General features: G+C 60.4%; 45 protein-coding genes, 2 pseudogenes and 1 riboswitch (1 of these 48 running past the window's edge). Of the genes and pseudogenes, 32 read left to right on the top strand and 15 right to left on the bottom strand.

Going from position 1 to position 57,671, the window contains the following annotated elements; translation table 11 throughout:
* The 4 genes and pseudogenes from AC1D2N_RS30335 to AC1D2N_RS30350 form a co-directional block, all read right to left on the bottom strand.
* A partial coding sequence (locus tag AC1D2N_RS30335; RefSeq protein WP_130760020.1) for an ABC transporter ATP-binding protein occupies positions 1 to 1,101 on the bottom strand: 1,101 nt, incomplete at its 3' end.
* Between the two features lie 3 nt (positions 1,102 to 1,104).
* On the bottom strand, positions 1,105 to 2,052 hold the full coding sequence (locus AC1D2N_RS30340) for a carbohydrate ABC transporter permease (RefSeq protein ID WP_130652226.1): 948 nt from the start codon (positions 2,050 to 2,052) through the stop codon (positions 1,105 to 1,107).
* Positions 2,049 to 3,002, bottom strand: a complete 954-nt coding sequence (locus AC1D2N_RS30345) for a carbohydrate ABC transporter permease (protein ID WP_065277141.1) — start codon at positions 3,000 to 3,002, stop codon at positions 2,049 to 2,051. The genes AC1D2N_RS30340 and AC1D2N_RS30345 overlap by 4 nt, the downstream gene beginning before the upstream one ends.
* Before the next feature lie 113 nt (positions 3,003 to 3,115).
* Positions 3,116 to 4,303: pseudogene (locus AC1D2N_RS30350) on the bottom strand (ABC transporter substrate-binding protein); the annotation flags it as partial.
* Positions 4,304 to 4,578: 275 nt separating this feature from the next.
* On the opposite strand from AC1D2N_RS30350, the gene AC1D2N_RS30355 reads away from it, so the two are divergent.
* From AC1D2N_RS30355 to queE, 4 genes are all read left to right on the top strand, one after another.
* Positions 4,579 to 5,631, top strand: coding sequence for a LacI family transcriptional regulator (locus AC1D2N_RS30355; RefSeq protein WP_018446447.1), 1,053 nt, complete (start codon positions 4,579 to 4,581; stop codon positions 5,629 to 5,631).
* Positions 5,632 to 5,815: 184 nt separating this feature from the next.
* The gene (queC, locus tag AC1D2N_RS30360; protein ID WP_018243693.1) at positions 5,816 to 6,526 is read left to right on the top strand and encodes a 7-cyano-7-deazaguanine synthase QueC; all 711 of its coding nucleotides are present in this window, start codon (positions 5,816 to 5,818) and stop codon (positions 6,524 to 6,526) included.
* Positions 6,526 to 6,882 (top strand): 6-carboxytetrahydropterin synthase QueD, encoded by a 357-nt coding sequence (gene queD / locus AC1D2N_RS30365; RefSeq protein WP_018446446.1) that lies wholly within the window; start codon positions 6,526 to 6,528, stop codon positions 6,880 to 6,882. Before queC ends, queD begins: the two co-directional genes overlap by 1 nt.
* On the top strand, positions 6,879 to 7,607 hold the full coding sequence (gene queE / locus AC1D2N_RS30370; protein ID WP_130653111.1) for a 7-carboxy-7-deazaguanine synthase QueE: 729 nt from the start codon (positions 6,879 to 6,881) through the stop codon (positions 7,605 to 7,607). Before queD ends, queE begins: the two co-directional genes overlap by 4 nt.
* A gap of 4 nt (positions 7,608 to 7,611) precedes the next feature.
* Here queE and AC1D2N_RS30375 read toward each other — a convergent pair whose 3' ends face one another.
* The 6 genes from AC1D2N_RS30375 to AC1D2N_RS30400 all read right to left on the bottom strand — a co-directional run bounded on the left by AC1D2N_RS30375 (position 7,612) and on the right by AC1D2N_RS30400 (position 15,830).
* Positions 7,612 to 8,832, bottom strand: a complete 1,221-nt coding sequence (locus AC1D2N_RS30375) for an adenylate/guanylate cyclase domain-containing protein (protein WP_130653112.1) — start codon at positions 8,830 to 8,832, stop codon at positions 7,612 to 7,614.
* 104 nt (positions 8,833 to 8,936) lie between these two features.
* Complete coding sequence (nrdF, locus tag AC1D2N_RS30380; RefSeq protein WP_047623038.1) at positions 8,937 to 9,911, bottom strand: class 1b ribonucleoside-diphosphate reductase subunit beta; 975 nt, start codon at positions 9,909 to 9,911, stop codon at positions 8,937 to 8,939.
* Between the two features lie 87 nt (positions 9,912 to 9,998).
* A complete protein-coding gene (nrdE, locus tag AC1D2N_RS30385; RefSeq protein WP_130653113.1) occupies positions 9,999 to 12,203 on the bottom strand; it encodes a class 1b ribonucleoside-diphosphate reductase subunit alpha in 2,205 nt (734 codons plus the stop codon).
* Entirely contained in the window at positions 12,182 to 12,586 is a 405-nt protein-coding gene (gene nrdI, locus AC1D2N_RS30390) for a class Ib ribonucleoside-diphosphate reductase assembly flavoprotein NrdI (RefSeq protein WP_018243699.1), read from the bottom strand. The genes nrdE and nrdI overlap by 22 nt, the downstream gene beginning before the upstream one ends.
* A 14-nt stretch (positions 12,587 to 12,600) precedes the next feature.
* Positions 12,601 to 12,822 (bottom strand): glutaredoxin-like protein NrdH, encoded by a 222-nt coding sequence (gene nrdH, locus AC1D2N_RS30395; protein WP_018243700.1) that lies wholly within the window; start codon positions 12,820 to 12,822, stop codon positions 12,601 to 12,603.
* Positions 12,823 to 13,087: 265 nt separating this feature from the next.
* A riboswitch (cobalamin riboswitch) is annotated at positions 13,088 to 13,311 on the bottom strand.
* A 242-nt stretch (positions 13,312 to 13,553) separates the two neighbouring features.
* Positions 13,554 to 15,830, bottom strand: coding sequence for a heavy metal translocating P-type ATPase (locus AC1D2N_RS30400; RefSeq protein WP_130653114.1), 2,277 nt, complete (start codon positions 15,828 to 15,830; stop codon positions 13,554 to 13,556).
* 71 nt (positions 15,831 to 15,901) lie between these two features.
* Here AC1D2N_RS30400 and AC1D2N_RS30405 point away from each other — a divergent pair, with 71 nt between their 5' ends.
* The gene (locus AC1D2N_RS30405) at positions 15,902 to 16,324 is read left to right on the top strand and encodes a MerR family transcriptional regulator (RefSeq protein WP_018243702.1); all 423 of its coding nucleotides are present in this window, start codon (positions 15,902 to 15,904) and stop codon (positions 16,322 to 16,324) included.
* Between the two features lie 68 nt (positions 16,325 to 16,392).
* Complete coding sequence (locus AC1D2N_RS30410) at positions 16,393 to 17,601, top strand: TIGR03862 family flavoprotein (RefSeq protein WP_047623015.1); 1,209 nt, start codon at positions 16,393 to 16,395, stop codon at positions 17,599 to 17,601.
* Between the two features lie 49 nt (positions 17,602 to 17,650).
* Here AC1D2N_RS30410 and msrB read toward each other — a convergent pair whose 3' ends face one another.
* Entirely contained in the window at positions 17,651 to 18,136 is a 486-nt protein-coding gene (gene msrB, locus AC1D2N_RS30415) for a peptide-methionine (R)-S-oxide reductase MsrB (protein WP_130653115.1), read from the bottom strand.
* 209 nt (positions 18,137 to 18,345) lie between these two features.
* On the opposite strand from msrB, the gene AC1D2N_RS30420 reads away from it, so the two are divergent.
* From AC1D2N_RS30420 to AC1D2N_RS30465, 10 genes are all read left to right on the top strand, one after another.
* Positions 18,346 to 19,305 carry a helix-turn-helix domain-containing protein gene (locus AC1D2N_RS30420; protein ID WP_047623016.1) on the top strand — a complete coding sequence of 320 codons (960 nt, stop codon included), beginning with the start codon at positions 18,346 to 18,348 and terminating at the stop codon, positions 19,303 to 19,305.
* Between the two features lie 166 nt (positions 19,306 to 19,471).
* Positions 19,472 to 20,980 (top strand): aldehyde dehydrogenase, encoded by a 1,509-nt coding sequence (gene adh / locus AC1D2N_RS30425; protein ID WP_018446438.1) that lies wholly within the window; start codon positions 19,472 to 19,474, stop codon positions 20,978 to 20,980.
* A gap of 167 nt (positions 20,981 to 21,147) precedes the next feature.
* The gene (locus AC1D2N_RS30430; protein WP_047623017.1) at positions 21,148 to 21,540 is read left to right on the top strand and encodes a DUF779 domain-containing protein; all 393 of its coding nucleotides are present in this window, start codon (positions 21,148 to 21,150) and stop codon (positions 21,538 to 21,540) included.
* A gap of 106 nt (positions 21,541 to 21,646) precedes the next feature.
* A complete protein-coding gene (locus tag AC1D2N_RS30435; protein WP_477982588.1) occupies positions 21,647 to 22,243 on the top strand; it encodes a DJ-1/PfpI family protein in 597 nt (198 codons plus the stop codon).
* Positions 22,244 to 22,267: 24 nt separating this feature from the next.
* Entirely contained in the window at positions 22,268 to 22,618 is a 351-nt protein-coding gene (locus tag AC1D2N_RS30440; protein WP_018243709.1) for a ribbon-helix-helix domain-containing protein, read from the top strand.
* A 177-nt stretch (positions 22,619 to 22,795) separates the two neighbouring features.
* Entirely contained in the window at positions 22,796 to 23,503 is a 708-nt protein-coding gene (locus AC1D2N_RS30445; RefSeq protein WP_018243710.1) for an SDR family NAD(P)-dependent oxidoreductase, read from the top strand.
* A gap of 294 nt (positions 23,504 to 23,797) precedes the next feature.
* On the top strand, positions 23,798 to 24,931 hold the full coding sequence (locus AC1D2N_RS30450; protein WP_047623019.1) for a calcium:cation antiporter: 1,134 nt from the start codon (positions 23,798 to 23,800) through the stop codon (positions 24,929 to 24,931).
* Positions 24,932 to 25,069: 138 nt separating this feature from the next.
* Positions 25,070 to 25,834, top strand: coding sequence for a bestrophin-like domain (locus tag AC1D2N_RS30455; RefSeq protein WP_477982590.1), 765 nt, complete (start codon positions 25,070 to 25,072; stop codon positions 25,832 to 25,834).
* Positions 25,835 to 26,014: 180 nt separating this feature from the next.
* A complete protein-coding gene (locus tag AC1D2N_RS30460) occupies positions 26,015 to 27,211 on the top strand; it encodes an efflux RND transporter periplasmic adaptor subunit (RefSeq protein WP_047623021.1) in 1,197 nt (398 codons plus the stop codon).
* Positions 27,212 to 27,252: 41 nt separating this feature from the next.
* A complete protein-coding gene (locus AC1D2N_RS30465) occupies positions 27,253 to 30,423 on the top strand; it encodes an efflux RND transporter permease subunit (protein ID WP_047623022.1) in 3,171 nt (1,056 codons plus the stop codon).
* A 95-nt stretch (positions 30,424 to 30,518) separates the two neighbouring features.
* Here the strand turns inward: AC1D2N_RS30465 and AC1D2N_RS30470 are convergent, their stop codons facing one another.
* Complete coding sequence (locus AC1D2N_RS30470; RefSeq protein WP_130653116.1) at positions 30,519 to 31,331, bottom strand: hypothetical protein; 813 nt, start codon at positions 31,329 to 31,331, stop codon at positions 30,519 to 30,521.
* A 266-nt stretch (positions 31,332 to 31,597) separates the two neighbouring features.
* Entirely contained in the window at positions 31,598 to 34,120 is a 2,523-nt protein-coding gene (locus AC1D2N_RS30475) for a methyl-accepting chemotaxis protein (RefSeq protein WP_130653117.1), read from the bottom strand.
* Positions 34,121 to 34,668: 548 nt separating this feature from the next.
* Between AC1D2N_RS30475 and AC1D2N_RS30480 the strand changes: the two genes are divergently transcribed.
* From AC1D2N_RS30480 to AC1D2N_RS30500, 5 genes are all read left to right on the top strand, one after another.
* Entirely contained in the window at positions 34,669 to 36,357 is a 1,689-nt protein-coding gene (locus AC1D2N_RS30480; protein WP_130653118.1) for an ABC transporter ATP-binding protein/permease, read from the top strand.
* A gap of 100 nt (positions 36,358 to 36,457) precedes the next feature.
* On the top strand, positions 36,458 to 37,126 hold the full coding sequence (locus tag AC1D2N_RS30485; protein ID WP_130653119.1) for a CBS domain-containing protein: 669 nt from the start codon (positions 36,458 to 36,460) through the stop codon (positions 37,124 to 37,126).
* A 389-nt stretch (positions 37,127 to 37,515) separates the two neighbouring features.
* Positions 37,516 to 39,981, top strand: a complete 2,466-nt coding sequence (locus AC1D2N_RS30490; RefSeq protein ID WP_130653120.1) for a phosphoketolase family protein — start codon at positions 37,516 to 37,518, stop codon at positions 39,979 to 39,981.
* Positions 39,982 to 40,011: 30 nt separating this feature from the next.
* Positions 40,012 to 43,905, top strand: coding sequence for a GH36-type glycosyl hydrolase domain-containing protein (locus tag AC1D2N_RS30495; RefSeq protein ID WP_130653121.1), 3,894 nt, complete (start codon positions 40,012 to 40,014; stop codon positions 43,903 to 43,905).
* A gap of 5 nt (positions 43,906 to 43,910) precedes the next feature.
* Entirely contained in the window at positions 43,911 to 45,230 is a 1,320-nt protein-coding gene (locus AC1D2N_RS30500; protein WP_165403100.1) for a glucoamylase family protein, read from the top strand.
* Between the two features lie 259 nt (positions 45,231 to 45,489).
* Here the strand turns inward: AC1D2N_RS30500 and AC1D2N_RS30505 are convergent, their stop codons facing one another.
* Together AC1D2N_RS30505 and AC1D2N_RS30510 are read right to left on the bottom strand one after the other, a co-directional pair.
* Entirely contained in the window at positions 45,490 to 46,668 is a 1,179-nt protein-coding gene (locus tag AC1D2N_RS30505) for an acetate/propionate family kinase (protein WP_130653122.1), read from the bottom strand.
* A gap of 36 nt (positions 46,669 to 46,704) precedes the next feature.
* Positions 46,705 to 47,265: pseudogene (locus AC1D2N_RS30510) on the bottom strand (phosphate acyltransferase); the annotation flags it as partial.
* 957 nt (positions 47,266 to 48,222) lie between these two features.
* Between AC1D2N_RS30510 and AC1D2N_RS30515 the strand changes: the two are divergent.
* From AC1D2N_RS30515 to nuoD, 11 genes are all read left to right on the top strand, one after another.
* Positions 48,223 to 48,723, top strand: a complete 501-nt coding sequence (locus tag AC1D2N_RS30515) for an NADH-quinone oxidoreductase subunit J (protein ID WP_018446424.1) — start codon at positions 48,223 to 48,225, stop codon at positions 48,721 to 48,723.
* Positions 48,723 to 49,025 carry an NADH-quinone oxidoreductase subunit NuoK gene (nuoK, locus tag AC1D2N_RS30520; RefSeq protein WP_017961910.1) on the top strand — a complete coding sequence of 101 codons (303 nt, stop codon included), beginning with the start codon at positions 48,723 to 48,725 and terminating at the stop codon, positions 49,023 to 49,025. The genes AC1D2N_RS30515 and nuoK overlap by 1 nt, the downstream gene beginning before the upstream one ends.
* Positions 49,026 to 49,029: 4 nt before the next feature.
* Positions 49,030 to 50,493 carry a monovalent cation/H+ antiporter subunit D family protein gene (locus AC1D2N_RS30525; RefSeq protein ID WP_112905347.1) on the top strand — a complete coding sequence of 488 codons (1,464 nt, stop codon included), beginning with the start codon at positions 49,030 to 49,032 and terminating at the stop codon, positions 50,491 to 50,493.
* The gene (locus tag AC1D2N_RS30530) at positions 50,490 to 50,744 is read left to right on the top strand and encodes a hypothetical protein (protein WP_018243727.1); all 255 of its coding nucleotides are present in this window, start codon (positions 50,490 to 50,492) and stop codon (positions 50,742 to 50,744) included. Before AC1D2N_RS30525 ends, AC1D2N_RS30530 begins: the two co-directional genes overlap by 4 nt.
* Positions 50,737 to 52,497 carry a Na(+)/H(+) antiporter subunit D gene (locus AC1D2N_RS30535; protein WP_130653124.1) on the top strand — a complete coding sequence of 587 codons (1,761 nt, stop codon included), beginning with the start codon at positions 50,737 to 50,739 and terminating at the stop codon, positions 52,495 to 52,497. The genes AC1D2N_RS30530 and AC1D2N_RS30535 overlap by 8 nt, the downstream gene beginning before the upstream one ends.
* An 8-nt stretch (positions 52,498 to 52,505) precedes the next feature.
* Positions 52,506 to 53,981: an NADH-quinone oxidoreductase subunit M gene (locus AC1D2N_RS30540; RefSeq protein WP_018446421.1), complete on the top strand. Its 1,476-nt coding sequence runs from the start codon at positions 52,506 to 52,508 to the stop codon at positions 53,979 to 53,981.
* Entirely contained in the window at positions 53,978 to 55,435 is a 1,458-nt protein-coding gene (locus tag AC1D2N_RS30545; RefSeq protein ID WP_130653125.1) for an NADH-quinone oxidoreductase subunit N, read from the top strand. The genes AC1D2N_RS30540 and AC1D2N_RS30545 overlap by 4 nt, the downstream gene beginning before the upstream one ends.
* 134 nt (positions 55,436 to 55,569) lie before the next feature.
* On the top strand, positions 55,570 to 55,935 hold the full coding sequence (locus AC1D2N_RS30550) for an NADH-quinone oxidoreductase subunit A (RefSeq protein WP_018243731.1): 366 nt from the start codon (positions 55,570 to 55,572) through the stop codon (positions 55,933 to 55,935).
* The gene (locus tag AC1D2N_RS30555) at positions 55,923 to 56,426 is read left to right on the top strand and encodes a NuoB/complex I 20 kDa subunit family protein (protein WP_018446419.1); all 504 of its coding nucleotides are present in this window, start codon (positions 55,923 to 55,925) and stop codon (positions 56,424 to 56,426) included. The genes AC1D2N_RS30550 and AC1D2N_RS30555 overlap by 13 nt, the downstream gene beginning before the upstream one ends.
* Entirely contained in the window at positions 56,423 to 56,959 is a 537-nt protein-coding gene (locus AC1D2N_RS30560; protein ID WP_130653126.1) for an NADH-quinone oxidoreductase subunit C, read from the top strand. The genes AC1D2N_RS30555 and AC1D2N_RS30560 overlap by 4 nt, the downstream gene beginning before the upstream one ends.
* Positions 56,960 to 56,988: 29 nt before the next feature.
* Positions 56,989 to 57,671, top strand: partial view of an NADH dehydrogenase (quinone) subunit D gene (nuoD, locus tag AC1D2N_RS30565; protein WP_130653127.1) — the 5' portion only. 532 nt of this gene lie beyond the right edge of the window; 683 of the gene's 1,215 nt are visible here — the first part of the coding sequence; it begins with the start codon at positions 56,989 to 56,991; its stop codon lies beyond the right edge, outside the window.

Genomic DNA, 57,671 nt, shown 5'->3' on the forward strand with positions numbered 1-57,671 from the left:
CTGGCTCTCGGGATCGAAGAAGACGGCCTTGTCGAGATTGAATGCGAGGCGGGTGTTTTGTCCTGGAGCGATGCCGGTATCGGCGCGCAGGCGGGCGACGACGGATTTGCCGCCGAGCTTGGTGACGGCGAAGGTGTCGGAGCCGGCCGGCTCGACCACCTCGATCAGGCAGTCGCCCTCGGTCAGCGAGCGCGCCTTGCGGTCGGCGCCATCGGGATCGGTCAAGGCCTCCGGCCGGATGCCGAAGATCACTTGTTTGCCGGTATAGGCGGTCAGGCCATTGTTGCCTGCGATGACCGGGAGCCTCAGCGGGGCGGCATTCGGCCGGTCCAGCGAGACTTCGAGCCCGCCGGCGCCGTTCTCGACGGTGGCGGTGAGCAGGTTCATTGCCGGCGATCCCATGAAGTCGGCGACGAAGATGTTGGAGGGGCTGTTATAGATCTCGGCCGGCGTGCCGAACTGCTGCAGCACGCCATCCTTCAGCACGGCGATCTTGGTCGCCAGCGTCATCGCCTCGATCTGGTCGTGGGTGACATAGACGAAGGTGGTGCCCATGCGCTGATGCAGCCGCTTGATCTCGGTGCGCATGTCGACGCGCAGCTTGGCATCGAGATTGGAGAGCGGCTCGTCGAACAGGAAGACCTGTGGATTGCGCACCAGCGCTCTCCCCATGGCGACACGCTGGCGCTGGCCGCCGGAGAGCTGGCTCGGCTTGCGGTCGAGCAGATGACCGATCTGCAGCATGTCGGAGACTTGCCCGATCGCCTTGACACGCTCCTCCTTCGGCACGCCGCGGATCTCCATGCCGAAGGCGATGTTGCCCGCCACCGTCATGTTCGGATAGAGCGCATAGGACTGGAACACCATGGCGATGTCGCGCTTGGAGGGATGCAGGCCGCTGATGTCGCGCCCGTCGATCTTGATATCGCCGGAGGTGATCGTTTCCAGCCCGGCAATGGTGTTGAGCAGCGTCGACTTGCCGCAGCCAGACGGGCCGACCAGCACGAGAAAGCCGCCCTTTTCGAGTTCGAGGTCGATCCCCTTGAGAATGTCGACGGCGCCGAAGCGTTTTCTGAGACCGGAGATTTCGAGGAAGGCCATGGATTACCCTTTGACAGCGCCCGCCATCAGACCGCGCACGAAGTAGCGGCCGGCGAGGATATAGACGATGAGCGTCGGCACGGCTGCGATCATCGCAGCCGCCATGTTGACATTGTATTCGACCACCCCGGTCGAGGTGTTGACGACGTTGTTCAGCGCCACCGTCATCGGCATGGATTCACCTGTGCCGGCATAGGCAGAGGCAAACAGGAAGTCGTTCCAGATATTGGTGAACTGGTAGATGACGGTGACGACGATGATCGGCAGCGAGTTCGGCAGCATGATGCGGCGGAAGATCTGGAAGAAGCTGGCGCCATCGACCTGGGCGGCCCTGACCAGTTCGGTCGGAAAGGCCTCGTAGAAATTGCGGAAGAACAGCGTCGTGAAGCCCAAGCCGTAGACGACATGCACGAAGACCAGGTTGACGGTCGGATTGCCGAAGCCGAAGTTCCAGCCCGTGGCATTCTGCAGCGTTATGCCGAAGCGGCCGAGCGAGCCGAGGATCGTTGCCATCGGCAACAGCACCGACTGGAACGGGATGAAGCAGGCAAACAGCATCAGCCCGAACACCAGTGTGTGGCCGGGAAAACGCCATTTGGTCAGGACATAACCGTTCAACGCCCCCATGATGGTGGAGATCGCGACAGCCGGCACCACCATCTTGATCGAGTTCCAGAAGTAGCCCTTGATGCCGGCGCAGGTCAGCCCGACGCAGGTCTCGCCCCAGGCCTTGATCCAGGGGTCGAAGGTCGGCGATTGCGGCAGCGCCAGCATGTTGCCGTTCTGGATCTCGTCCATGGTCTTGAACGAGGTGGTCAGCATGACGAAGAGCGGCATCAGATAGAGGACGGCAAAGATCAGCAGCAGGCCGTAGATGACGGTGCGGCCGATCCAGCGGGTGTTGTTGTTGCCGCTCTGCGAGGTTGCTATCGGAGAGGTCACGCTGCTCATCGCGCCTTCTCCTTCAGTTCGGAATAGAGATAGGGAACGATGATTGCCGAGATCGTCATCAGCATGATGATGGCGCTGGCCGAACCGACGGCCATCTCGTTGCGCTTGAAGGTGTATTCATACATGAAGTTCGACGGCAGCCAGGCCGAGCCGCCGGGGCCGCCGGAGGTCAGCGCCACCACCAGGTCGTAGGACTTGATCGCCATATGGGCGAGCACGATAAAGGCCGACAGGAAGATCGGCCGCAGCAGCGGGATGACGATGCGCCGATAGAGCTGGAAGGCGGAAGCGCCATCGATCTGGGCGGCCTTCATGATCTCGCCGTCGATGCCGCGCAAGCCGGCCAGGAACATCGCCATGACGAAGCCCGACGCCTGCCAGACGCCGGCGATGACGACGGTGTAGATGACGAAGTCCTTGTTCTTGATCCAGTCGAAGTGGAAGCTCGTCCAGCCAAAATGGTGCAGCGTCTGTTCCAGCCCGAGGCCGGGATCGAGGAACCATTTCCAGGCAACGCCTGTGACAATGAAGGACAGCGCCATCGGATAGAGGAAGATCGGCCGGAGCAGCCCCTCGCCGCGGATCTTCTGGTCGAGCAGGATGGCGAGGAACAGGCCGAGCGCCAGGCAGATGCCGACATAGAGGAAGCCGAAGATCGCCATGTTGGTGATCGAGGTGTACCAGGAGGACGGCGGATCGCTCTCGAAGGTCCAGCGCCACAGCCGCTGATAGGCGCGCGCCCCGGTCAGCGCATAGGAGGGAAAGGTCTTGGAATTGGTGAACGACAGATAGGCCGTCCAGACGATGAAGCCGTAGACGAAGATGATGGTGATGACGAAGCTCGGCGCCAGCACGATCTTCGGCAGCGCATCCTGCAGCCGGCCCCTCAACGAGATCGCCGTCGATTGCCTCGGCGTCAGAACTGGATCGGTGGTCGCAACGGTGCTCATGGAATGTCATCTCCTCCCCGCAATCGGCCCCGCATGATCATCCCGTATGATCGGCGCGGAGCCTGAAGCTTCCCCGCGAGCAGGCGGGGAAGCATTTTAAGTCGACAGTGGTCTCAGCGGGCGTCGTCGATTGCCTGGACGAGCTGCTTGACGGCTTCGTCGGAGGTCTTGATCTGGCCGTGGACGAACTTCGAGACGACATCCTTATAGGCATTGGCGATGGCCGGAGGAGCGCCGTACCCTTGCGCCAGCGAGCCGAACAGCGTGCCGCCTTCGTTGGCTGCCTTCAGGTCGGCGATGCCCTTCTTGCCGCAAGCGTCGAAGTCGGTGTCGGGAACGTCGGTACGGGCCGGCACCGAACCCTTGACGACGTTGAAGGCCGACTGGAAGCTCTTCGACAGCGTTGCCGTTGCCAGCGCCACCTGGGCAGCCTTGCGGTCGTCGGGGACGTTGAACATGCCGAACATGTCGGAGTTGTAGACCACGCTGCCGTCGGTGCCGGGGAAGCGGTAGCACAGGAAGTCGGTATCCGGCGTCTTCTTGGCGGCGACGAATTCGCCCTTGGCCCAGTCGCCCATCACCTGCACCAGCGCATCACCCTTGATGACCATGGCGGTCGCTAGGTTCCAGTCGCGGCCCGAGAAGTTCGGGTCGACATATTTGATGATCGTCGCCAGATTGTCGAAGGACTTCTTCATCGTGTCGGACTTCAGCGATTCCTCGTCGAGATCGTTGAAGGCCTTCTTGTAGAATTCCGGCCCACCGGTCGACAGCACGATGGAATCGAACATCGTCGCTTCCTGCCAGTTCTGACCACCAAGAGCGAGCGGGATGACGCCGGCGGCCTTGGCCTTGTCGAGCAGCGCAATCAGCTCGTCGAAGGTCTTCGGCTGGGTGCCGCCGATCTTGTCCATCACAGCCTTGTTGATCCACAGCCAGTTGACCGAGTGGACGTTGACCGGAGCTGCAACCCACTTGCCGTCATAGACCGAGAACTTCTGCAGCGCTGCCGGAACCGACTTGTCCCAGCCTTCCTTCTTCGCCGTCTCGGTCAGATCGCCCATGACGCCGGCCTGGGCATAATCGAGCACGGTATAACCCAGCATCTGCGAGGCCGTCGGATAGGTGCCGGCCGCGACCATCGCCTTCAGCGCCGTCATCGCCGCATCGCCGCCACCGCCGGCAACCGGCACGTCCTTCCAGGCAAAACCTTCCTTCGAAAGATCCTGCTTCAATACGTTCAAAGCCGCCGCCTCGCCACCTGACGTCCACCAATGCAGCATCTGCACTTCCTTCACGGACCCTCCCTGCCGCCCGATGCTTCCCGCCATTGCAGCGGTCAGCATACGGCCGCACTCCTCCGCGCGGTTGACAATTTAAAACGTTATAAGCCTCCTGTCGTCAAGCCCTTTCTCGACTCTCGAGAAAAATATGGCTATTTCCGTAAGTTACTGAATATAATTCATATTTAATCCGTGACTAACAGAACGTAAAAATTTAAAACGTTTTCATTCGTCGATTGCACGCCGGATTCATCGTGTTATGGTATCGGCAATTCCAGCATGGAAAGCCAAGGGTGACCGAACCGTCCCGACCGCAGCGCGGCGAAAATCTCGATATCACGCATAAGCGCGGCAAGCCGACCTTGCGAACGATCGCCACGATCGCCGGCCTTGCCGTGACGACGGTGTCACGGGCGCTTTCCGATGCGCCGCAGATTTCGCTCGAGACCCGTCAACGCGTGCACCGCATCGCCCGCGAGATCGGCTATCTCCCTGACCGGGCCGCGCAGCGCCTGAAGACCGGCCGCACCAATGTCATCGCTATCCTGCTCGATTCGCACGAGGAAGTGGTCGGCTTCAGCACCTCGATCATGTACGGCATCGCCAAGGCGCTGAAAGAGACCTCCTACCATCTTGTCGTCGCCCCGAACTTCCTGTCGACGACCGATATCGAGGCCGCCGAATATATCATCCGCAATCACCTCGCCGACGGGCTGATCTTCACGCGCACCGAACCGCTCGATGCCCGCGTCCGCCTGCTGCTCGAGACCGGCTTTCCCTTCATCTGTCATGGCCGCACCGAATATTCGACGCCTCACCCCTATGTCGACTACGACAATTTCACCTTTGCCTATGAGGCGACGCGCCGGTTGATCACCAAGGGCCGCAAAAAGGTGGCGGTGATCCTGCCGCCGAAACGGCTGACCTTCTGCCAGCATATCCTGCATGGCTTCATGACGGCGGTGCGGGAGGCGGGCATCGCCTATGAGATCCCCGAGGCAGTCGATCTCGATACGCCAGCAGGCGTGCTGCGCGACTTCATCAGCAGTCGCGCTGCTGCCCCGGATGCTCCGGATGGCTTCATTTGCCCCGGCGAAGTTTCGGCGCTTGCCGTCATCAGCGGCATGAGCGATGCCGGCCGCATACTCGCCGTCGATTACGATATCGTCGCCAAGGAGACGTCCCGCCTTCTCAGCCAGTTGCAGCCGAAGGTCGACACGATCCACGAGGACCTGACGGCGGCCGGCGAGGATCTGGGACGCATGCTGCTGCAGCGCATCAACAATCCGGACGCCCAGGATCTGCAGCTTCTTCTGCCGCCGCAGATCAACTTTCCGATCGGTTAGGCTACCCGGCTGTGGGGAGCGTTGGCATCAGACCCAAAAGCCATGAAAACCCCAGTGAAATCAACGACATCTCATTCCGAAATGACGCTCACGCTTCAAAACTGTTTCCATGACGCGTGATTTGTCCTAGAAGCACCGCGTAATCCGGTCGCAGCCCACCCGGTCAAAACAAGGGATCCAAAATATGAAAACCATCGTCGTCTGCTCAGGCGGACTGGACTCCGTTTCGCTTGCCCACAAGGTCGCGACGGAAAAGCAACTTATCGGCCTGGTCTCATTCGACTACGGCCAACGGCATCGCAAGGAACTCGACTTCGCCGCCAGCTGTGCCTCACGGCTCTCCGTTCCCCATCATATTATCGACATCGCCAGCATCGGCGGTCATCTCAGCGGATCGGCCCTGACGGACAATGTCGAGGTTCCGGATGGCCACTACGCCGAGGAGACCATGAAAGCCACCGTCGTGCCGAACCGCAATGCCATCATGCTGGCAATTGCGTTCGGTCTGGCTGCGGCGCAAAAGGCAGATGCCGTTGCCGTCGCCGTGCATGGCGGCGACCACTTCATCTACCCGGACTGCCGACCGGGCTTCATCGATGCTTTCCAGCGCATGCAGAATGAAGCGCTGGAAGGTTATGCCAGCGTGAAACTGCTTGCCCCCTATGTCGATGTTTCCAAAGCGGCGATCGTTGTTGACGGCGCGAAACACGGCACGCCGTTTTCGGAGACCTGGTCCTGCTACAAAGGCGGCGAGCTTCACTGTGGACGCTGCGGAACCTGCGTGGAACGCCGTGAAGCTTTCCATCTTGCCGGTGTTCCCGATCCCACGGAGTACGAAGACCGCGATTTCTGGAAAGCGGCCGTGTCGCGATACTCGGCCACGGAGGTGCGTTGATGTACCGCATCACCAAGGAGTTTCATCTCTCCGCCTCCCATCAATTGGATCACCTGCCTGCCGACCATCAATGCGCTCGGCTTCACGGTCACAACTACATCGTCATCGTCGAATTGGCTGCGGAAAGCCTGAATGATGATGGCTTCGTTCGTGATTATCACGACCTCTCGCCACTCAAGCGCTATATCGACGAAACATTCGATCATCGTCACCTGAACGACGTCTTCGGCCATTCGAAAGTCACCTCGGAATTTCTGGCAAGGCACTTTTACGACTGGTGCAAGCAGCGCTTTCCAGAGACCTCATCCGTTCGCGTCAGCGAGACCCCCAAAACCTGGGCGGAGTACAGGCCGTGAGCGTGGGGAGCATTCGCGTCAGCGAAATCTTTGGCCCGACCATACAGGGTGAAGGTGCCTTGATCGGGCTGCCGACGGTGTTCGTGAGGACAGGCGGCTGTGACTTCAGGTGTTCCTGGTGCGACAGTCTTCACGCGGTCGACAGCGCGTTCCGGGATCAATGGATTCCCATGTCCACTGAGGCGGTCTGGCATAAGGTCACGGAACTCTCGGGGGGCAAGCCACTGACGGTTTCTCTCTCCGGAGGCAATCCGGCGATACAGCCCTTAAGGCCATTGATCGAACTCGGCCATTCCCAAGGATACCGCTTTGCACTGGAAACACAGGGAAGTGTGGCCCAAGCCTGGTTTCGCGATCTCGATATCCTGGTCATCAGCCCCAAACCGCCATCAAGCGGAATGCTGACGGACTGGGACCAGGTGGATCACTGCCTTCAATTGGCCGCCGGCGGACCGGAGGTCGCATTGAAGATTGTCGTCTTCGACGATGCCGACTACGAATTCGCCCAGCGCGCGGGTCGGCGCTGTCCCCAAATTCCCTTATTCCTTCAGCCCGGCAATCATACGCCGCCGCCGCCCGATGACGAGGACGCACGCATTGATATCGACGGCGTGATGGATCGGATGCACTGGCTTGTCGAAAGGGTGACGGCCGACCAATGGTTTGCGGTACGCGTACTACCCCAACTGCATGTGCTGCTCTGGGGTAACAAGCGAGGAGTATAAGTTTCTAGCGCTCCGGAAAGGCGAAGACATCGACCGGCTCGCCGAGCCCGCGCAGCGGGAAGGTGCCGAGGCTGTCCATGTCTTTCGCGCAGTCCGCCATTTCGACAAAGGCCCGCGACAAGAGTACCGGACGCTTGACCTCCTTAGTCAAGGTTTCAAGCCGCGAGGCGACATTGACCGCCGGGCCGATGACGGTGAAATCCAGCCGCCGGCGCGAGCCGATATTGCCGTACATGACGTCGCCGACATGCACGCCGACGCCGTAGCGCAGCGGTTCGCGTCCGTTGCCCGCATACTGCTGGTTCAATTGCGCCATCAGCGCCTGCCCTTCGCGGATCGCCTGCAGCAGATCGTGACAGGCCGTGTCCTTGCTCAGCGGGAAGATCGCCAGCAATCCATCGCCCATGAACTTCAGGATTTCTCCGCCATACCGTTCGATCGGATCCGACATGGCGTCGAAGTAATCGTTGAGCAGATGGATGACATCGTCACGCGGCCAGAGATCGGAAATCTCAGTAAAGTCGCGCAGGTCGCAGATCATGATTGCCGCACCGACGGTCGCGCCGCTGCCGCGCGTCGTGACGCCCGACAGGATCTGTTCGCTCGCATGCGGTCCGACATAGGTCTGCAGCAGCGTGCGCGCCATGATGTTCTTCAGCCGGATTTCGCTGACGAGGGTCAGTGCCGGCAACAGATCGCGCAGGAAATCGACATGCTCGTTCGTAAAACCGCCCGGCCGGCTGGTGGAAAATGTCGCGACGTGCCGTTTGCCGAAAGTGTGCTCGACTGGCCAGGCGATATACTCCGTGAGACCGTCGTCGCGCAGTTCCTGATAGAATGAATCCTCGTCGTCGGCTGTATCTTCCAGCCGTTTGCGCACCTCCTCCGCCCCCTGATGGATCGCGTTGACGGGACTCTTCAGGAACTCCGGCGTATTTTCGATACCATAGGCAAATGTGTTGATCTTCGCCTCGGCCAGGCCTTCCTTCCAGAGGATGCGGGCGCCAATCCATTGCGGATGGTTCATCCTGAAATGCAATGTCGCCCGCGCCACCGGCACTCCTGATGCCAAAAGCTTCTCGCACATCTCCACCAGGATATTGTCGATGAACCGCTCGCCGCGCGTCTCGTTCACCAGCCAGTCGAGAATCCGTCTTCTGCGGACCGGCCAAACGCCTTCGCCCGCCTCGACGGCAGTCCCGGCCTTGTTCAAAAAAGACGACATCAAAAACTCCCGCTACGCCACGTCACAGGCGAGGACCAAATTTAGTTTCCGCTGAATGTGGGCGATGAGAGAGCAAATGATAAGAGGGAGACTGCGATCAAGCCTCAGAAATCCCAGTCCTCGTCCTCGGTCGCGACAGCCTTGCCGATCACATAGGAGGAACCGGAGCCGGAGAAGAAGTCGTGGTTCTCGTCGGCATTCGGCGAAAGCGCCGACAGGATTGCCGGATTGACCTTGCACGCCTCAGCCGGGAACAGCGCCTCATAGCCCAGATTCATCAGCGCCTTGTTGGCATTGTAGTGCAGGAATTTCTTGACGTCCTCGGTCAGCCCGACGCCGTCATAGAGCGCTTCGGTATATCTAGCCTCGTTGTCATAGAGCTCGAGCAGCAGCTCGAAGGCGAAATCCTTGATCTCCTGCCTTCTCTCCTCACCGAGCCGCTCCAGCCCGCGCTGGAACTTGTAGCCGATATAATAGCCGTGCACCGCCTCGTCGCGGATGATCAGTCGGATCATGTCGGCCGTGTTCGTGAGCTTGGCGCGGCTCGACCAGTACATCGGCAGGTAGAATCCGGAATAGAACAGGAAGCTTTCAAGGAAGACGCTCGCGACCTTCTTCTTCAGCGGATCGCCGGAGCCGTACTGCTCCATGATCAGCGCCGATTTCCGCTGCAGGAATTCATTCTCCTCCGACCAGCGGTAGGCATCGTCGACGTCAGGCGTCGAGCACAGCGTCGAGAAGATCGAGGAATAGGAGCGCGCATGCACCGCCTCCATGAAGGAGATGTTGGAAAGTACCGCCTCCTCATGCTGCGTCACCGCATCCTCCATCAGCCGGATGGAACCGACGCCGTTCTGGATCGTGTCGAGCAGCGTCAAACCGGTAAAGACGCGGATGGTCAGCTGCTGCTCGACCGGCGTCAGCGTCGCCCAGGAAGGAATGTCGTTCGAAAGCGGCACCTTCTCCGGCAGCCAGAAATTGCCGGTGAGCCGGTTCCAGACTTCGAGATCCTTATCGTCCTCGATGCGGTTCCAATTGATGGCGCGCACGCGGGACGCAGGTTTGATTTGCATGTTCATCGGGTGGTCCTTTTCGGGCGTCAGCGTCTGCATGGCGAAGGGAACTGCGGAACCCTCCCGCTTCTTGCAGCGTCAGCCGCAATCAAATCATAAGGTGCAGGATACGCAGCCCTGCACCTCGGTGCCGGACAGCGCCATCTGGCGAAGGCGTATGTAGTAGATCGTCTTGATGCCCTTCTTCCAGGCATGGATCTGCGCCTTGTTGATGTCGCGCGTCGTTGCCGTGTCGCGGAAGAACAAGGTCAGCGACAGGCCTTGGTCGACATGCTGGGTCGCCGCCGCATAGGTGTCGATGATCTTCTCCGGCCCGATCTCGTAGGCATCCTGATAATAGTCGAGATTGTCGTTGGTCATGAACGGCGCCGGATAATAGACGCGGCCGATCTTACCTTCCTTGCGGATTTCGATCTTCGAGACGATCGGATGGATCGAGGAGGTCGAGTGGTTGATATAGGAGATCGACCCCGTCGGCGGAACCGCCTGCAGGTTCTGGTTATAGAGGCCGGAGGCCATCACCGCCTTCTTCAACGTGGCCCAATCTTCCTGCGTCGGAATGTGAATGCCTGACGTCTCGAACAGCGCCCTGACCGTCTCCGTCGCCGGCTCCCAGAGCTGCTCTGTATATTTGTCGAAATAGTCGCCGGAGGCATATTTCGAATTCTCGAAGCCCTTGAAGCTCGTACCGCGTTCGACCGCCAAAAGGTTCGAGGCGCGGATTGCGTGATAGGTCACCGTATAGAAATAGATATTGGTGAAATCGACGCCTTCCTCGGAGCCGTAGAAGATACGCTCGCGGGCGAGATAACCGTGCATGTTCATCTGGCCGAGGCCGATCGCATGGCTCTCGTCATTGCCCTTCTCGATCGAGGGAACCGAGGAAATGTGACTCATGTCGGAAACGGCTGTCAGCGCCCGGATCGAGGTCTCGATCGTCTTGCCGAAATCTGCCGAATCCATTGCCGCCGCGATATTCAGCGAGCCGAGATTGCAGGAAATATCCTTGCCGAGATGTTTGTAGGAAAGGTCGTCATGATATTCGCTCGCCTCGCTGACCTGCAGGATTTCCGAGCATAGATTGCTCATCGAAATACGTCCGGCGATCGGGTTCGCCCGGTTCACCGTGTCCTCGAACATGATGTAGGGGTAGCCGCTCTCGAACTGGATTTCGGCAAGCACCTGGAAGAATTCGCGCGCCTTGATCTTCTTCTTCGAAATGCGGGCATCCGCCACCATCTCGCGATATTTTTCCGTCACCGAAATCTCGGTGAAAGGCACGCCATAGACGCGTTCCACGTCATAGGGCGAGAACAGATACATATCCTCATTGTTCTTGGCGAGTTCGAAGGTGATATCGGGCACGACGACGCCGAGTGACAGCGTCTTGATGCGGATTTTTTCGTCGGCATTTTCGCGCTTGGTGTCAAGGAAGCGCATGATATCGGGATGATGGGCATTGAGATAGACCGCACCCGCGCCCTGCCGCGCCCCGAGCTGGTTGGCATAGGAGAAACTGTCTTCGAGCAGCTTCATCACCGGGATGATGCCCGAGGACTGGTTCTCGATATGCTTGATCGGCGCGCCCGCCTCGCGGATATTCGTCAGCGACAGCGCCACACCGCCGCCGCGCTTCGACAATTGCAGCGCCGAATTGATCGACCGGCCGATCGATTCCATATTGTCCTCGACGCGCAGCAGAAAGCAGGAAACCAGTTCGCCGCGCTGCTTCTTGCCGGCATTGAGGAAGGTCGGCGTCGCCGGCTGGAAACGGCCGGAAATGATCTCGTCGACCATGTCGCGGGCAAGGGCCTCGTCGCCACGCGCCAAGGCCAGAGCCACCATGCAGATGCGGTCCTCATAGCGCTCGAGATAGCGCTTGCCGTCGAAGGTCTTCAGCGTATAGCTGGTGTAATATTTGAAGGCGCCGAGGAAGGTCGGGAAACGGAATTTCTTGGCATAGGCCTGGTCGAACAGATCCCGCACGAAATTGAAGGAATACTGGTCGAGAACCTCCTGCTCGTAATATCCCTCGGTCACGAGGTAATCGAGCTTTTCCCTCAGATTGTGGAAGAACACCGTGTTCTGGTTCACATGCTGGAGGAAATATTGCTTGGCCGCCAAACGATCCTTGTCGAGCTGAATCCGCCCCCCATCGTCATAGAGGTTCAGCATCGCGTTCAGCGCGTGATAGTCGAGCGTTTCGGCTGCCTTCGGCGGCCTTTCCCCGGCGGGCTGAGCAAAAGTTTGATGCGGTTTTGCGCCCGCATCCCGCTTCAGGTTTGTTCCCGTGTCCAAAATCGTTCCATTCCGTGTTTGACCTTGGCGACGTCGTCTTCGGTACCCATGAGCTCGAACCGGTAAAGGTACGGCACTTGGCATTTCTGCGAGACCACGTCGCCGGCGAGCCCGTATGTCTCGCCGAAATTGCTGTTGCCCGCGGCGATCACGCCGCGGATGTGTCCTCGGTTTTCCGCATCGTTGAGGAAACGGATCACCTGCTTGGGAACGGCACCCTTGCCGCCGTCGCCGCTATAGGTCGGCACGATCAGCACGAAGGGTTCGCGGATATGGAACGCGTCTGCGCCACCTGGCGGAATGCGCGCCGCGCGCAGACCGAGTTTGGCGACGAACCGATGGGTGTTCTCGGATCGGCTGGAATAATAGACAATCAAGCCCATCGCTTGTCCTCAGGTCAGGAGAGCGCGCTGATCATGTCGGGACGGAAGCCCGCCCAATGCTGCTCGCCGGCGATGACGACAGGTGCCTGCATGTAGCCGAGGCTACGGACGCGATCGAGCGCTTCGGCATCCTGCGAGATATCGACGATGTCATAATCGACGCCCAGACGGTCGAGGGCGCGGTAGGTGGCAGTGCATTGGACGCAGGCAGGCTTGCTGTAGACGGTAATGGTCATGATATTCCTCGTGACGATGCGATTGGGCGCAGGACATCGATCGGAAATCTGTCGATATCCGTCGAAAAATTTTCTGATGATTTTGAGCTGTGCGGCTGTTCAGCCGCTGGGCGTACTCCGCCCTCTACCTCTAGCGGGTGGCGGCCTGAACTGAAATACTGACATGACTTCACCCCGAAGTGGCTCATGCGGAGGTTCGGGCCTGCGAAACGCGATGCGGAGATTCCCCGCAGCCATGCAACGCGACCTTCCGGACACCCCGCCCGTGGACGTTTCGTTCGAGGCAGGTCTCCTGGCTCACGGGTCAAAGCGCCTGCCCAGCCTTCCCGGAGCATCATGCTCCAGTGACCTGAAATCGGACAGTTGCTCGCCGCTTACAGTTGCGGGGGCAGCCCCGGCATTGCCGCGCCATGATGGCGAAGCGCACCGAATTCCCGTCTTAGCCGCCGATCCTCACGAATCGACGGAACCTCGAACACTAGATATAGTACGCCAATCCAAATTCGCGTCAACGGATGGTTTGTGCATTGCGTTACGACAGGTTTGAAATCGCTACGTTCCTGTGAAAATCATGGCTAACCAAAGCTTAAAGAAATCAGGCTGTGGAGAAAGTCCCGACGAGGAGAGCCTACCTATGGCCGGTCCCGCGATTTTCGATTCGAGATCGGGCCCGAATCGTCGATGGGACATCCCATCGGTGACGAATGCCGGAGGGATGAAGTCAGGAATGTTTATATCTTTATTCGAAGCAATCGTAGCGCATTGATCGTCACCAGCACTGTGGCGCCGGTATCGGCGAGAATCGCTGGCCAGAGCCCGGTGATCCCTATGATCGTCGTCACCAGAAACACCGCCTTCAGCCCGAGTGCGATGGTGATATTCTGCAGGATGTTGCGCATCGTGCGTTTGGAAAGTTCGATCATCCGCGCCACGTCGCCAACGCGTCCGTGCAGCACGGCAGCATCCGCCGTCTCCAGCGCCACATCGGTGCCGCCACCCATGGCGATGCCGATATCGGCAGCGGCCAGCGCCGGAGCATCGTTGATACCGTCGCCGACCTTGGCGACGATGAAGCCCTGGCGCTTCAATTCGCCAACGACCCGCTGCTTATCCTCCGGCATCATCTCGCCGCGCCAGTCGATGCCGAGCATACCGGCAACGGCTGCTGCCGTCCGCTTGTTGTCGCCCGTCAACATCATCGCCTTGACGCCTGCTGATTTGAGGGCAGCGAGCCCGGCCTCGGCATCCTCACGCGGCTCGTCACGCATGGCGATCAGGCCGGCCGCAACACCGTTGACGAGCAGCACCGACACGCTCTTGCCCTCGTCGTTCAGCGCCGTGATGCGTGCATCCTGTTCCGCGCTGAGCGTCCCGCGCTCGCGGGCGGCAGGCGGCGACAGCAGATCCAGCGCCTCACCGCCGACTTTGCCGCTGACACCCTTGCCCGGCAGCGCTTCCAGCTCGAAGGCCGGCGGCACGGGAACGCCATCCGCCTTGGCGCGGTTGAGGATCGCCAGCGCCAGCGGATGGCTGGAACCCTGCTCCAGCACCGCCGCGCGCGACAACACCTGCGCCTCGCTCAGGCCAAAGGAAATGATGTCGGTCACCTGAGGCTTGCCTTCTGTCAGCGTGCCTGTCTTGTCGAAGGCGACCATCGTCACCTTGCCGAGCGTTTCCAACACCGCGCCGCCCTTCATCAGCAGCCCGCGCCGCGCACCGGATGAAAGCGAGGCGGCGATCGCCGCCGGCGTCGAGATGACGAGCGCGCAGGGGCAGCCGATCAAAAGGATCGCAAGGCCCTTATAGACCCATTCGCCCCACGGCCCAGCGAACAGCAACGGTGGAACGACCGCGACAAGCGCTGCGACCACGACGACGCCGGGCGTGTAATAGCGCGAGAACCGATCGATGAAGCGTTCGGTCGGCGCCTTCGATTCCTGAGCTTCCTCCACCAGCTTGACGACGCGGGCGATGGTATTGTCGGCGGCAGCCGCCGTGACGCGAACCCTGAGCACCGCATCGCCATTCACCGTGCCGGCAAAAACGACGGCATCGACGCCCTTGCGCACCGGCGTGCTCTCGCCCGTCACCGGCGCCTCGTCGATCGCGCTCTCGCCTGAGATGATGATGCCGTCCGCCGAGATCCGGTCGCCAGGACGAACCATGATGATGGCGCCGACCGAAAGGCTTTCCGCAGGCACCTCCCGTGTCTGCCCATTGTCTTCGAGTAGCGCACTCTTCGGCACCAGTGCCGTCAGCGACTGGATGCTTTCGCGCGCCTTGCCCGCTGCCACCCCTTCCAGCAGCTCGCCAACGAGGAACAGGAACACGACAGTTGCCGCCTCTTCGCCGGCATTGATGATGACGGCGCCGACAGCGGCGATCGTCATCAGCATCTCGATCGAAAACGGTGTTCCTGAGAGGGCAGCCATGACAGCGCGCCGAGCGATCGGCACCAGCCCGATCAGCATGGCGACGATGAAGGCATAGGACGCAATCGCCGGCACGAGATGGCCGACGGCATAGGCGGCAACGAGTGCCGCACCCGAAAGGATGGTCAGCCGGCCCTTCCTACTCTGCCACCAGGGACCGGCCATCGGCGCATGGTCGTGCCCGTGCAGCCCCTCGATTTCCTTCTCGCCATGTTCGTGAGAATGGTCGTGGCGATGACTTGCATGATCGTGCCCTTCATGGTCGTGGTCATGGCCCGCGTGATCACCGTGATCACCGTGATCATGTCCATGGTCATGACGGTGCTGCGAGCCGTGTTCATGCGCAGGCGCAGCGTTTCCGGCAAGCGGCGCGACGGAATAGCCGAGCCCGGTCACCTTCTTCTCGATCGTCTTGAGATCGCTGCTGCCATCATGCCGGACGGTCATCGTGCCCGCCATCACCGAGACGGAAACATCGGCGACACCCGCCACGCGTCTGACCGCCGTATCGATCTTGGTTGCGCAGGCGGCGCAATCCATGCCGCCAACCCGATATCGTGTTTCGCTCTCAGCCATGAACCGCTTCCTTGTCAAATAGAAGCATCCCTCCTACATCCTCTAGCGACTAGAGGTGCAAGAGGAAAATTATGAAAAGGATCACGATCGGCGAAGCTGCTCGCCAGAGTGGCGTCAAGGTGCCGACGGTGCGTTATTACGAGAGCATCGGGCTGCTCGCGGCGCCGAGCCGCAGCGAGGGCAACCAGCGCTCCTTCGAACCCGCCGATATCAGCCGCCTCGCCTTCATCCGCCATGCCCGCGAACTCGGCTTCGAGATCGAGGCGATCCGCACGCTGCTCACCCTGCAGGATGATCCGCACCAATCCTGTGCCTCGGCCGACGCCATCGCCAAGGCCCGCCTCATCGAGGTCGAGCAGCGCATCCGCAGCCTGAGGGCGCTGAAGGCCGAGCTGGAAACCATGGTGGAAGGCTGCGGCCACGGCCGCGTCGACCAATGCCGCGTCATCGAGGTTCTCGCCGACCACGGCCAGTGCACGCATCCCCACCACTGATCTCCGCCCTTGCAGGCGATCCGCGCCCGCGCCAAAAGTGAACGAGACAGAATCGGGCGAAGACATCAATGAACCAGAAGCGGATTGCAATCATCGGCGGCGGCCCGGCGGGTCTAGCGGCTGCCGAACTGCTTTCCCGTTCCGGTCATGCGGTGACCGTCTATGACGCCATGCCGACCTTTGCCCGCAAGTTTCTGCTGGCCGGCAAGTCCGGTCTCAACATCACCCATTCCGAGGATTATGCCCGTTTCACCACGCGCTTCGGAGCGGCCTCCGCCCGTCTGCGCCCCGCTCTTGATGCCTTTACCCCTGATGATATCAGGAATTGGGCAAGCGAGCTCGGGACGGAAACCTTCATCGGCTCGTCCGGCCGGGTTTTTCCGAAGGTGATGAAGGCCTCGCCTTTGCTGCGCGCCTGGCTCAGGCGGCTGGAGGCACAGGGCGCCACGCTGCGCACCCGCCACCGCTGGACCGGTTTTGCCGAAGACGGCTATGTTTTCGAAACGCCCGAAGGGCGCGGCATCGTCCATTGCGACGCAGCCCTGCTGGCGCTCGGCGGCGCAAGCTGGCCGCGCCTCGGCTCGGATGCTACCTGGGTACCTTGGCTGGCCGGCAGGGGTGTGGAAATTGACACTTTTCAACCCGCCAATTGCGGCTTCGTCGTCGGCTGGAGCAGGAACTTCAGCGAGCGTTTCGCCGGCGAGCCGGTAAAATCAGTCACCGCCACGTCCGAGGCCGGCACTTTTCCCGGCGAATTCGTCATCACCGGCAGCGGCATCGAAGGCAGCCTCGTCTATACCCATACGGCCGCGTTGCGCGACCGGCTGCCGAACCATGGCAGCGCCGTCCTGACGCTCGACCTCGCACCGGGCCGCGCCATCGAGAGGCTGAGCCGCGACCTTGCGCGGCAGGACGCCAAATCGAGCTTTTCAAACCGCCTGCGCAAGGGCGCCGGCCTCGACGGCGTCAAGACGGCGCTGCTCCGCGAACTCGCTCCCGAGCGCGACCGAACCGATCCGGAGCGTCTCGCACGCATGATCAAGGCCCTGCCGGTGCCGGTGATCGAAACCCGCCCGATCGCCGAAGCGATCTCCTCAGCCGGCGGCATCCGCTGGAGCGGCGTCGACGAGAGCTACATGTTGAAGGCACTGCCGGGCACCTTCGTCGCCGGCGAAATGCTCGACTGGGAGGCGCCGACTGGTGGCTATCTCCTCACCGCCTGCCTGGCGACCGGCCGGGCGGCAGCCCGTGGCATCGAGGCCTGGCTGCAGCGCTAGAGCGCTGGAAGCTGTCAGCCTTGAGGCAAAACAACAAGATCATCATCAATCAGACCGAGGCCGGATGGAAGGTCATGGCGAGACCATTCATGCAGTAGCGAAGCCCGGTTGGCTTCGGGCCGTCATCGAAGACATGGCCGAGGTGACCGCCGCAACGGCTGCAGTGCACGGCGGTACGTGCCATGCTGAAGGTCGTGTCGCCGGTTGTGCCGACAGCATTTTCAAGCGGCGCCCAGAAGCTCGGCCAGCCAGTGCCGCTGTCGAATTTGGTGGTCGAGGAAAAGAGGTCCTGGTCGCAGCCGGCGCAGGCGAAATTGCCCTTTCGCTCCTCATGCAGCAAGGCACTGGTGAAGGGATGTTCCGTCCCCGCCTGGCGCAGGATGACATATTGATCCGGCGTCAGCAGCTTGCGCCATTCCTCCTCGGTGTGGGTCACCGCAAACCTCTCGCCGGCGATTGCCTTGCCGGCCAGGCCTGAGCGAACCGCAAGCGCCCCAAAAGCAGCGCCCATCAGCAACAATCGTCTGTTCAGCATGGTCGGATCTCCTCATCTGGCAAACCTTGCTTCTGTACAGAACTACGAGGGAGAGGGGGCATTTGTTACGCCATGGCTGCCCAAACACCGAAATGTGATTTCAGCCACTTTCGTCAGGAGGCGCCGCACGCTGACGAGCGCCAGCGCCGGCCGATTGCAAACCAGCCGCTTTTCCATCAGAGTGTGCTGAAATTCGGTGGGAGGAGCCGATGCACGAACACTCAGCGCACGCCGAGTACGTCTACACGTCTGCCCAGCGCGAATCTGCGGCAGCCAGTTCTCCTGTTGTCGCCTCATGGCGGCGGTGCATGACCATGCACCAGCTCGCCCCCGAGGACCAGCGGGCTCCAATCCGCCTCACCGACCTGGAATTCCGCCGTGCGCGCGAGCAGTCCGATCAGCTGATCGCCAGCGCGACGGAAGAGCTCGATCGTCTCTTTACCACCGTTGGCAGGGCCGGCTGTTGCCTGCTTCTGACCGACAAGAACGGCATCGCGCTGGAGCGCCGGGGCGCTGCCGGCGACGACAAGGAATTCCGCGAACTCGGGCTCTGGACCGGCTCGGTCTGGACAGAGGCCAGCATCGGCACCAACGGTATCGGCACTGCACTTGCCGACGAGCGTGCCGTCGCCATCTTCCGCGATCAGCATTTTTTCAGCTCGAATACCAGCCTCAGCTGCACGACGGCGCCGATCCGCGATCATCGTGGCCGGGTGGCCGCAGCCCTCGACATCTCCGCATGTCGCGAAGACGTCAACGAGATGACGCTGGCGATCCTGACGCAGACCGTGCGCGATGCAGCGATGCGCATCGAGCTCAACCTCTTCCGCTCGGCCTTTGCCGGCGCCCGTTTCCTGATGGTCCCGGCGGGCACCAATTCCGCCGCCGCTTTGCTGGCCGTCGACAGGCACGATTTGGTGCTCGGCGCGACGCGCGCCGCCCGCGTCGCGTTGCAGCTGGACGACAAACGCATCGCCGCCGGCATTCCGGCAGCCGATGCCCTGCACGAGGCTGGCGTTTCCCAGCAGGACGAGATGGTCGAGGCGGAGAAGGCGGCACTGCTGCGGGCGCTGTCGCGCGCCGGCGGCAATGTTTCGCAGGCGGCGATCGCGCTCGGCATCAGCCGCGCCACGCTACACAGGAAGATGAAGAAGCTCGATCTCCACTGATCGGAGCAAAGGTCCCGCTCCTGGAGCAATCGTAACCCGATGCTGTCGCAGGTCTGCGACACTGTGCACTGCGGTATGGAAGACCCGCCCTGTTCCTTCCGCCAAAACATGCTCATTTTCCTCTCACTGGTTCGCTTGGGAACCTGGATCATCAAGGGAGGATGACATGCTTCATCAGAAAATCGTCGAGTCGCCGTTCAAGCTGAAATACGGCAACTATATCGGCGGCGAATGGCGCGAGCCGGTCGAAGGCAAATACTTTGAAAACCTCACGCCCGTCACCGGCGGCAAGCTCTGCGACATTCCCCGCTCCAATGAAAAGGACATCAATCTCGCGCTCGACGCCGCCCATGCGGCAAAGGAAAAATGGGGCCGCACCTCCGCTGCCGAGCGCTCCAATATCCTCATGAAGATTGCCCAGCGCATGGAAGACAAGCTGGAATTGCTCGCCCAGGCCGAGACCTGGGACAATGGCAAGCCGATCCGCGAAACCATGGCAGCCGACATTCCGCTGGCGATCGACCACTTCCGCTACTTCGCCTCCTGCATTCGCGCCCAGGAGGGTTCGATCGGCGAGATCGACCACGATACCGTCGCCTATCACTTCCATGAGCCACTCGGCGTCGTCGGTCAGATCATCCCGTGGAACTTCCCGATCCTGATGGCCACCTGGAAGCTGGCGCCTGCACTTGCCGCCGGCAACTGCGTCGTGCTGAAGCCCGCCGAGCAGACACCGGCCTCGATCCTGCTCTGGGCCGAACTCGTCGGCGATCTGCTGCCGCCCGGCGTGCTCAACATCGTCAACGGCTTCGGCATAGAAGCCGGCAAGCCGCTGGCGACCAGCCCGCGCGTCGCCAAGATCGCCTTCACCGGCGAGACGACGACTGGCCGGCTGATCATGCAATATGCCAGCCAGAACCTCATTCCGGTGACATTGGAGCTCGGCGGCAAGTCGCCGAACATCTTCTTCGCCGATGTGATGGCCGAGGACGACGACTTCCTCGACAAGGCGCTCGAAGGCTTTGCGATGTTTGCCCTCAACCAGGGCGAAGTCTGCACTTGCCCGAGCCGCGCCCTCGTCCAGGAATCGATCTACGACCGCTTCATGGAAAAGGCCGTCAAACGCGTTGAGGCGATCAAGCAGGGCAACCCGCTCGACACCGCGACGATGATCGGCGCCCAGGCTTCGACGGAGCAGCTGGAAAAGATCCTCGCCTATCTCGACATCGGCAAGCAGGAAGGCGCCGAGGTACTGACCGGCGGCTCGCGCAACGATCTCGGCGGCGAGTTGGCGAACGGCTATTATGTCAAGCCGACGATCTTCAAGGGTCACAACAAGATGCGTGTGTTCCAGGAGGAGATCTTCGGACCGGTGGTTTCGGTCACAACCTTCAAGAACGAGAAGGAAGCGCTCGAAATCGCCAACGACACGCTCTACGGCCTCGGCGCCGGTGTCTGGAGCCGCGACGCCAATCGCTGCTATCGTTTCGGCCGCGAGATCCAGGCCGGCCGAGTCTGGACCAACTGCTACCACGCCTACCCAGCCCATGCCGCCTTCGGCGGCTACAAGCAGTCGGGCATCGGTCGTGAAACCCACAAGATGATGCTCGACCACTACCAGCAGACCAAGAACATGCTGGTGAGCTACAGCCCGAAAGCACTCGGCTTCTTCTGAGAGCAGCCGATGATGTTATGATGAAAAGCCTTCTCCCCCGACACGGGGAGAAGGCCTTGTCTTTAGAGCGGCACGCATCCCGTAGGACGCTCTAACGCTTTGAATTTGCGTATAACCTTTCCGAAAATCGATCCGATTTTCGGGGTTATCCGCCGGAGGAGGCAGCCATGGAAACCACCGTCAACGGCGAAGCGCGTGTTCTCGCAACCGACACAGCTCTCGATTTGGTCGCAGAAATCAAGCGGGATCATCCCGATATCCTCTTCCACCAGTCCGGCGGCTGCTGCGACGGCTCCTCGCCGATGTGTTATCCGGCTAATGAATTCATGATCGGCGACAACGACGTCAAGCTCGGCGAGATCGGCGGCGTACCGGTCTATATCAGCGCCAGCCAGTTCGAGGCGTGGAAGCATACGCAGCTGATCATCGACGTCGTACCGGGCCGCGGCGGCATGTTCTCGCTCGATAACGGCCGGGAGAAGCGTTTCCTGACCCGCTCCCGCCTCTTCGGCGGCGGCGAGGCTTGCGCATTGCCTGATGTGAAGGTCAGGGCGGTTTAAAGCCGTCGCCTTATCGGGTACGAATTTTGCCTGTAGTATTCCCATAGTACCTGCACTCCGTCGCTGTTTGCTACTCTCCGCCAGTTGGTTTCAAAGGGAGGAAACGATGCCAGCCTCAAAGATCCTGATGATCACCGGTGATTTCACCGAAGATTACGAAACGATGGTGCCGTTCCAGACGCTGCTCGCCTGCGGCTACACAGTCGACGCCGTCTGCCCAGGCAAGAAGGCCGGCGACACCATCGCCACCGCCACCCACGATTTCGAAGGCGACCAGACCTATTCCGAAAAACGCGGCCATAATTTCGCTCTGAATGCCACCTTCGACAGCGTGCGCGCCGAAGATTACGATGCGCTCGTCATCCCCGGCGGCCGCGCACCCGAATATCTGCGCCTCAATGCCGAGGTCATCAAATCCGTGCGGCACTTCTTCGACGCCGGAAAACCCGTCGCCGCTATCTGCCACGGCGCACAGCTGCTTGCCGCCGCCGGGGTTTTGAAGGGCCGCACCTGCTCGGCCTATCCCGCCTGCCGGCCGGAAGTCGAACTTGCCGGCGGCATCTATGCCGACATCGCTATCAGCGATGCAGTCTCGGACGGCAATCTGGTCACGGCACCCGCCTGGCCCGCCCATCCCTCGTGGCTGCGTCAGTTCATGGCCGTGCTCGATGCCGCAGCACTGCTGGAAACCAACGCCGCCTAAGAAGGGCGGCACCGGGAGGACGACATGTGTGAATTGTTCATCAAGGCCGATGCGCGGCTCTGGGAAAGCGCCACCCGGTCGCTGCGCATCGACGGCATGGTCACCAGCGTCAGGCTGGAGAATTTCTTCTGGTCGAAGCTCGAGGAGATCGCCCGCCGCGACGGCATGAATGTCGTCCAGCTGATCACCCGGCTGCATCATGAATCGATCGATGCCGGCCATGATCTTGGAAACTTCACATCCTTCCTGCGGGTCTGCTGCGCCCGCTATCTCGACCTGCAGCTCGCAGGTGACATCCCGGCCGACGTCACCCGCCCAATCTCCGGTCTCGACGCCCCTGGAATTCTCGGCCGAGAACGGGCGAAGTATCACTGAAAGCCGGTCCGACCGGACCATCGGACAATGACGGACGGAACTGCCCGCGGATAACTCCTCGGGCAGTTCCGCAAGATGTCTGACCTTGTCTTCCCCAGCGGGCTTGCGCTGCCGGCCAGCCTGGATCAACAATGCGCGGCATCATCCAGCACCGGCACCGTCAGGAGATCGATTGCCATGAACGACCAGAAAGCCGTGATCGTCACCGGAGCCGGCGGCAACCTCGGCAGCGCCGTTGTCCGCGAGCTTGCCAACGCCGGCGCAAAACTCGTCTGCATGAACCGTTCGAGCAGTGAGCTGGAAGCCTTGGCCGGTGATCTTCCTGCCTCCACCGAGTTTCTGTCGATCGCCGGAACGGATCTCACCGATTATGCTTCCTGCGCCGCCGCCGTCGCCCGGGCCGTAAAGCGCTTCGGCGGTGTCAGCGCATTGGTCAATACCGTCGGCGGTTTCCAGATGGGGCCGGTCGGGCCGGAGGCCCCCGCGCAGTGGGAGACGATGATGACCGCAAACGCCCGCACTGCGCTGACGATCAGCGCCGCGGTTCTCCCGACCATGAAGGCCGCGGGCTACGGCCGCATCGTTCATATCGCCGCCGCGCCCGGCCTGAAGGCCGGCGCCAAGCAGGCCGCTTACGCCGCCTCGAAAGCCGCTGTCATCCGTCTGACCGAGGCGATCGCTGCCGAATGCCGCGACGACCGCATCACCGCCAACTGCATCCTGCCCGGGACAATCGACACACCTGAGAATCGCGCGGCCATGCCCGATGCGAAGACCGATGGCTGGGTGTCGCCGCAATCGATCGCCCGCCTCATCGCCTTCCTGATTTCGCCGGCCGCAGCCGTCGTCACTGGCGCAGCAATCCCCGCGACCGGCCGCGAATAGTGGAAGACGCGGCGTGAGCCGCCGTCGAAACGCGCTTCAACCGCCGCGCCGAGCTTTGGCCGGCCTCGCCTTGCCTTCCGTTTCGGCGGCAATCCGTTTGTCGTGAGCAATGGGTGATGAGACTACAGAGACCTGCGAGTTTTAATCAGTGACACACGATCTGGCTTGAGGTTCGGTTCGCCTTAAGGCAGCCTCGTCTCCGCCCGCTCATGCGACGGGCACAAGACAGCGGGCGGACACAATGGTCGTGAGGATCGCATTGCGGCGGCATTTGCCAGAAGGCGGGTGGTTTCGATGACAGACGGTCCGGCATTGCGCGCTGTCGGCGCAAACAGCCTGCTACGCGAGGAATGGTTCCTGGGCGTCAGCGTCGCAACGAGCTTGGCGTTTCTTGTTTTCCAGGAGCAGCTCTTCGGGCAGCTTTCCGATCCGCTTTGGTTCACTGTCGTTTTCGCGTGGCTGTTCGCTGCCGTCCTCGGCTCCGCTCTGTCGGTTGTCCGGCACGCGGATCATTTGGCTGAGCGGCTGAAGGAACCCTACGGCACGCTCATTCTGACGCTTGCCATCACCTCGATCGAGGTGATGGCAATATCAGCCGTCATGCTTCACGGCGAGAACAATCCCACGCTTGCGCGCGACACCCTGTTCGCCGTCGTCATGATCATCCTGAACGGCATGGTCGGTCTGTCCTTGCTGCTGGGCGCATGGCGGCGACCGGAACAGCAACATAATCTGCAGGGCGCCAACGCCTATCTCGGGGTCATCGTACCGCTGGCGACCCTGAGCCTGGTGATGCCGACATTTCTTGCAGGCCCGGACGGACAGCATCCATCCGCACCGAGACAACTGATACTGGGTATAATATCGGTCGGCCTTTACGCTACGTTTCTGTTTCTTCAGGCCGGCCGCCATCGGGACTATTTCACTGACGACAGCAACCGTCACGAGCCCATCAGCGAACGTGTCCCTCGCCACGGACCGGTCTGGCCTCATGCCATTCTGCTTTTCGCCTATATGGCTCCCGTCGTCTTTCTCGTCGAACAGCTTGCCCTGCCGATCGATTACATTATCGAAACCCTGCATGCTCCAACCGCACTTGGCGGTGTTGTCATGGCCATCCTGGTCGCTACGCCTGAGGCAATCAGCGCCGTGCGTGCGTCCATCGCCAATAATCTTCAGCGTTCCGTCAATATCTTCCTTGGTTCGGTGCTGTCGACGATCGGGCTGACGGTGCCGGCGATGCTTGTTGTCAGTCAGCTTTATGGACACCCCGTGACACTCGGCCTGGAGCATGGAGATCTGGTGATGCTCCTGCTCACTCTTGCCGTCAGCATCATCACCTTTGCCAGCGGCCGCACGCATCTCATGCAAGGCGCTGTCCATCTGGTGCTTTTCCTGGCTTACGTGCTGCTCATTTTCCAGCAATGAACCCCGCCCGATGGCGGCCGCGCGAGGGCAGGCAATTAAAGATTCCCGCGCTTGGTCTGTCTTCCGCTATGATGACGGGAGCTATTGTACAGCTTGCAAGATGGCTGCACGACTTACGTGGCGATACGGAGACCGGACTTGGGCTCACTATTGGTTGGCGGGCTTGTATTTCTATGTCTGTCGATGGCGACGTCGATAGGATTGATCGTGCGTGCCCGCTTGCCCAATCACCATCTCAATGCGGAATCCAAGGACGTCATCAGGCTGGCAACCGCAGTGGTGGGAACGCTGTCGGCCCTGGCGCTCGGCCTGCTGATCGCATCCGCCAAGTCGACCTACGACAACGCCGAAGTGGAGATGAGAACGGCGGCCGCGCGGGTACTGCTGCTTGACCGCGTCATGGYGCAATACGGGCCGGAAACCGACAAGGCGCGGCAATTGCTGCGTGAACTCATCGAGAAACGACTGAGCCGCGGCTGGACGGCCGAAACCACCGACGAGCCATCCGCCAAAGCGCTGGGAGAATATCAGGATATAGAGTCGGTTCAGGCCGACCTTCGATCCCTGGCGCCGAAGGATGCGGCGCAGCGCTCTCTCCAGGCGCGTGCTCTGGAGGTGAGCGGCATGGTAGCCGAAACCCACTGGCTGCTGGTCGAATCCGGTAAGGAGGGTTTGCCCTGGGCCTTCCTTACCGTTCTCGTCTGTTGGCTCGCGCTGCTTTTCGCGACCTTCGGGCTGCAGGCACCGGTCAATCCGACGGTGCTGTCAATTCTGCTTGTTTGCGCCCTGTCCGTTGCGGGCGCGATTTTCCTGATTTCGGATATGGCCAATCCCTATGTCGGGCTGGTCCATGTTTCGGATGCACCTTTGCAGTCTGCCATCGAACGCCTCGGGAAACCCTAGAGCCACGTCATGGCGTCCGTCGAGAGTGAGCTTCGACACAGTTTAATTGTGCGCCAGCCGCTATTGCAATTTGCAGCAATGCCGCGACATAATATCGCATGCCCGGAACTTTTCGGAGAGGGGTCGTCTCCGCCGAGGCACGCATGAAGACTGGGGCTCGTAAACATCGGGGCGGCGGCAATGCGTGTGAGATTGTATCAGGGTCTGCACCTGTCCGTGGTGCTTGCCGGCATGGCAATTCTCGTGGGCTGCGAAGAAAGCGGCAACACCTACGTTCCCCCTCCGCCACCTCCGGTTCGCGTCGCTCAGCCGCTCCAGCAACCGGTAACGCTCTATTTCGAACTCACCGGCAATACCGCGCCGCTCAATGCTGTCGATATCGAGGCGCGCGTCCAGGGCTATATCCAATCGATCGACTACCAGGACGGCATGACGGTGATGAAGGGCACCAAGCTCTTCGGCATCGAGCGCGACACCTATCAGGCGCAACTGGATCAGGCGAAGGCGTCACTCGCCTCGCAACAGGCTTCCCAAGTCGGCGCCAAGCAGGAGTATGACCGCCAGCTCAATCTGTCGAAGCAACAGGTCACCACGCAGACCGCCGTCGACAGCGCCAAGGCAACGCTCGACGAGGCGAATGCGTCCATCCTCAATGCCCAGGCCAATCTCGATCTCGCGACGATCAATCTCGGATATACGGAAGTGCTTGCCCCGTTCGACGGCACCGTCACCGATCACCTCGTCGATATCGGCGCGCTTGTCGGCGTATCCGGTCCCACCAAACTCGCCAGCATCGTGCAGACGGATCCGCTTTATGCCTATTTCAACGTCAGCGAAACTCAGGTGCTGATGATCAAGGAAAGCCTGGCGAAGCAGGGTCATACCTTCAAGCAGACGGACCTTCCAAGCATTCCTGCGGAGATCGGCCTGCAGACGGAACAAGGTTATCCGCACAAGGGCCATCTCGACTACGTCTCGCCGCAACTCGATGCCTCCACAGGCACGCTTCAAGTGCGCGCGCTGTTCGACAACAAGGACCGCGCCATGCTGCCCGGTCTCTTCGTGCGGGTTCGGGTGCCGGTCGGCCATAACGACAAGGCTCTGCTGGTGCGCGACGACGCCATCGGAACGAACCAGTTGGGCAGCTACCTGCTTGTCCTCGGCAAGGACGACGTCATCGAGCAGAAGCAGGTCAAGACCGGCCAGCGTGAAGGTGCGCTCCGCGTCATCGACTCCGGTCTCGATCCGGCCGACTGGGTCGTGACCCAAGGTATCCAGCAGGCCATCCCCGGCAGCAAGGTCACGCCCGAGAAAATAGAAATGAACCCGCCGGCAGCTGCCGCCGGCGATGCCAAAGCCAAGACCACCACGCAATGAATTCGCCACCATGGTTCATCTGAACGTCTAAGGACAACAGCATGATCTCGCGCTTCTTCATCGAGCGACCGATACTCGCCAACGTTCTGGCGTTGGTTTTCGTGCTCATCGGCGCGGTGGCCCTTTTCCAACTGCCTGTGGCGCAATATCCGAATGTCGTCCCGCCGACGGTACAGGTGACGACACGCTTTCCGGGCGCCAACGCCCAAACCCTCGTTGACACCGTCGCGCTGCCGATCGAGCAACAGGTCAACGGCGTGCAGGACATGCTCTACATGCAGTCGACGAGCGCCAGCGACGGCACTTATTCGCTGACCGTGACCTTTGCCATCGGAACGGATCCGGACCAGGCCCAGGTTCTGGTGCAAAACCGCGTTGCCATAGCGATGTCATCGCTTCCCGAAGCGGTGCAGCTTCAGGGCGTGACGACGCAAAAGAAATCGACGGCGATCCTCGGCTTCGTCACCCTGACCTCGCCCGATAGCCGCTATGACAGCCTGTTCCTGTCGAACTATGCCGTCATCAACCTGCAGAATGAACTTGCCCGCCTGCCGGGTGTCGGCAACGTTACCGTGTTCGGCGCCGGCCAGTATGCCATGCGAATCTGGATGGATCCGAACCTGCTGCAGGCGCGCGGCCTGACACCGCAGGATGTCGTCAGCGTCGTGCAGCAGCAAAGCCAGGAGGTCGCTGCCGGCCAGATCGGCATTCCGCCGGTGCCGAAAGGGCAGGTCTTCCAATACACGCTGAACGTCAATGGCCGGCTGAACGAGGCGGCAGACTACGAAAACATCATCGTCAAGGTCGAAAGCGGACAGGGCGGCCGCGTTACCCGCATCCGCGATATCGGCCGCGTCGAACTCGGCGCCCAAACCTACAGCCAGTCCTTCATGCAGAACGGTCGACCGGCGGCCGGTATCGGCATTTTTCAGCTGCCGGAGGCGAATGCCATCGCGGTGGCCCAGGCGGTGAACACGAAAATGCAGGAGCTCTCGAAGAGCTTCCCGCAGGGCCTCGAATATCACCTGCCGTTCGACACGACGAAATTCGTCGAGGCCTCTATCAACGAGGTTTACGTCACCTTGATCGAGGCGGGTGTTCTCGTTCTCATCGTCATTCTCGTCTTCCTGCAGGATTGGCGGGCGATGCTCGTGCCGGCAACCACCGTTCCGGTTACCATCATCGGCGCCTTCGCGGCCATGGCGGCATTGGGCTTCACCGTCAACCTGTCGACGCTGTTTGCCATCGTTCTCGCCATCGGCATCGTCGTCGATGATGCCATCGTCATCGTCGAAGGGGTTGCCCGGCACATCGAGGCGGGCATGTCCGGCCGACAGGCGGCCGAAAAGGCGATGGAGGAACTGCTCGGCCCGGTCATCGGCATTACGCTGGTGCTGATGGCCGTTTTCATTCCGGCCGCCTTCCTGCCCGGCCTGACCGGGCAGCTCTATCGGCAGTTCGCCCTCGTCATCGCCGCCACGGCGCTGATCAGTGCGATCAATGCCGTCACCCTGAAACCGACGCAATGCGCGCTTTGGCTGCGACCTCCAGTCCCACCAGAGAGACGCAACGTCTTCTATCGCGGCTTCAACAGGGTCTATAACAGGGGTGAACGCAGCTATGCCGGGCTGATCGGATCGATGACCCGCCACAGCGGTATCATGGTCATAGCAGCATTTGCGCTGATCGGGGTCGCCGTCTGGGGGCTCGCCCGCCTACCGACTGCGTTTCTGCCCATCGAGGATCAAGGCTATGTGCTGATCAGCGCACAGTTGCCCGACGGCGCCTCGAAAGAGCGCACCGACGCGGTGATGGAAGAGGTCGGCAAGATCGCCGAAGCCACACCGGGCGTCGATCAGGTGCTGACCATCAGCGGCATTTCCGTTCTCGATAACAATGCCAGCCTGCAGAATGCCGGCGTTGCCTATGTCGTGCTGAAAGATTGGGACGAGCGCGGCAAGCAGAAGGGGCAGGATCTGCTGTCGATCTACCAGCATCTGAATAGCGCGCTGCAAAGTTTGCTGGCCGCCAAGACGCTGGTGGTCGTCCCGCCTCCGATCCAGGGCGTCGGCAATGCCAGCGGCTTTACCATGCAGGTCGAAATCAGGAACGGCATTTCCGACTACCCGCTGCTGCAATCGCTTGCCGATACGATCGTCAAGAACGGCAGTGCCCAATCGTCGCTGCAAAGGCTGAGCACGCCTTTTCGCTCGAACGTGCCGCAACTCGCCGTTTCCGTCGATCGCATCAAGGCGGAGACGCTGGGAATTACGGTGGGGCAGGTCTTCTCCGCTCTCTCCGGCTATGTCGGATCGAGCTATGTGACCCAGTTCAACAAATTTGGCCGCACCTTCCAGGTCTATGCGCAAGCCGCTTCCGATTTCAGGGTCAGCGCCGAAGACATCCGCAATCTGAAGGTCAAAGCCGGTGACGGGACGATGGTGCCACTCGGCACGGTCGTCGATGTCTCGACGACGCAAGGCCCGTCTCTGATCAGCCTCTACAATCTCTACCCCACAGCAACCATCGTTGGCGGGCCTGCCGCCGGCTTCAGTTCCGGCCAGTCGCTCGACGTCATGGAGCAGATTGCCGATCGCACACTGCCGCCGGGCACAGGTTTCGAGTGGACGGCGCTGTCCTATCAGGAGAAGGCCGTGGGTGGGCAGATCTATTTCATCTTCGCGCTCGCCATGCTCCTCGTCTATTTCGTGCTCGCCGGCCAGTATGAAAGCTGGATCTTGCCTTTCGCCGTCATTCTCGCCGTGCCGCTCGCCCTCCTCGGCACGGTGGCAGCACTCACGGCAGCCGGCGTTGCCAACAATCTCTATACGCAGATCGGCCTTATTCTGCTGATCGCGCTTGCATCGAAGAATGCCATCCTGATCGTCGAATATGCGCGGGAAAAGCGGGCGGAAGGCATGGAAATCCTGGACGCGGCCGTCGAGGCCGCCCGCCTGCGCTTCCGGCCAATTCTGATGACCTCCTTCGCCTTTATCCTCGGCGTCCTGCCGCTGGTGCTGGCGACCGGCGCCGGCGCATCGGCCCGCAAGTCAATCGGCATATCGGTCTTCAGCGGCATGATCGCCTCGACTTGCCTCGCTGTGCTCTTCGTACCGTCCTTTTACGTCGTGCTGCAGCGCCTCGAAGAATATTGGAAAGGCCGCGCAAAGGCCGCAGGCGTCGCAGAGGCAGAGATGCCGAAGGTTCAGTAAGGGGGCTGCTGCAACAACCTGTTGCGCGATCACCTGCGGTTTCGCGCCGGGGCAGGTTGTTGGCGGCACTTCACAGTGCGAGTTTCGAACAAGCGCTATAATCCCGAGGTCAGGACCCTGTGGCAGGCAGGCGACACACGTTGCAGATTGTCCCGCAGGCAAGCGATACCCCGCCCTCCACCCAAAGGCACCATGCGGCACAGGGCCTGGAAATCCGATCCGCAGGTTTCGCGCAGGATCATCAGTTCCTCGCGTGGCGAGAAGGCCGGCATCATGGCCCGAGGAGCAGGCGTGGTCGCAACCGTCGCAGCAGCACCGCCGGTGGCTGGGCTTGATCCGGCTGATCCTCCCCCAGTTGATCCTCCTAAGGCCGCAACGGCTTGTTGGCACGGCGCCGATAGAGCGGCATTGTGCTGTTGCAAGCAGCTGAGTGCCTCCGTGCCGCCCGGTGTGACGCCCGAGCATTGCGTCATGAAATCGCGTTGGCAGGCCGATTTGACGGCATTGCGCTGCGCCTGCGTCGGCTGATGTGCCGCTGCRCCCGTCGCCGGCGCTGGGGTGGTCGACCCAGTGGTCGCGGGCGCAGCCGGAGCCGGCTCCGCGGATGTCGACTTGGGTTTGCTCACCGCCGACACCGCCTTCCGGCAGCCAGCCGACAGTGTGGCATCATGCTGTTGCAGACAAGTGAGCGCCTCGATGCCGCCTGGCGTCACCCCTGAACATTGCGCTATGAAATCGGATCGGCATTCCGCCCTGATCGCATTGCGCTGCTCTTCAGTCGGCGCCTGCGCGGATGCGACGCCAGCTGAGAACACCGCTACACAGAGCGCGGTCAATCCCAAGACAGCAAACCAAAGACGACGCCTTCCATGCGGAGCCGTCTGTAAAGAAGGTGCCCATTGCCGCATTTATTCCTCCCCCTATAAATCCCTGATCTACTTCATGAAATCGAACGCCTGGTGAATAGGATAATAAACGCCCGCCATTCGGTGGGACGTTGCTTGCCGTTGCGAAAATATTAAAACGCCGGCTCCACGTATATTAGAATATTGCTATTTTAGCAACGATCGTGCGCCTGAAAACTGATCAAGGGAAACGTATCACTCATCAGCTTTCTGATCGGAAACCATGCATATCAAAGCAAGTTAACAGGCTCTGCGAATACGTGCTGCCGTCATGCCGCAGCCTCGTATCCTCTTGAAGCCGGGCTCTCGCGGCCTTCAAGCCGAAAGCGTGCAATCATGTCGGTAAGTGCAAGCGCCTCGGACGATAGCTGTTGGGTGGCAGCATTCGTCTCTTCCACCATCGCCGCATTTTGCTGCGTCATACGATCAATATCGTTCACCGACGCGTTGATCGAATGAAGTGTCGTTGCCTGTTCGCGGCTTGACGAGGCGATGAGTTCAATATGGCCGACGATGTGGACGATCTCGCTGGAAATCTCCGTCAGCGCATCGCCCGTGCGGCCGACGAATTCGGAGCCGGACGCAACCTCTCGAACGGAATTATTGATGAGCTCGCCGATTTCCTTGGCTGCGCGAGCCGATCGCTGCGCCAGCTCCCGCACCTCCTGCGCCACGACAGCAAAGCCCTTGCCGGCCTCACCGGCTCTCGCCGCTTCGACTCCCGCGTTCAGGGCCAAGAGATTGGTCTGGAAAGCGATGGAGTCGATGGCGCTGACAATCTGAACGATCTTGCCCGACGCGTCCTCAATCCGTCCCATGGCCGAAACCGCGTCTTGGACCACTGAAGCCGAGGCGTCGGCGCCCTGTTTGGCGCGTTGGACAAGCGCAAGCGCTGCTGCTGCCCGTCCTGAAGAGGTGTTGACGGCGGAAGAAATCTCCTCCACTGCCGCTGCGGTTTCTTCAAGTGCAGCCGCCTGCTTTTCCGTTCGACTGGCCAGGTCATCAACGGCTTCCGCCATCTGTCGGCCATTGTCGCTAATGAGGGAAGACGTCTCGCGGATATCGCAGAGCGTCTCCCTGAGACCCGCCACCGACATGTTGAAATCGATACGGATCCGGTCGAGTTCGGCGGCAAAGGGCGTATCGATCGAAAAATTCAACTCCCCGCGCGACAGCCGTGTGAGTCCGTCTGCAAGCGCCTCAATTGCGGCGTCAACCTGGGCCTTGGCGCTACGTCGCTCGAGTTCGTTGTGGGCGCGCTCAGATTCCGCATCACTACGCGCGATCTCGGCCTGTTGTTCCATTTCGACATTCGACAGCGCATTTTGTTTGAAGACGGAGAGCGCACGGGCCATTTCCCCGATTTCGTCGCCCCGCGCCTCGCCGGTGATTGTGGTATCGAGCCTTCCCTCTGCGATCTTGCGCATCGCTGCGGTAATCTGGGTGATCGGTCCCTTCAGGGTGACGACCAGCGCGGCACCTGCGGTCATAGCAATCAGGATGCCAATGACAATCGCGCCGCCGGATATCCTATTGGCCTGTTGACGATCCTGGCCAGCATTTTGCCTCTGCGTCTCGGCGAATTGAGCAAGCAGGTTCCAGGTGTTGTCGATCTGCCCCGCAGCGCTGTCGAACTCAGCCAGCTTGCGCATCGCGCCTTCGGAGAGCGCTGCCGCGTTCGCCGCAAGCAGATCGAGGACGGGTTGAGCCTTCTTCGGAATTTCGGCAAAGACCGGATCGTCGTTCACCACGCCGGCGAGACGGCCGAGCTCGGTCTGATACATGTAGATCGACTGCTGGACTTTCTTCACTCGCGCGTCATCTGGATTGCCGGCGAGTTCGGCGAAGCCGACGCGGATCTCGTTATTGCTGTTAACGATGGCGCGCAGTTCGTTGCCGACATTCGTCGCTTGAGAGGTATCCTTGTCCGACGCGGCAAGCGCAAGCACGGAGGTCCGCATCAGATCGTCGCCAATCGTCTTGAGACTGTCGCCAGTTGCAGCAAGATTGGCGACGGCGGTATCCGTTGCTGGGACATCCAAAGTGTCAGGCGACACCTTCGAAGCGTTGGCGATGGCATCCACAGCAGCGGTATACTGCGCGGCGAGGGCTTCGGTCGCTACAGCAGGCGAAAGCTGCTCCTTTGCCTTTTGCAAATCGGGCGCATATTTGGCTAGCAGGCTTACTTTGTCAGCCGGCGTCGTCGCGTTCGTATAGTCATTGCGAAGTTTTGTCGCGACACTGGCGGCGGCGCTGATGGAGACGGAATTGCTCAGGCCGCTCTTGTTGGCATTTTCCATCTTTTTCGCACTGGCCATCAGCATGAACGAGCGCTTGCCAACCTGCCCTTGCAGGTCAAGTAGTGCAGCGGAAGCAGCGTCCACATCACTGAGAATTTTCTGCTGTCCCGTTTCGATTTGCCAGATCGCTTCGATCTTTTGCGGGATGATTTGCGACTGATCAAGCGCCCGGTCAAGAAGCCCCACATCGGTCGTCGGCCTTAGCCTCTCGATCGTCTGCTTCAGGTTTGCCAGTTGCTCTCGGGCGTCCGCAAGCGCGGTATCACGAGCTTCCTGCGACGGTTTCATCAGAAAGCCGGTCATGCTGGAAGAAACATGTTTGAACCCGTTCAGGGACTGCAAGACATGGTTGGAGATCTCCATCCGTCCCTCGAGCAGGCTGGACGCGTAGTACCCCGTCAGTCCCACTGCGCATAGACTAATGACGAATGGTGCCAAAAGTACGAGCACCTTCGTCTGAATGCGAACCCGCGACATCAAGCCATTTACCACGAATGCACCCTCACCACCGATTGCAGCTAAGCTGTCATTCTTTGCTTAAGAACCGATAAATGGGTTGATCCGAGGACCATGCACGCTTCGCCTATCGGGGAGAAGGGCGTGGTTCAGACACTCGAACAAGCATGTAAGCAGATCGGGTATTCATCATAAGCGGCCCCTGCTGAGGAACTTCTGGAAACGCAAAAAGCCCTCCTTGTCGTCTGCGCTGAACAGGCAATGCACCCGCTCTACGAGGACGTAGTTGGTATCGATTATCTCTTATCAAGAGCCAAGGGGCTTATTCGCCCATCTATGGCTGGCTGCACGCTCCGCGTATGTCTGTTGATGCGCGACCTCGCCGTGGAGGCGATCCTCATTGCCGATTCATCGCCGACGACGTCACAGGAAGTGTGAGCAGGCCGCCGGTTGAGGGAGTATATTGGTCAGATTATCCCGCAGATCTTCACTTTACGGCCTTCTCATAGACGTTCGGTTTTGGCGCTGCCCAACGACTAAGAGGCCATTCCTACTTTTAACTCGAGCTTGCCAAAAGGGATGCCATGGACACGCGACAAATTCCCTTCAAGGTGACCGCCGTTCGCTTCGTACGAGCGGTCAGGGTCTTCATGACATCGGAGGTCGGCAGCAAAGCTGGCTTGATGTTTGCCGGGCTCGTGGCGCTCTTGTTCGCGCTCAGCAGCTTGAACGTCGTCAACAGTTACGTCGGCCGTAACTTCATGACCGCGATCGCCAATCGCGAAACGCCCGAATTCATCCGGCAGGCAATATTCTATATCGGGGTCTTTGCGGCATTCACCATCGTCGCGGTCGTCTCCCGGTTCATTGAGGAACGCCTTGCGCTGCTCTGGCGGGAATTCCTCACCCGGCGGGCCATCAATCTCTATCTCGCCGACAGGGCTTATTATCAGCTGGATGTATCGGGACAGCTTAGCCACCCCGACCAGCGGATCACTGAGGACATGCGTGTATTCACGGTCACTACGCTGTCCTTCGTCCTGATGGTACTCAACAGCAGCCTCACAATCATAGCCTTTTCCGGTGTGCTGTGGTCGATAAGTCCCCTGCTGTTTGTGGTGGCCGTTCTGTATGCCGCTTGCGGGTCGTACCTGACGATCGCGCTTGGGCGACCGCTCATCAAACTCAACTACGATCAACTCGACAAAGAGGCCAGCTTCCGCTCCGACCTAATTCAAGTTCGAGAAAACGCAGAATCCATTGTGCTGGCGCATTGCGAAGAACAGCAGAGCTTTCGTCTACTGCAGCGACTCGAGGATGCGGTCACCAATTTTCGCAAAGTCACCGCGATCAATCGCAACGTGGGATTCTTCACCACGGGTTACAACTGGCTGATCCAAATCATTCCCGCCTTAATCATTGCTCCTGCCTACATGAGAGGGGACATCGACTTCGGCGTGATCACCCAGTCCGGCGCAGCTTTCGCAATGCTGGTGGGAGCTTTTTCGCTGATCATAACCCAGTTCCAGTCCATCTCGACGTTCGCTGCGGTCGTGGCGCGGCTTAGCTCGCTGATGGAGGCTATAGAACAGGTACGAGCACCCGCAGGATCAGGTATCGCGATTGTCGAAGAAAAAGGGCGTCTGGCCTATGAGACGTTGACTCTGCTGTCATCGGCGAGCGAAGTTCCTTTCGTCAAAGACTTGTCGGTTTCGATCCCCATCGGGATGCGTGTCTTGATCACGGGGCCGGCTCAAGCTGCACGCGTCGCGCTGTTTAGAGCGACAGCCGGCATTTCCTTCAAGGGCTCCGGGCGCATCATCCGCCCAGGTCCCGACGATATACTCTTTCTCCCTCAGCGGCCTTATCTGCCGACAAGCACGCTGCACCAGATTCTCGTACGCAACGTACGCTCGAGCAAAATCCCGGACGACCGCATCATCCAGCTCCTGCACGAGCTCAATCTCGAACGGGTGCTAGCACAGGCGGGCGGGCTACATGCCGAGAAGGATTGGGAAATGTTGCTTTCGCTGCAGGAGCAGCAACTCCTCGCACTCGTCAATATTCTTCTCGCGGCCCCGCAGTTCGTCTTCCTGGATCGAATCGACACGACGCTCGGTCTCGAACAATTTCCCAGGATCCTGCAGATACTTTCTGAAAATTCGATCACCTGCATCAACAACGCGGAAACTGACGTCCTGCGCGATTGCCACGATGCGGTGTTGGAATGCGGTGAGGATGGCAGCTGGACATGGACGGTGAACCGCGCCTGAGACAGGGCGCGGCAACGCCGTTAATTTGGTTGTCGTACACCCGCAACAGGTTTAATTTAGCAAATCCTCGTTGCCCTCTTTGGGGGAAGGTCGTGCGGAGATGCTAGTCAAAGATGTGATGACCACGAAGCTTGTCGGTGTATCACCGGATAACAGCGTTCGGCGAGCCGCCGAAATCATGCTCGCAAATCAGGTTAGTGGCGTCCCGGTCATCGACGATGCGGGTCGCCTGATCGGGATACTCAGTGAAGGTGATCTGCTGCGGAGAACGGAGTTAGGAGGGGCAGCCGCCGCCGAGCTCGGAACGTTTGCCCTTACCGCCGAAGAGAAAGCCACGGCTTACGTCAAGAGCAACGCGTGGAAAGTTGCCGACGTCATGAGCCGCGACCCGGTCGTCGTAGGCGAGGACACGTCTTTGGGCCAGGTCTCAGCCTTGATGCAGAAACACCGGATAAAACGTATTCCCGTGATGAGAGATGGCGTGCCGATTGGCATCATCAGTCGTGCAGATCTGCTGAAGGCGATCGTTGCTGCCGATCGTGATGAAACCGCACCAGGTGACGAGGCCATCCGTCGCAGCATTGCGATACGCCTCAGCGAAAATTCAAGTCTTCTAGGAAAAGACATGGCCGTAACGGTTACTGACGGTGTGGCCCACCTGTGGGGAAGCATCGACACGGAGGAATGCAAGAAGGCAGCGCGCGTCGCTGCCGAAAGTGTCAGGGGCGTGACGCGAGTGGTTGAACACTTCTCCGGCGATCGTCCGTGAGAGTCAGCGGGCTCTTTGCCATCGGCTTCGGATTAAACCTCAGACACCTTCGAATTTGACTGTGCTTCAGACGCGTTTCGTGAGAGTATTAGCTCTTACGCATAGACAGCCTGGCACGAAGCCGTTTTTGACGGCAGGGCGATACATAGGAGCTGGAGGCATTGGTGATGGACCGCCGCAACGGCGTGCCAGCGCCTTAGGCTGATTGAAACGGGCACCATATCGCATATTCGGTCGATAACGATCGCGGGGCAGACTATGCCTCGCGCTTAGCATTCCTTCCGCCAAGCATCGCACCGCCCTCTTCAATCGCTGGCATTTAAAAACTCGACGATTTCTCGCCTTGGAAGATCTTACCGTAGCAATCTGGGCTCAGAGGAGGAGATACCATGGTTTCGCTCAAGACGACTGGAGACGCAAAGGTCGCCATACACAAGAAGATAACAACGGGCGGCCCCCTTTCGAAAAAAGAATTACAGTCGATGGACGCCTATTGGCGGGCATCGAACTATCTGTCGGTGGGTCAGATCTATCTTCTCGACAATCCGCTGCTGAAAAAACCATTGAAACGCGAGCATATAAAGCCACGGCTGCTTGGCCATTGGGGCACGTCGCCGGGCTTGAACATGCTTTACGTGCACCTCAACCGCGTGATCAAACGCGATGATCTTGAAATGATCTACGTCATCGGACCCGGACATGGCGGACCGTCGCTGGTTGCACACGCCTATCTCGAAGGCACCTACAGCGAAGTCTATCCCAATATCGGCCAAGACGACGAAGGCATGAAGAAGCTGTTCAAGCAGTTCAGCTTCCCCGGCGGCATCCCCAGCCATGTTGCGCCGGAAACCCCCGGCAGCATCCACGAGGGCGGCGAGCTGGGCTATGCCCTTAGCCACGCCTACGGGGCGGCGTTCGACAACCCGGATCTGATTGTCGCTTGCGTTGTCGGCGACGGGGAAGCCGAAACGGGGCCGCTTGCGACGGGATGGCACGGCAACAAGTTCCTCAATCCGGCTCGCGACGGCTGCGTGCTGCCGATCCTGCACCTGAACGGCTACAAGATCGCCAACCCGTGCTTCCTGGCCCGCATTCCCCGTGAAGAGCTAAGGAAATTCTTCGAAGGCATGGGTTACACGCCATATTTCGTCGAAGGCAGTGACCCAGAAAGCGTGCACCAGCAATTGGCCGGCGTGCTCGACACTGCAGTGACGGATATCCAGGAAATATGGGCAGCAGCCCGCACCAAGGGCAACGTGAAACGTCCGATGTGGCCGATGATCGTTTTCCGCACGCCGAAAGGCTGGACCTGCCCCCCCGAGATCGACGGTAAGAAGTGCGAGGACTACTGGCGGGCGCACCAGGTGCCGATGGGCGACATGGACAAGTTGGAGCACATCCAAATTCTGCAGGAATGGATGAAGAGCTACCGCCCAGAGGAACTGTTTGACGACAATGGCCGCTTCAAGCCAGACCTGGCGGCGCTGGCCCCCGTGGGGCATCGTCGGATGAGCGACAATCCGCATGCCAATGGTGGATTGCTGTTGCGGGACCTGAAGATGCCCGACTTCCGCGACTACGCAGTCTCCGTTCCAAGGCCCGGGCAAACCCATACCGAGGCGGCGCGGGTGATGGGTAAGTTTCTCCGTGATATCATGAAGATGAACATGGACAGCAAGAACTTCCGGCTGTTCAGCCCCGATGAGAACAACTCCAATCGCTGGCAGGACGTATTGGAGGTCACCGACCGCTGCTACATGGCGGAGATCTATCCGGAAGATGATCATCTGTCGCCCGATGGCAGAGTGATGGAGGTGCTCAGCGAGCATCAATGCCAAGGTTGGCTGGAAGGTTACCTGCTGACCGGCCGGCATGGCTTCTTTTCCTGCTATGAAGCTTTCATCCATATCATCGACTCGATGTTCAACCAGCACGCCAAATGGCTGAAGGTGTGCAACGACATTCCATGGCGGCGATCGGTCGCCTCGCTTAACTACTTCCTGAGTTCCCACGTCTGGCGGCAAGACCACAATGGCTTTAGCCATCAGGACCCGGGGTTCATCGATCACGTGGTCAACAAGAAGGCGGAGGTTGTCCGGGTCTATCTGCCGCCGGACGCCAATACATTGCTCTCGGTGACGGATCACTGCTTGCGCAGCCGCAACTACGTCAACGTCGTTGTCGCAGGCAAGCAGCCCGCCCCGCAGTGGCTCACGATGGATCAGGCCATCAAGCATTGCAGCGAGGGTCTCGGCATTTGGGAATGGGCAAGCAACGACAAGGGAAGTGAGCCAGACGTCGTGATGGCATGTTGTGGCGATGTTCCAACAGTTGAGACGCTGGCGGCAGTCGAGCTGATCCGGGAGCACCTGCCGGAACTGAAAGTCCGCGTCATCAACGTGGTGAACCTGATGAAACTTCAACCGCCATCCGAGCATCCACACGGGCTGCCGGATCGCGATTTCGATGCACTGTTCACCAAGAACAAGCCGATCATCTTCGCCTTCCACGGCTATCCGTGGCTCATTCACCGGCTCACCTACCGCCGTACCAATCACGGCAATCTACACGTCCGCGGCTACAAGGAAGAAGGAACGACGACGACGCCGTTCGACATGGTGGTCCTGAATGAGATGGACCGTTTCCATCTGGTCGAGGACGTCATCGACCGGCTGCCGCAACTCGGTGCGCGCGCTGCCTATTTCAAACAGGCAATTCGCGAGAAGCTGATCGAACACAGGCAATACATCGAGAAATACGGCGACGACATGCCAGCAATCAGCGGCTGGAAATGGGGCTCGAAAGGCCAGCCGGGAAGGTCCCAAAGAACCTCGACCGAAGGGGATAATGCTTGAGCGGCGGCGTCCAATCGAACGGAGGTTCCAGTGGCAACGAGCACGTCCGACGCAGCACGACATGACAATATCGCGGAGCCGGCGAATCCCGGCTCCGCGGTCGCCTTGCTTTCCAACGATCGGTATAGTGTGCTGGTCACGGCCGCCGGGGCCGGTTACGGAATGTGGCAAGGCCTTGACATTACCCGGTGGCGCGAGGACAGCATCCGCGATTGCTGGGGCCAATTTTGTTATATCAGGGATCTGACGGACAACGATCTCTGGTCCATCGGAAAGCAGCCAATATTTCGCCCTTTAAATGTCTACAAGCACGCCTTTCACGGAGACAGGGCCGAATTTGTCTGTCACGCCGGTGACATTGAAATCGTCTCGAAGATCTGTGTCGCGTCCGATGTGGACGCGGAGGTGCGTGTGCTCATGATCATGAATCATGGTACACGGGAACGAACCCTCGAACTGACAAGCTATGCCGAGGTCTGCCTGATCAATCGTCGCGCGGATATGGCGCATCCGGGTTTTGCCAAGCTATTTATAGAAACCCGGTTTGACGAGGCGACAGGCGCTCTGTTTGCCCGCCGCAGGCCACGTGCTGCCGGGGAGAAAGCCACTTGGGCAGTTCACGTTTCCTCATCGAACGTGCCGTCTGCCGAAGCGGCCGAATATGAAACCGATCGGCTGAGATTTCTTGGCCGAGGCCGGACGATAACCAACCCCTCGGTATTCGACGTGGGCGCATCGCTCTCCGGAACAACCGGCCCTGTCCTCGACCCGATTTTCTGTCTGCGGCGAACGGTTCGTCTGGCGCCAGGCGCCGACGCGCGCGTCGCCTTCGTCACAGGAGCGGCAGACGATCAGTCGGCCGTGCAGCGCATCGCCGAGAGATACGCCAAGTTCGACGCGGTCGAACGAGCTTTCTCCGATGCGTCAAGGAAATACGAAAGCGAGCTCCGGACACTGAACCTGAAGCCCGACGATATCTCGCTGTTCAATCGGCTGGCCGGGAGCGTCGCATTTGCGAACCAGGCCATGCGGCAGGCGCCTGTTATCCCGAGAGATCGATGGGATCAAGCGGCTCTCTGGGCTCAAGGTATCTCCGGCGACCTCCCGATCGTGCTGGTCCGCGCGGATGGCGATGGGGATCATGCGCTCGTTCGCCAAGTGACGATGGGCCATGATTTCGCTCGACGGAGGGGCTTGAGATTTGACCTGATCCTGCTTGACGGGGGCGGTGCAGAAAGCGCCAAGCGGCTGGCCGAAAAGCTGCAATCAGGCCCGCAAGCGGACATGATCGGCAAACCCGGCGGAATCTTTATCCTTTCCGAGCCCGGTACCGAAAGCGACCACCTGGCTACCATCGCCGCGGCGGCGCGCATCGTCCTGCTGGGAACCGGCGGTGAACTCAGCGATCAACTCAACCGGCCCTTCCCGGCCACGTCACCTCTTTCGCCCACCATCACCACTGGGCTGAGCGAGCAACCCACAGCCCCTCCGCCTAAACCAGCCGAGGATTTGCAATACTGGAATGGGTTCGGCGGCTTCACAGCCGATGGACAGGAGTATGTGGTGCACGTGAGCGCGCTCAAACCCCAAGCCGCCGCCCTGCCGCCGGCGCCTTGGAGCAACGTGATCGCAAACCCGCATTTTGGCTGTCTGACGACTGAAGCCGGTCTCGGCTACACATGGTCGGAGAATAGCCAGATGAACCGGCTAACACCGTGGTCGAACGACCCGGTTACGGATGCGCCGGGCGAAGTCCTCTATTTGCGGGATGAGGAAACCGGAGATATCTGGACGCCGACACCCCTGCCCATCGGTCCTGGTGCGGCGGTGACCGTTCGTCACGGCCAAGGCTACAGCCGTTATATCGGTCACTGCCGTCACCTCGATCAAGAGCTGACGGTCTCCGTTTCACTCAACGATCCGGTCAAGATCATTCGTCTCAGGCTTACTAACAATGATGTTCGGGCTCGGCACGTCACCGCAACCTATTTCGCTGAGTGGGTACTTGGGACCCACCGCGAAGACGCGGCGACGCGGATTGTCTGCACGCGGGATACGCGGTCGGGCGCCATCGTCGCCAGAAACCCCTGGGGCGGAGCCTTTGCCGGGAAGCTGGCTTTCGCAGCCGCCAGTCAGCCGGCGCGCTCGGCGACATCTGACCGCGCGGAGTTTCTTGGCAACTATGGTTCCGTATTTCAGCCAGCGGCTATGCTGCGAACCAATCTTGCAGAACGGTTCGGTCCATTGCTGGATCCCTGCGCTGCGCTGATGGTGGATATCTCCTTGTCACCCGGCGAAAGCAGAGAAATCGTCTTTGTCTTGGGAGAGACTACCGACCTCGATGAAGTCCGCAGGCTGGTCCACGAGCATGCCGACTCCGAGCGTGCGGTCAGTAACCTGTCGGCTGTTGTCCGCCAGTGGGACTATATTCTAAACTCGATCCAGGTGACCACGCCCGATGTCGGGATGAACTTGATGATGAACCGCTGGTTGCTGTACCAGGTTCTGGCGTGCCGTGTCTGGGCGCGTACATCCAATTATCAGTCCGGAGGCGCTTACGGCTTCAGGGATCAGCTCCAGGACGTGATGGCTCTGGTCTACAGCGCTCCGAGCGAGGCCCGCTCCCAGATCCTGCGATCGGCAGCACGGCAATTTGAGGAGGGGGACGTCCAGCACTGGTGGCATCCTCCATCCGGTATCGGCGTGCGTACCCGGATCACCGATGACCTCTATTTCTTGCCTCTGGTCGTTCACCACTACGTGTCCACGACGGGCGACGTTCAACTGCTTGATGAGATGGTTCCCTTCATCACGTCGCCGGTGTTGAAAGAAGACCAGGAGGAAGACTTCAACCAGCCGGCGACCAGCGAACAGTCCGGCTCCATCTACGAGCATTGCATCCGTGCGCTGGAGCATGGCTATCGATTGGGCAGCCACGACCTTCCTCTCATGGGAACCGGTGACTGGAACGACGGCATGAACAAGGTCGGCGCCGAAGGCAAGGGAGAGAGCGTCTGGAACGGCTGGTTCTTCCTCACGGTCCTGAAATCATTTGCCGAGATTTCAGTGTCGCGTGGAGATCAAAGCAGAGCCGCCTGGTGCCGCGAGCGAGTCGAGGCGCTGCGCACAGCCCTTGAGGCCAACGCCTGGGACGGTGGTTGGTATCGCCGGGCCTATTTTGACGATGGCACGCCGCTCGGGTCGGACCTGAACGACGAATGCCAGATCGACGCCATCCCGCAGGCCTGGGCCGTCATTTCGGGCGAAGCCGATGCTGGACGAGCTTCAAACGCGATGCGTGCGGTCCACGACCGGCTGGTCCTCCAAGAGGACAAGCTGATCAAACTCTTCGACCCGCCTTTTGACGAAGGCTTGCTACAGCCCGGCTACATCAAGGGCTATGTCCCCGGCATCCGTGAAAATGGCGGCCAATACACGCATGCGGCAACCTGGGTTGTCTGGGCGACCGCTTTGCAAGGCGACGGCGATCTCACCTTAAAGCTTTGGAACCTGATCAATCCGATTTGTCATGGCGCCACGCGAGATCAAGTCGAACGCTACAAGGTGGAACCATATGCGGTCAGCGCCGATATCTATGGCGCGCCGCCACACACTGGGCGCGGTGGATGGACCTGGTACACCGGATCGGCCAGCTGGTTCTACCGCGTAGCGCTCGAGGCGATCCTCGGCTTTCGCCAGCAAGGGCCGTTTCTGCGGTTCGAGCCTTGCGTTCCGGCAGGCTGGCCGGCCTATGAGATCGCATACCGATATGGATCAGCGACCTACCGCATCCGTTTCGACAACGCGAAGGGCATCGGCCGAGGCGTGCACTCCGTCACCCTGGACGGTGAACCAGTCGCGAACGAAGCCGTCTCGCTTGTGGATGACGGACGCATGCATAACGTCCACATCATAGTTGGTTAGCGGCCATGCCCGAAATGCTCTCAACCGACGCTGATCTCGACCGCATGCCAACGGACCAGGACCTCGCTCGGCTGCAATTCACCACTCTTTTGTACTATCTCCAATGCACAAACCCGGACAACGGCCTGGTGCGCGACAAGACAGAACCGAACGCCCCGGCAAGCATCGCGGCGATCGGCATGACGTTGGCGACCATCCCCGTGGTTGTAGAACGCGGCGTCCTCATCCGCGAATTTGCGGCAAAGATCACCCGCAATCGCTTGAGATACCTGATGGCATGCCCGCAGGGGCCGGAGCCGGATTCATCCGGCTACAAAGGGTTTTTTTATCACTTCCTAGACATCGAAACTGGGCGCCGGGTTTGGCAATGCGAGTTGTCGACAATCGACTCGGCTTTCCTGTTCGCAGGTGCCTTGACCGTTGCCACCTACTTTGATGGCGACACGGCCGCTGAGGCTGAAATCCGCCAGCTCGCGATGGCGCTTTACGAGCGTGCCGACTGGAATTGGGCCTGCGATGGCGGTGCAACTTTAACGCATGGCTGGCGTCCAGAGAGTGGCTTCATCCCCTATCGGTGGCGTGGCTATGATGAAGGCCTGCTGCTCTACATCATTGGTCTGGGATCCCCAACTCACCCTTTGCCGCCCGAGTGCTATGCCGCCTACACCGAAACCTACGAATGGCGGAATATCTACGGCCGCGAGTTGTTGTATTCAGGACCGCTTTTTACCCATCAACTGTCGCACATGTGGATAGACTTTCGAGGCATCCGCGATGCGTTCATGCGCCACCATGACACCGACTATTTCGAAAACAGTCGGCATGCGACATATATCCAGCAACAATACGCAATCCGCAACCCGATGAACTTTGTAGGGTATGGCGAACATTGTTGGGGGTTCACCGCATGCGACGGCCCGGGTTGGGGCAAGCGGACGATAGCTGGGGTCGATCGGGAGTTCTTCGACTACGTTGCCCGCGGGGCTCCTTTCGGACCTGACGATGGGACTATCGCGCCATGGGTCGTTGTCGCCTCGCTGCCGTTCGCGCCGGAGATTGTCGTGCCAACTGTCCGCAACTTTGCGCGGATGAAGCTCGGTATGACGCGGCTTTACGGCTTCAAACCGTCGTTTAACCAGACATATGCGGTGGAAAATAGTCAAGCCGGATGGTGGGTAAGCCCTTATCACTTCGGCATCGACCAAGGACCGGTGGTGCTGATGATCGAAAACTATCGGACCGGCTTGCTCTGGAACATCATGCGCCAATGCAAGCCCATCGTGACCGGGTTGAGACGTGCGGGATTTTCAGGGGGCTGGCTTTAGATTGGATGCCGCTTGGATTCTATCGCCTCACGCCCGCGGATGCCAACTCTCGCCTTCGTTGTCAATTGGTATCTTCCGGGAATGCGAAGGCGAGCTGGATTACTTCAACTTGGCGGGATCAAGGGGTCGGCGGCTGTTTTGTTCGCCGCATGCTCAGTCGACAATATGATAGCCGCCGTCCACATAGAGCTCCTACCCAGTGATTGGGCGCGCGGCGCTTCTCGGGCCGAAAGGGTTGATCATGCGCATTACATCGGTTTCAGGGTGCTATTATGAGTGCAAGCGTGTGGCGGGCGATCATCAGTTCCTCATCCGTCGGCAGGACGTAGAGCGCGACGCGGCTCGCAGAAGTGGAAATGAGCACCGCGCCCGCTTCGTTGGCCGCGGGATCGAGTTCGGCTCCCAGCCAGGCAAGCCGTTCGGCGATGCGAGCGCGGATTGGCGGCGAATTCTCCCCGACGCCAGCCGTAAAGACGAAAGCGTCAAGACCTCCAAGCGCGGCGGCAAGCATGCCGGCACTGAGCGCACAGCGATGGACGAAGTGATTGATGGCGAGGGCCGCACGCGGGTCATCGCTGGCAAGAAGATCGCGCATGTCGGCCGAAATGCCTGACAGCCCCTTCAGACCGGACGCCCTGTAGAGAAGGTCCGTAACCTCCCCCATGGTCATGCCTCTGTGATCGAGCAGGTATAGCACGATGCCGGGATCCATCTGGCCCGGGCGGGTGCTCATCGGCAAGCCATCGAGTGCCGTGAAGCCCATCGTAGTCTCAAGGCTGCGTCCGTCCATCAGCGCGCACATGGACGCACCGCTGCCGAGGTGGGCAACTATGATGCGTCCACCGGCGATTCCGGGCGCGACTTCGGCCAACCGCTCGGCAATGTATTCGTAGGACAGGCCATGAAAGCCGTATCGTCGTACTCCGTGCTCGTAGTAGTCCCAGGGCAAGGCGTAGCAATCCGTATGCGGGGCGTGGCCGCGATGGAAAGCGGTGTCGAAACAGGCGACCTGCGGCACATCCGGATTGATTTCCATCGCGAGGCGGATCGGCGCGAGGTTGTTCGGCTGATGCAGCGGAGCAAGCTCCTGGAAAGTCGCAAGCTTGTCGAGTGTGTCGCGGTCTATGAGGATCGGTTTCGCATAGTCCGGGCCGCCATGAACGACGCGATGACCAGTGGCACGGAGCGTGAAACCCTTAAGGGTTAGCAACCACGCACGGATTTCAGCGATTGCCGCCGGCAGGTGGTCGACTACCTCTGGCGCATATCGACGATCAACCAGGACCGTTCCGTCGGCGGCGCTCGCCGCGAGACGGGGCCGTACTCCGATGCCATCCATCTGGCCGCGAATGCCGCATTTGGGGCCGGTGTCGGCGATCTCGAAGATCTGGAACTTTAGGCTTGACGAGCCGGCGTTGACGACAAGGATCGCGTCCATGGTTCAGGCCGTCACTTGTGTCACACGCCGCCGGGCGGCGGAAAGGATCACCACACGGGGCTGACCGAGCCCGACCGTCGTCCAGAGGTCGATTGCATTCTGCACGATGTCGCGTTTAACATCGAGGTCGGGAGAGATGTTGATCGCCGCGTCGGTGATGAAGAGCGTGTCGGCGTGGCCAGGCACATCCATCACGAAGATATGGCTGACGCGGCGTTCGGTGCGCAGGCCGGTGGCGGAGGCCGTGGCGTCGCGCATCAGTTTGTCCGTATGGAGGCTGCCCTTCATGAGGAACTCGCCCTTTCCCTCTCGTACCAGGACGACTGCCTTCGCCGCAGCGGCGTGGCTATTTGGAACGTCGACGATTTCGTGGTCTTTCAGATTAAGCCCATTCTCCGCGGCCACCGTCTGAATTTTTGCGGCGGGCTCCACCAGGACCGGTACGATCAGTCTGCTTTCGGCGTCAAGCGCGCCCCGCAATGACGGCTCGTCGTGGGAATGCGCCACGATCGTGCCAGCAGGCGCAGCCTCCCGTGCAGCGGCAATCAGTCGGTCGTATTTTGACTGTTCAGGTTTGGTCGTGGAAAAGTCCGTCATTGGGAAGCTCCCTCTGTTTCGATCAGGATGCGTTGCGAACGCGAGCGCTCTTGCTTGCCGGTCCGCGGACTGGGTTGCTGCCGAATTCCTCCTTGCCGAGGCTGAACAGCTCGGCCACACGCTCGAGGCGATCGGCTGCCGCCGGCCTGCAACGCCCGACGACACCAGCAGCTCGCGCAGGGCCTCGAAGGCCTTTCGGCGCTCGTCCATGTCCGCCGGCAGGAGTGCCGGAATTGTCCCAAGGACCCGGGCTCGTCGATCAAGAGGACGAAATACTGTTCTCGCATCATCGTCTTGAACCCAGCCAGCGTCAATCGACCTGCGCTGGCACGACTTTCGTAGCCGAGGCGCAAGGGGTGGGGATGCCGCATCGGCCACCGGCGGCGTAATGGCCGCCCGGACGGCTGGCTAGGCAAAGACGCGGTAGTTCGCGAGATTGATCTCCGAAAGTCGGGCCGCAGCGGCGGAGCGATGTTCGTCCTCGATCTCATTGCCGGCGGCCCTACGGGCATGCGTGTTTGCCAGCGGCTTCCAATAAGCAATCGATCCAGTGACTCGATTGCCCGCCGAGCGGGCTGCTCCACGAGGAGCGTTTTGATTTTTGGAGGGAAAGATTGGTTGCGGGGGCCCGAAGCCACTGAGACTCGTAACTTCGGCGGAACAGCCGGTGTTATTTGGAAGAAATTTCCCACTACGCCGTAACAAAACGTCGGTACCGACCGGCTCAAGCCATTTACCTATGGAACAATAAAATCGGTACGGCGCTATCGAAAGCGCGCGCTTCGCAAGCGACCTCCGCCACATCCGGACCGACCCGGTCTTGCTCCGCCAATGACAATAATCTTGTGAAAAATCCGATTTTAGGGCACAATTTTTGAACGCATCGGAAGTTGCGGCGCAATCTCAAATCCGGCCGTCTCGCGCCGGGTAGCAGTTCGCGTCGGAGGGTCGGCGTCGATGGATCAGGGGTTCTTTCTTCTGTTCGCTACGGTGTCCGTGATCACCGCCTTGACGCTGGTCTTGGCCCGGAATCCGGTTCACAGCGCATTGGCGTTGATGGCGTGCTTCCTGCAGATATCGGCAATCTTCGTCTTGCTCGAGGCCCCGCTGCTCGCGGTCATCCAGATCTTTGTCTATGTCGGCGCGATTATGGTCCTGTTCGTCTTCGTGATCATGATGATCGATGTGCGCGAAGCGGTCTTGCAACGGTTCTTGCCGGGCGGCAACATGGCGGCTCTGGTGTTGCTCGTCCTGCTTGGGATCGAGATGGTTGCGCTGGTGCTCTGGAGCGGCCGCTTTTCGCTCACGCAGCCCGTCACCGTGCGCGGTGGCGATCAGGTCAGGCAGCTCAGCACAACGCTGTTCGCCGACTATCTCCTGCCGTTTGAAGTTGCGTCCGTCATCCTGCTGGCCGCCCTGATCGGGGCCATCGTGCTGGCGCAGAAGGAGCAGCGGTGATGGTTCCGCTCTGGTGGTATATTTTGCTCGGAGTGGCGCTGTTCGTGATCGGAGCGGCGGGCGTGCTGCTCAGGCGCAACATTCTGGTCGTGCTGATGTCGCTGGAGCTGTTGCTCAACTCGGTCAACATCAATTTCATCGCTTTCGGGCGTTACTACGCCGATTTCCGCGGTCAGATTTTCGCGATCTTCGTCATCGCAATCACCGCGGCGGAGGTTGCCGTCGCCCTCGGAATCCTGGTCGCCCTCGTGAGGAACAAATCTACCCTCAAGGTCGACGACGTGACCATGATGAAAGGATAGAGGCTTGGACCCGGTGGTATCGATCCGGCCGCTACTTGCCGTCGCCGTCGCGGGCCTGGCGGCCCTTGCAGTTCTTCTCCTGAACAACCGCGAGAAACTCCGCGATATCGTCTCGCCATTGGCGGCAATCGCCATGTTCGCAATTGTCGTCTCGATGGCGCCCACGGTGCTGGCGGGCGGGACGGTCGAATTGCGCCTGTTTGAGGTTCTGCCGGGGATTGACTTGGCTTTCCGGGTCGATGCGCTCGGCATGGTGTTTGCCACCGTCTCGTCGCTGCTGTGGATTGTCGCGGCGATCTATTCCATCGGCTACATGCGGCACTTGAACGAGCATGCGCAGACCCGGTTCTTCGCCTGCTTTGCCGCCAGTCTCGCGGCAGCGGTCGGAGGCGCCTTCGCCGCCAATCTGTTCACGCTGGTGATCTTCTACGAGATGCTCACCCTCGTTACCTATCCGCTCGTTTACCACCACGAAGACGAAGAGGGATGGACGGGCAGCCGCAAGTACCTGGTCTATTTGATGGGAGCGTCAAAGAGCGTGCTTCTCGCCGCGCTGGCGCTGACCTACCACATTGCGGGATCGCTCGACTTTGTCACGGGGGGCCTGCTGGCAGGGAGCGATGCTTCGGTGGCGCTGCTGACAGTCGTCTATTTCTGCTACCTCTTCGGCTTCGCCAAGGCTGCGGTGATGCCGATGCACGCATGGCTGCCTGCCGCGATGGTGGCGCCGACACCGGTCAGTGCGCTCCTGCATGCCGTGGCCGTGGTCAAGATGGGCGTGTTTTGCGTGCTGCGGTTGGTGTTCCATGTGTTCGGCACGGGGCTGGTGGACGGGCTAGGACTGGGCATCGCCACGGCCTATCTGGTCTCGTTCACGATTCTGATGGCGTCGGTCTACGCCCTGACGCGGGACGACCTGAAGGCGCGGCTCGCCTATTCGACGGTCAGCCAACTCTCCTACATCGTGCTGGGCGCGGTTCTGCTCTCGCCGGTCGCGATGGTCGGCGGGATCATCCACATCGCGGCGCATGCATTCTCAAAGATCACACTGTTTTTCTGCGCCGGGTCGATCTATTGCGCGTCTGGCAAGCGCAACATCAGCGACATGGCTGGTATCGGCCGCCGGTTGCCCTGGACGATGGGGGCGTTCTTCGTCGGCTCACTCAGCATGATCGGCGTGCCACCGACTGCGGGGTTCGTGAGCAAGTGGTATCTGGCGCGAGGCGCGGTGGAGGCGGGGGAAATCGCGTTCCTGATCGTGCTCCTAGCGAGTTCGGTCCTCAACGCCGCTTATTTCCTGCCGGTCAGCTATGTCGCCTTTTTCGGGACGGAGGCGCAAGGGAGCCCGGCAACGGTCCGTGAAATTCCGATGGTGACGATCCCGCTAGTTGCGACCGCCATCCTGTCGGTGGCGATGGGCATCTTCCCCGACTATTTCGTCGCCTTGGCGGAAGGAGTTGTCAGGTGATAAAGCGGTTGGTCGATTTCTTTGGCGACGGAAAGTATGCGACCGAACGGCGTCGGCTTTTCTATCTGGTGCTCGTCCTGATCGTCATCGCCGACTTCCTGGTGCCGCGCGAACACGCCGAATACCCGTGGGACCGTCTGCCGGGCTGGTCGGCCGTCTACGGCTTCTTATCCTGCGTGCTGCTGATTTTCGTTTCCAAGTTCCTCGGCCATCGGGCTGGGCTCATGCGGCGCGAGGACTATTATGACTGACTTCGTCCATCCCGCCCTGCTGTTCATTCTCGGTGCCCTGCCGATCCCCTTTCTGAACGGGTCGATCCGCAAGGCCTATCTGCTGCTGATCCCGATACTTGCGATCCTCACCGTGCTCACGATGCAGTCAGGCAGCTACGGCGCGGCATCGTTCATCGGGCAGGAAATCCTCATCGCGAAGGTCGACAAGCTGAGCATCGTCTTCGCAACGGTCTTCACCATTATGGCGCTGATCGGAACGGTCTATGCTCTGCACCTGACGCGCCCCGGCCAGCATGTCGCTGCGTTCGTCTATGTCGGCAGCGCGCTTGGCGTGGTTTTCGCCGGCGACTACCTGACCTTATACCTGTTCTGGGAAGGCATGGCGTTTGCCTCTGCCTATCTGGTTTTCGCCCAGGGCGGCCGACAGGCGATCGCCGCCGGGTTCCGGTATCTCATGGTCCATATCACTGGCGGCGTCGTCCTACTTGGCGGCGTCATTCTCTACGGGCTCTCGACTGGCTCGCTGCTCTTCGGCCCGATCGCAGGCGAGATGGGCGTCGGCGCTTACCTGATCCTTGCCGGGTTCATGCTCAACGCCGCTGTGCCGCCGCTCAACGCCTGGCTGACCGACGCTTACCCGGAGGCGACTGTCACCGGCGCGGTGTTCATGAGCGCCTTCACCACCAAGACCGCCGTCTATGTGCTGGCTCGGGCGTTTCCGGGAACTGAACTTCTCGTTTGGCTCGGCACCGCGATGGCGCTCTACGGCGTCGTCTACGCGGTGCTGGAGAACGACTGCCGGCGGCTACTGGCCTATCACATCGTTAGCCAGGTGGGCTACATGGTGGCGGGCGTCGGCATCGGCACCGAGATGGCGGTGAACGGGGCCACCAGTCATGCCTTCGCACATATCCTCTACAAGGCGCTCTTGTTCATGGGTGCTGGGGCGGTGATTTACGTCACCGGCCGGCGCAAGCTCACCGAGCTTGGTGGGCTCTACAAGACCATGCCGGTGACCGTGGCGCTCTACATGGTTGGCGCTTTCGCGATTTCGGCATTTCCATTCTTCTCGGGCTTCGTCACCAAGTCGATGGTGCTGGCCGCCGCCGGACAGGATCACCGCGCTGTGATGGTGCTCGCGATGACGATGGCGTCGGCGGGGACGTTCCTGCACACCGGACTGAAGCTGCCGTACTACATGTTCTTTGGCACCGACCGTGGGCTGGAGGCGCGGGAGCCGCCCCGCAACATGCTGGTTGCGATGGGCATGGCGGCGGTGCTCTGCATCGCGATCGGGGTGTTCCCTCAGCCGCTTTACGATCTTCTGCCCTATCCGGTGGACTACGAACCTTACACCGGCGTCCATGTCACCGAGAGCCTTGGCGTGCTGATGTTCACCGCCTTGGGTTTTGTCATATTCCTCAGGGCGCTCGACCCCGAGAACACGATCAGCATCGACACCGATTGGTTCTACCGCAAGGGCGCACGGGTCTTCATGTGGATCGCCGGAAAACCGCTGGCGCGCTACGAGAAGGCGGTGAGCGACGTGTCCGAGACTGCTGTGTTGCCTTTCCTGCATGGGGCGGCGCGAATGGGACTGCGGATCGATGTCACCGGCGTTGACGCCGTCGTGAACGGCGTCGCCCGCTCGATCCTGCGCGGCGGCGGGCGGCTCCGGCGGCTCCAGACCGGCGTCGTGACCCATTACGCGCTGGCGATGATCGCTGGTGTGATCGCAGCCGCCGTGGTCTTCGCCGTGGTATGGCGGTAGGGGGCGCGATGGGATTGCCGCTTCTGAGCTTCATAATTTTCACGCCCGTCGCCGGGGCAGCGGTTCTGATGTTTCTCCGCGGCGACGATGCGGTGCGCTGGACAGCGCTGGGTGTCACAATCCTTGACCTCGCCCTCTGCATCGCCATGCTGGCCGGATTCGACACCACGACCCACGAGATGCAGTTCACAGAGAAGCGCCCTTGGGTGCCCGCGCTCGGGATCACTTATGCGCTTGGTATCGACGGGATAAGCGCGCTCTTCGTGTTCCTGACCGCGTTGCTGGGTTCGATCTGTGTGCTCGCCTCGTGGGTTGCGATCGACCGCAAGGTCAAGGCGTTCATGGTCAGTCTGCTCTCCATGCAGGCGCTGATGCTGGGGGTGTTCTGCGCGCTCGACCTGTTCTTGTTCTACGTTTTCTGGGAAGCGATGCTGATCCCGATGTACCTGATCATCGGCGTCTGGGGTGGCGAAGGCCGGATCTATGCGGCGTTCAAGTTCTTCCTCTACACGCTGGCGGGCAGCCTCCTGTTCCTCATCGGTGTCATCGTGCTCTATTTCAACGGCGGCGAGACCTTCGACATCCTCGCGCTGACAGCGCAGGATTTGCCGTTCCCGGTCCAGTCCTGGCTGTTCTTCGCCTTCCTGATCGCCTTCGCCGTCAAAGTGCCGATGGTGCCGGTCCATACCTGGCTGCCGGACGCCCATGTACAAGCGCCGACCGCGGGCAGCATCATCCTCGCGGGCGTACTCCTGAAGATGGGCGCCTATGGGTTCCTGCGGTTCTCGCTGCCGATGCTGCCGGAGGCGTCGGTATATTATTCGACACTGATGCTTTCGCTTTCAGCGCTTGCGATCGTCTATGGCGGGTTGCTCGCGCTGGCACAGGACGATCTGAAGAAACTGGTGGCCTATTCCAGCATCAGCCACATGGGCTTCGTGACCATGGGGATTTTTGCGCTGAACCTCCGCGGACTCCAAGGAGGTATCCTGCAAATGTTCAATCATGGCGTGACGACGGGCGCCCTGTTCCTGTTCGTCGGCTTGATTTACGAGCGGACCCATACCCGCAGCATCGCTGATTATGGCGGGCTGATGAAGGCAGCACCCGTCTATACCGCGTTTCTTGCGCTGTTCACTCTGTCGTCGATGGCGCTGCCGGGAACAAATTCGTTCGTCGGCGAATTGCTGGTCCTGTCGGGCGGGTTTGCGGCCAACCTGGCCATCGGCGCGGCCGCCGTTTTGGGCGCGTTGCTTGGCGCGGCCTATCTGCTTGGCATGTATAGGAAAGTCGCGCTTGGTCCGGCCAGCGTCGGCGTCCGGTTCAAGATACGCGACGTGAACGCCCGCGAGCTGGCAGCGACCCTGCCGCTGGCCGTGTTAGTGCTGTGGGTCGGGCTCTATCCGAAACCCTTTCTCGGCATCATCGACGTCTCGGTGAAGCATCTGCTGGCTCAGGTGCACGATAAGGGGAGCGGCCCATGACCGCCGCAGCACTTTTCCAGTCGGCTCTCGCAAGCCTGCCCGAGATCGTGGTGATCACTGGAGCCTGCATCCTGCTGATCCTGGGACAGCTTGTGCGCAGGGGGCAGGAATATTTCCTGGTCTGGGCTTCCGTCGCGATCGTGCTGATTGCCGCCTTGGCGACACTCATTCTTTCGAGCGAGGTGCGGCCGGCCTATACGGGCATGTTCGTCGCCGACCGCTTCGCGGTCTTCTTCAAGTTCGTGTTCTACCTGGCCACCATCCTGACATTCCTCCTTTCGCGAAAATATGCGGATATCGAGGGGATCGGGAGCAGCGAATACTATGTCCTGCTGCTCTTTGCGCTTTCGGGAATGATGATCATGGCCTCGGCGACCGATCTCCTCTCGATCTATGTGGGCCTCGAACTGATGGTGCTCTGCACCTATGTGCTGACCGGATTCCTGCGGCGAGAGCGGCGGTCAAACGAAGCGGCGCTGAAATACGTGATCCTTGGCGAGGTCTCGACCGGGATTTTCCTTTACGGCGTTTCGCTGGTCTACGGGCTCACCGGTACGACGCAGCTGGACAGGATGGCTGCGGCGGTCACCGGCGATCCGCTCGATCCCGGATTGCTGCTGGCGGTGGTCTTCATCGTCGCGGGGCTGGTCTTCAAGGTCGGCGCGGTGCCGTTCCATATGTGGTTGCCGGACGTCTATGAAGGCGCGCCGACGACGATCACCGCCTTCATGTCAGTCGGCCCCAAGGCGGCGGGGTTCGCAGTGATCCTGCGGGTGTTCCTCAACCCGCTGGTAGCAGCCTCGGACGTTTGGATCATCGTCGCGGTCATTGCCGTGGTCACGATGGCGCTCGGCAGTTTCGTGGCGCTGGTGCAGGATAATTTTAAGCGGCTCCTCGCTTATTCCAGCATCGCCCATGCCGGGTTCGCCCTTTTCGGCGTGGTGGCCGGCGGTGCCGACGGGATCGCCAGCGTGATGCTCTACCTGCTGATATACTCTTTGATGAATCTCGGCATTTTCGCCACTGTCATCATGATGCGGAACGGCAATTTCTCGGGCGAGGTTATCGAAGACTACTCGGGTTTCGCCAAGTCCCGTCCCGGGCTCGCGCTTCTGATGCTGCTCTATCTGTTCTCGCTCGCCGGCATTCCGCCAACGGCCGGGTTCTTCGCCAAGTTCTACGTGCTGGTGGCGCTCGTCGAGCGAGGGTTCGTCATGCTGGCGGTGATCGCAGTGCTGCTGAGTGCTGTTGCCGCCTACTTTTATATCCGCATCGTCATGGTGATCTACATGCGCGAGCCGGAAAGGACGTTCGACCCGGCGCTGACGCCCTTGGTGCGCGCGACGCTCGCCTTCACTGCTGCGGGCACCATCGGCATCGGCCTGTTTCCCGCCTGGTTTTTAAGACTTGCCCAGCATTCCGTGTTGGCGGCTGACCGATTGAATTTGCAATGATCTGTCCGACGGAATAAACTCAAAGTTCAAGAAAGGATTGCCCAAGTTGCTTCCCGGGGCGACTGCATTACGGTCCTGAACAGGACGGTCGCGGCCTGAGGAAAGCACTCAGTGGGTAACCGGTGCAGTGCGATATGGCTGCGATGGAATTCTTGCCGGTTCTTTTTATGATCGTCGGAGTCGTTCTGGTGACGGGCGCGACGCTTTTTGTCTCTTCGCTGCTGCGTCCGTCCAATCCCTATCCCGAAAAGAACATGCCCTATGAGTGCGGCATGGACGCCGCGGGTGAGGCCGCCGCGGGGCGCTTCAGAGTGCCGTTCTTTATCCTTGCGATCCTGCTGGTCGTCTTCGATGTCGAGACGATGTTCCTCTTTCCCTGGGCCGCCGTCCTGAAAGACATCGGGCTGGTCGGCTTTGTCGAGATGTTCGTCTTCATAGTGCTGCTTCTTGTGGGCTTCGCCTATGCCTGGCTGAAGGGAGCACTCGAATGGGAGGCGTAAACAACGCGATCCGCGACAGCGTGCTGTTCACCACGGCCGAGAGCGTTATCAACTGGAGCCGGAGCTCGGCGCTGTGGCCCGAGACCTTCGGAATTGCCTGCTGCGCCATCGAGATGATCTCGGCGGGGTGCGCCCGCTATGATCTCGACCGGTTCGGCGTGGTGTTCCGGCCTTCGCCGCGCCAGTCCGATGTGATGATCATCGCCGGCACAGTAACGCGGAAGTTCGCGCCCGTGGTGCGCCGCCTCTATGACCAGATGCCGGAGCCCCGCTGGGTCATCGCCATGGGCACCTGCGCTATCTCGGGCGGGGTCTACAATACCTATGCCGTGGTGCAGGGAGCGGAAACCTTCGTGCCGGTGGACGTGCATGTGCCCGGCTGCCCGCCGCGGCCCGAGGCGCTGATGCATGGATTCCTGCTACTTCAGGAGAAGATCAAAAAATCCCGAGCACTGGCCGGGACTCCTCTGGGTCGGGTTGCAGCGTCATGAGTGTGGAGACGCCCCTCATCCGCACTACGATCACGGAGCGTTTCGGCGAGGCAATCCACGATCTTGGCTTCGCGCATGGTGTACATGCCTTCGCCGCTCCGCCTGGCATGATCGTCGAGCTTTGCCGGTTTCTGAAGGAACACCCGGCGTTGCGGTTCAACTTCCTGTCGGACATCTGCGGGGTCGATCATTATCCTGAGATGCCACGCTACGAGACGGTGTACCACCTCTATTCGCTACCGAACAAATTGCGCGTTCGCATCAAATGCCGCCTCGCCGATCCGCCGCGGGTCCCGTCGGTGACGGGGATCTGGCGAACCGCCAATTGGCATGAGCGCGAAGCCTGGGATATGTACGGGATCAGGTTCGAGGGCCACCCCGATTTGCGCCGGATCTACATGTGGGAAGGGTTCGAGGGCTTCCCACAGCGCAAGGATTTTCCGCTCCGTGGCTACAAAGACAAGCTGAACCCGTTTGGCGCCGAAGGCACGCCACCGACGCAGCCCGACCTCGCCACCAAGAACATTCCATAAGGGAGGCCGCTCCACGCCGGGAACTTAAAATGACCGAAGTCACCGAACTGATCAGGCCGCAAGGCGAAGCGTTCGACACCAAGGAGGTGCTTCTCAATCTCGGCCCCCAGCACCCCAGCACGCATGGGGTTCTTCGGCTCGTCCTGGAATTGGACGGCGAGTACGTCAAGCGCGTGGACCCACACATCGGCTACCTCCATCGCGGCACCGAAAAACTGGCGGAGAGCTTCACCTATACCCAGATTTTTCCGCTCACCGACCGGCTCGACTACCTCTGTCCACCGTCGAACAACCTCGCCTTCGCGCTGGCGGTGGAGAAACTCCTCGGCATAGAAGCACCGATCCGCGCACAATATATCCGCGTGATGATGGCCGAGCTGGCGCGGATCTCCGGCCATGTCTTGATCACCGGCGCGCTGCCGATGGACCTCGGCGCCATGACCGCCTTGCTTTACGCCATGCGGGAGCGCGAAATGATCATGGACCTCCTGGAAATGATCAGCGGTGCACGCATGCACACGTCCTTCTGCAGGGTTGGCGGAGTGCGCGAGGACCTGCCTGACGGTTTCCTTGCCAAGATCAGGGAGTTCTGCGACATCTTCCCGAACCGGATCCGCGACTATGAGCGGTTGCTCGAAAACAACCGGGTGTTCCTGAAGCGCACGCAGGGGATCGGCGTGATCTCCGCCGAGGACGCCATCGATCTTGGCCT

The organism is Rhizobium sp. P1_B8, assembly GCF_056406515.1.

What these genes read in the sequence shown, in the direction of transcription:
- queC (WP_018243693.1), top strand. Translation starts at nt 5,816, where the DNA reads ATGAAAACCATCGTCGTCTGCTCAGGCGGACTGGACTCCGTTTCGCTT.
- AC1D2N_RS30460 (WP_047623021.1), top strand. Translation starts at nt 26,015, where the DNA reads ATGCGTGTGAGATTGTATCAGGGTCTGCACCTGTCCGTGGTGCTTGCC.
- AC1D2N_RS30560 (WP_130653126.1), top strand. Translation starts at nt 56,423, where the DNA reads ATGAGTGTGGAGACGCCCCTCATCCGCACTACGATCACGGAGCGTTTC.
- AC1D2N_RS30555 (WP_018446419.1), top strand. Translation starts at nt 55,923, where the DNA reads ATGGGAGGCGTAAACAACGCGATCCGCGACAGCGTGCTGTTCACCACG.
- AC1D2N_RS30400 (WP_130653114.1), bottom strand. Translation starts at nt 15,830, where the DNA reads ATGGCTGAGAGCGAAACACGATATCGGGTTGGCGGCATGGATTGCGCC.
- AC1D2N_RS30450 (WP_047623019.1), top strand. Translation starts at nt 23,798, where the DNA reads ATGACAGACGGTCCGGCATTGCGCGCTGTCGGCGCAAACAGCCTGCTA.
- AC1D2N_RS30485 (WP_130653119.1), top strand. Translation starts at nt 36,458, where the DNA reads ATGCTAGTCAAAGATGTGATGACCACGAAGCTTGTCGGTGTATCACCG.
- nrdH (WP_018243700.1), bottom strand. Translation starts at nt 12,822, where the DNA reads ATGACCATTACCGTCTACAGCAAGCCTGCCTGCGTCCAATGCACTGCC.
- msrB (WP_130653115.1), bottom strand. Translation starts at nt 18,136, where the DNA reads ATGCTGAACAGACGATTGTTGCTGATGGGCGCTGCTTTTGGGGCGCTT.
- AC1D2N_RS30515 (WP_018446424.1), top strand. Translation starts at nt 48,223, where the DNA reads ATGGATCAGGGGTTCTTTCTTCTGTTCGCTACGGTGTCCGTGATCACC.
- AC1D2N_RS30505 (WP_130653122.1), bottom strand. Translation starts at nt 46,668, where the DNA reads ATGGACGCGATCCTTGTCGTCAACGCCGGCTCGTCAAGCCTAAAGTTC.
- AC1D2N_RS30480 (WP_130653118.1), top strand. Translation starts at nt 34,669, where the DNA reads ATGGACACGCGACAAATTCCCTTCAAGGTGACCGCCGTTCGCTTCGTA.
- AC1D2N_RS30535 (WP_130653124.1), top strand. Translation starts at nt 50,737, where the DNA reads ATGACTGACTTCGTCCATCCCGCCCTGCTGTTCATTCTCGGTGCCCTG.
- AC1D2N_RS30405 (WP_018243702.1), top strand. Translation starts at nt 15,902, where the DNA reads ATGAAAAGGATCACGATCGGCGAAGCTGCTCGCCAGAGTGGCGTCAAG.
- AC1D2N_RS30445 (WP_018243710.1), top strand. Translation starts at nt 22,796, where the DNA reads ATGAACGACCAGAAAGCCGTGATCGTCACCGGAGCCGGCGGCAACCTC.
- AC1D2N_RS30435 (WP_477982588.1), top strand. Translation starts at nt 21,647, where the DNA reads ATGCCAGCCTCAAAGATCCTGATGATCACCGGTGATTTCACCGAAGAT.
- AC1D2N_RS30490 (WP_130653120.1), top strand. Translation starts at nt 37,516, where the DNA reads ATGGTTTCGCTCAAGACGACTGGAGACGCAAAGGTCGCCATACACAAG.
- AC1D2N_RS30440 (WP_018243709.1), top strand. Translation starts at nt 22,268, where the DNA reads ATGTGTGAATTGTTCATCAAGGCCGATGCGCGGCTCTGGGAAAGCGCC.
- AC1D2N_RS30465 (WP_047623022.1), top strand. Translation starts at nt 27,253, where the DNA reads ATGATCTCGCGCTTCTTCATCGAGCGACCGATACTCGCCAACGTTCTG.
- AC1D2N_RS30340 (WP_130652226.1), bottom strand. Translation starts at nt 2,052, where the DNA reads ATGAGCAGCGTGACCTCTCCGATAGCAACCTCGCAGAGCGGCAACAAC.
- AC1D2N_RS30410 (WP_047623015.1), top strand. Translation starts at nt 16,393, where the DNA reads ATGAACCAGAAGCGGATTGCAATCATCGGCGGCGGCCCGGCGGGTCTA.
- AC1D2N_RS30545 (WP_130653125.1), top strand. Translation starts at nt 53,978, where the DNA reads ATGACCGCCGCAGCACTTTTCCAGTCGGCTCTCGCAAGCCTGCCCGAG.
- nrdI (WP_018243699.1), bottom strand. Translation starts at nt 12,586, where the DNA reads ATGGGCTTGATTGTCTATTATTCCAGCCGATCCGAGAACACCCATCGG.
- AC1D2N_RS30550 (WP_018243731.1), top strand. Translation starts at nt 55,570, where the DNA reads ATGGCTGCGATGGAATTCTTGCCGGTTCTTTTTATGATCGTCGGAGTC.
- AC1D2N_RS30375 (WP_130653112.1), bottom strand. Translation starts at nt 8,832, where the DNA reads ATGTCGTCTTTTTTGAACAAGGCCGGGACTGCCGTCGAGGCGGGCGAA.
- AC1D2N_RS30500 (WP_165403100.1), top strand. Translation starts at nt 43,911, where the DNA reads ATGCCCGAAATGCTCTCAACCGACGCTGATCTCGACCGCATGCCAACG.
- nrdF (WP_047623038.1), bottom strand. Translation starts at nt 9,911, where the DNA reads ATGAACATGCAAATCAAACCTGCGTCCCGCGTGCGCGCCATCAATTGG.
- queD (WP_018446446.1), top strand. Translation starts at nt 6,526, where the DNA reads ATGTACCGCATCACCAAGGAGTTTCATCTCTCCGCCTCCCATCAATTG.
- nuoK (WP_017961910.1), top strand. Translation starts at nt 48,723, where the DNA reads ATGGTTCCGCTCTGGTGGTATATTTTGCTCGGAGTGGCGCTGTTCGTG.
- AC1D2N_RS30540 (WP_018446421.1), top strand. Translation starts at nt 52,506, where the DNA reads ATGGGATTGCCGCTTCTGAGCTTCATAATTTTCACGCCCGTCGCCGGG.
- AC1D2N_RS30430 (WP_047623017.1), top strand. Translation starts at nt 21,148, where the DNA reads ATGGAAACCACCGTCAACGGCGAAGCGCGTGTTCTCGCAACCGACACA.
- AC1D2N_RS30420 (WP_047623016.1), top strand. Translation starts at nt 18,346, where the DNA reads ATGCACGAACACTCAGCGCACGCCGAGTACGTCTACACGTCTGCCCAG.
- adh (WP_018446438.1), top strand. Translation starts at nt 19,472, where the DNA reads ATGCTTCATCAGAAAATCGTCGAGTCGCCGTTCAAGCTGAAATACGGC.
- AC1D2N_RS30345 (WP_065277141.1), bottom strand. Translation starts at nt 3,002, where the DNA reads ATGAGCACCGTTGCGACCACCGATCCAGTTCTGACGCCGAGGCAATCG.